Raw genomic sequence first — 57,671 nt, 5'->3', positions numbered from 1 at the left:
TGGGCTACCCCTACGATGCGCGAAGCTTTTATACGTGGAGACACGATGGTGCGCACCTGGGGTGATGCATATGCCTGGCTACTCCTGGCGACTGGCCGTGCCGATGCGATGATTGACCATGGGATCATGGAATATGACATCGCCCCCCTGCGGGTGATCATTCCTGAAGCTGGGGGCGCTATGACCGTGTGGACTCCAGAAGGTCGAGATGATTTAGCTGCGGTGGTATCAACCAAAGGGCTTCACGACACGATGCTGAGCCGGTTCAAGGCCTAGATCTTGTCTATTTGGTCATGATGGGTGGTATCGCTGTTGATCCTTGTGATACGTCACAATACCCATTCATGGAATGAAAGGATTGGTATGTTGCGTACATCGACACATCGTTTATTTGTTACCGCATTGGCGTTGGCTTGGGCACTCGCCGCCTGCACCCCATCGGCTGATGAACAGGCCGATACAACGGTGCAACTTCCTGAAGGTAGCATGTCACCAAGCCAGTCATCGAGTGCCATGGCGAATGTAGCCACCAGTGAATCCCGTGCGTCGTCGGCGCCATCTGGTGATGATGAGGATAGTTTGCAGCTTGGCCAAGGGGTGAATGGGGTAAGCGAACTCCCTGAAAGCACCTATGAGCAAGCAATACAAACGCCACCAGGTATTTATCAAAAGCCTTACAAAGATGATCCTGATTATGACCGGAAAAATCAGGAATGGGAAGCAAATATTAAGGCTGAGCTTAAAAAGATTACTCCTGTGTTGCCAAAGGGATTGAAGGATAGGGATGATCCTAGAATCGCCACAATGCTTGCAAAAATCCTCTACTTGGTGGGGCGAAAACACGAAGTATTGGAAACACCTGATAAGTGGGGATATCTTATTTTTAAGGATAGTGGTGATAATCCATTTAATCATGAACCTGTTGTTGAAACAAACAATGTTAATATTGAAATAGTTCTAGATGCTAGTGGTTCGATGGCAGCGAACATTGATGGCAGGACCATGATGGATATTGCCAAAGAATCTATTACTAACGTGGTTAATCAATTACCACCCCATGCCAAGGTCGGATTGCGTGTCTTCGGCCATCGAGGTACTAATAAAAAAGCAGGTAAAGCTGAATCGTGCGCGGCAAACGAGCTTGTGGCACCGATTGCCAGTAACAATAGTGCACAGGTAGCGGATGCGCTGGGTTCAATTCAGCCCACAGGGTGGACATCTATTGCCCAATCCATTGCAATGGGTAGTGAGGATTTGACTCACCAATCAGCTGAAAAGGACCTCAATATCCTCTATATCGTCACTGATGGGATTGAAACATGTGACGGTGATCCAGTAGGTATTGCCCAACAGGTAAAAGCAGCCAACACGAATGTCGTGATGGGAATAATTGGGTTTAATGTTGATGCCAACCAAGACAAGGAACTTCGTGCTATCGCAGAGTCGGGTGGTGGATATTATGCCAACGCAAATGATGCCGTAAACTTGACGTCGGAGTTACAGCGTATTCATGAGTTGTCTAATTCTACCTACCAGTGGCAGCCGCTCGATTATCCATTGAAAGATAACGTTTGGAAGAGTCAGCATGAAGGTGTAACGGCAAACTTTGATTTATATAACTCTTATTCAGAGGAATATCACGATGTCATTCTAGAGGCACTTAAGCTTGGAAAAGAGGTTGGGATAGATTCAGGTGATGACTATGTAAGTTACCTGTTGGAAACCAAAGCTCGAGCACGCTATGACGAAATATTCAAACAGTTTAAAGCACGTCGTAGCGAGATAGAGAAGGCATCTAATGATTATCTACAATCATTAGATCAATACCTTGGACAAACGGTTGCCTATATCCCTCCTACAAGTCGCTATATGCAGTCAAGTCAGTACTACATTCCACGAAAGGAACGTGTTGGCGGTGGGGTGTCAGATGCGCCGTCCGAATAGTTTGCTACGTCGTTAGCGTTGGTGTGGACGGAATAACTCGGCATACGACGAACACAGAAGCGAGGAGGGGATGTGCTGGGCTAGTGCCCGTTAGTGCCCCAGCCGGTCGAGTCGGTCGAATCCGATAATGCGGCCAACCCCGAGGGCTACAATCTCGCGGTAAATGGCCTGCCACTCCTTCTCTTGGGATAGTGCTGATTCTTGGGCAGCGCTTGTAGTAACCGTTAATCCCAAACGGGCTGCCATGGCACTTGCTCGAGCCAGATGCCAGCCATCGCTGACAAGGGTGACTGTTGTGATGCCCTGGTTTTTTAAAAACCGTGAACTGGCTTTCAAACTCTGCCACGTCGATCGCCCTTGTACCTCTAGCATCAATGCGTCATCAGGCATCCCCTGATTCCGCAAGTAGGTGTACCCTACTTTGGCTTCGGAGGTTTCCCCTTCACCGCCTTGGCCGCCAGTTAAAACAACAACCGGTGCATAATGCTGCTCCCACAAGTATTTACCCTGGTCAAGGCGAGTTTTAAATACTGGCGACGGTCGTCCGCTCCACTGAGCGGCCCCCAGAACGACAATCGCTTGGCTTGGTTCGTCTTGGCGAGCAGAATCGTGGCCGGCTACCCACAGAATCTGAGCCGCTGTCACAAGGAGATAGATCACTATCACCACAAGGACAACAAGAACGGCTTGGAAGCCACGACGTAACCAAGTCATGTAATCGGTACAGAAAGGGAATAGAGATGGGTAGTAAATGTGTTGATTGGATTGGTAGGGCAAGCCCGAAATAAACCGACCAGTCCGTCATCGGCCAAGCCAATTGCTTCATCAGGGGTGCACCACCGCACCTGTTGGCTTTCCCCATGTGGCGGTCGGGGGGTGGTGCCCAGCCCTTTAAGGAGGTACCGAAAGTCATAATGACGATGACCACGTCCACCGTCATGGGCATCAATGTGGATCAGTCGTGGCCCGCCAGCAGGATGGCGGATCGCCAGTCCGGTTTCTTCACGGCTTTCACGAAGTGCTGCACGATGAGGTGCCTCATTTGCTTCGATATGGCCGCCCGGCTGAACCCAAATGCCTAGTCGTTTGTGCTGTAACAACATCACCCCTCGTTCGCTCACCACAATGCCAGCCGCAGTGATGTGGACGGTGTCACTATCAGCAGGAGGGGTTTGTAAAAATGTGGCCACTTCATCCCAGGCGGCAGCCTCACGCTCATCAACGGGCGTGCGGTGGGCACGCAAGGCATTAAGTTGCGTAATGGGTGTCATGGTTACGAGGAGGCAACCCAAACATGGTCGGCTTGGTCTTCTGTCATATACACCAGACCATTATCAGCGCTGATTTCAATACCATCCGGGCCGGATTGGATTGTTACTGACGCGCCTGGAATAGCTCCAGCGCGTTCCATTTGTTCAAGTAACTCGATATCAAACTGAACGGCTTCGCTAATACGTGCAATAACACCGCGACCAGGATGACGAGCCGCTAAACGAACGGTGGTGAGATCACGCCAAGGGGTAGGCACATCACCTTTAGGGATTGGATTACCAAAGGGGCTTGTCGTAGGTCCACCCAAGACGTCATAGATCTTTGTTTCCACGGTGTCTGAGATGACATGCTCCCATTTACAGGCTTCGCTGTGGGCGAATGCCCAATCCACACCAACAATGTCCGTGAGCAATCGTTCTGCAAGACGATGTTTACGCATCACACCGGCAGCGAGATGCTGGCCTTTCTCAGTCAAAATGACCCGTCGGCGTTCATCCAGGTACACCAAGCCTTCTGCCTCTAACTTGGCCACCGTTTCACTGACTGCTGGTGCGCTAACCCCGAGGCGCTCAACGAGACGTGCTCTCAGAGGTGGGATGCCTTCTTCAACTAGCTCCCAAACCGTGCGCAGATACATCTCAGTGGCATCGATTAGCGGCGTCATTCGTCCTCAATCTTCCATTCAGGTAGAGGTAACTGTCTCCAAGCTAACTTACACCTGCTCGGCTACCAAAACGCACAAGGAAAACTACCCATGCGCACGGGATTTCATGTATCTCGTTGTTGAGGTCGAACGCTAGCCTAATGGTATGGCTTCCGAATTTGCTTCTGCCCTCGATACCTTCCGTTCCAAAGTTGATGAGGTCGAACGCTATTTGGATATTGACACCAAACGCGCCCGGTTAGCTGAATTACAGGAGCTTGCTGCTGATCCTTCCCTCTGGGACGATCCTCAACGAGGGCAGTCTGTAGGGAAAGAACTGGCTGCGGTTGAGGATGATGTAAAGGTCTACGAACAATTTGTAACCAAATTGGATGATCTTGAAACGCTCCTTGAACTCGGTGAAGAAGAAGACGATGAAGAGTCAATTGCTGAAGTCAAAGCAGGGTTAGACGAACTCCAGGCCGATTTTGCTGAGTTGGAGGTACGGGTACTGCTGGGTGGCGAATTTGATAGCCGTGATGCAGTGCTGACCATTCAAGCCGGGGCTGGCGGTACCGAAAGCCAAGACTGGGCTCAGATGATCGCAAGGATGATTACCCGCTGGGCTGAACACCACGGATTCAACGTTGAAGAATACGAAACCCAGTACGGTGATGAAGCGGGGATACGGCGGGTGACCTATGGGATTAAAGGCCCCCGTGCGTACGGGTGGTTGCGATCCGAACATGGGGTCCATCGATTGGTACGCATTAGTCCGTTTGATTCCAATGCCCGACGCCACACGTCATTTGCATCAATGGATGTAGTGCCTGAAATGGACGAGGCTGCCGACGATGTAGTCATTGGAGATGATGATCTCCGTATCGATGTGTACCGCTCCTCAGGCCCAGGTGGTCAGGGGGTAAATACAACCGATTCCGCGGTCCGTATCACCCACCTACCAACAGGATTAGTTGTTAGCTGCCAGAATGAACGGTCACAGCTTCAGAACCGTGAAACGGCGATGCGGCTCTTGAAATCCAAACTTTTACTTTTGGAAGCACAGAAACGTCAGGCCGAACTTGATGCGGTTCGTGGCGAACAAGCTGACGTGGCGTTTGGAAGTCAAATTCGTTCCTATGTGCTGCACCCATACCAAATGGTGAAGGACCTGCGAACGGGCTATGAAACAAGTGCTACGACGGCTGTTTTGGATGGTGACTTGGATGGGTTCATGATGGCTTGGCTTCAGTGGCATGCCGCTGGTGGTAATCCAGTCGGTGCAGATGTCGACTAAATAGGCCAGTACATATTGTTGTCTATTTTCCTGTTACCGTGGCAAACAACTGCTGCTCTTGGCCGCTTGTCCGGTTGAGATGCGTGGGTTTAGCTGCGCTAACGGGTACCTTCTGAACTGATGATCACGTTTGAACGGGTGAGTAAAACCTACAAAAACACTATTGCGGCGCTGAATGATGTCAGCGTCGACATTGGTAAAGGTGAGTTTGTCTTTTTAATCGGCCCTTCGGGCTCAGGTAAATCCACCTTTATCCGGCTGCTACTCAAAGAAGTAGAACCAGACAGTGGCGACATTTTTGTGGCAGGTAAAAGCGTTGTCGGTCTGAAACCTTGGCGCGTTCCCACCCTGCGACGACAGCTTGGCTGTGTATTCCAAGATTTCAAGTTGCTGTCAACCAAGACGGTCTACGAGAACGTGGCGTTTGCCCAAGAAGTAACCGGACAGACACCCGACCGAATCAAGGTTGATGTACCAGATGCACTTGCCGTTGTGGGTCTTGCTGAAAAAGCAAGTGCCATGCCACGTGAATTGTCTGGTGGTGAACAACAGCGAGTTGCTATTGCACGGGCCATTGTGAATCGTCCACGCATTATGTTGTGTGACGAGCCGACGGGGAACCTAGACCCTGAAACCAGTGTTGGCATCATGAAGTTGTTGGATCAGATTAACAAGGCTGGAACGACGATTGTGATGGCCACTCACGATGCCCAGATTGTGGACTCTATGCAAAAACGCGTGATTGAGTTGCGCAACGGTGATCTTGTTCGTGACCAAATGAAGGGGAAGTATCACCATGTTGGCTAGATTGCGCTATGTGCTGGCTGAGGTCAGCATCGGCTTGCGCCGAAATGCCATGATGACGATGGCGACCATGCTGACGATTACGGTCACCTGTCTCCTCGTTGGGGGTGGCTTACTCGTTCAACGTCAGGTCGCCCTTGTTCAAGATGTCTTGTACGCCGACGTTGAAGTGTCGATGTATCTGCTTGACAACATTGCCCCAGAAACACAACAGAACTTGTTACGGGACCTAGAAAACCAAGATGTTGTGAGCAGTGTGGTGTACGAGTCCAAGGAAAAGGCACTTGAGAATGCCAAACAAATCTTTGCCGAAGATCCCATTCTTCTGCAAGATGCCACTGCTGATGCGTTGCCAGCTTCATTCCGTATCAAATTGAATGACCCCGAACAGTTTGAGGTTATTTCCTCCATGTTTGAAGGTCGTGAAGGTGTGGATGAAATTGTCGACCAGCGTGACAGCCTGAATAACTTCTTTGCGATTATGGGCCAGATTCGCCAATTTACGTTGGGTATGTCAGTCCTCATTGCATTGGCGTCCTCAATGCTCATTGCGACGACGATTCGATTAACGGCGTTTGCTCGTCGTGAGCAAACCGCAATCATGCGTCTCGTTGGGGCAACAAGTTGGTACATCCGTGGCCCCTTCATGATTGAAGGGATCATTACTGGCCTCATTGGTTCGATGATTGCTTGTGGTCTGCTTGCCGTCGGCGTTCGCCTCTATGCCAGTGGGCTTGCCGATTCGGTTAAGTTCCTACCTTTTATTGGACTGACCGATGTCATTGCCATTTCTCCCATTCTCATCGGTGGCACGGTATTAGCCAGTGCGTTGATTTCAATGGCTGCACTCCGGCGCTTCTTACAGGTGTAACTCTGTCATCGCCCAAATTGGGTAAACGGACAAACGTTCATTCGTGTTATGCGGTCATGCCTCTAGACTTTCGGGCATGACCGCTTTGTGTGATGTGCTTTGTGATGCGGCGACGCCCAGTATTTCCTTTGAGTTCTTTCCCCCAAAGACAGATGAAGGCGAGCGCGCATTGTGGAGTACGATCCGCGATCTGCAACCCTTCAATCCCACATTCGTAAGTGTGACCTATGGTGCGGGTGGCTCCAGCCGAGACCGTACCGTTGGTATCACCGGACGGATTCAATCCGAAACGAATATGACCGCCATGGCGCACCTTACTTGCGTGAATGCAACCGCGGAAGCGGTCCTCGACGTTGTTGAAGAGCTCGATAATGCACGTGTCCGTGCCATCATGGCATTACGAGGTGATCCACCTGGTGGGTTTGGGGCACAGTGGGAACCCACCCCAGGTGGCTTTAACCACGCCAGTGAACTGGTTGCCGCAATTCGAGAGCGTGAACGGCCCGACCAGCCGTTCATCATTGGCGTAGCGGCGTTTCCCGAAGGGCACCCCGAAAGTAGTGGCCTTGACGACAGCGCCCGATGGTTAGCCTTCAAACTTGAACAAGCCGATTTTGCGATTACCCAGATGTTCTTTGACATCGGCCACTATGAGGACCTGGTCATGAGGGCAAGTCAGTATGGCGCCACCAAACCGATTATTCCAGGCATCATGCCACCGACGTCCGCCTCTCAAATTTCGCGTATGGTCACGATGAGTGGTGGGTCCATGCCCGACCGCTTACTCCAAACACTTTCATCCTTTGAAAACCCGTCAGATCAAGCCAGTGCAGGTATCGATTGGGCAACACAATTTGCCCAATCGCTCATTGATGCCGGTGCCCCTGGTATTCACCTCTACACCCTCAATAAGAGCACCGCGAGCCAAGAACTCGTGCAGCGACTCACACTCCCTACCCACGATCAGTAGCTCATCGGGCTTTGGGTAGGTGAGGTATGCACACCCCTTCGGATTCTGGAGGATTTATGACAAGCTCAACGACAGTCAGTCAGCCTGGCGTCCGTGTCCGTATCCAACAGTTTGGTACCAAACTCAGCAATATGGTGATGCCAGTTATCGGGGCATTCATCGCTTGGGGCTTTATTACGGCCCTCTTTATTGAGAATGGGCCCTTTCCTAATGAAACGATTGCGGCCTTAGTTGGGCCTACGATTACCTATCTGTTGCCGGTCTTAATTGGGTTTATGGGCGGCTACAACGTATACAACATCCGTGGTGGTGTTGTGGGGGCTATGGCCACAATGGGGGTCATCGTTGGGTCTGAGGTGCCCATGTTCATTGGAGCCATGATTATGGGTCCACTCACGGCTTGGGGCATGAAGAAACTTGACCACCTCTGGGGTGATTCCATTCCCAGCGGGTTTGAAATGCTTGTCAATAACTTTTCGGCTGGAATCTTTTCAGGGGCTATGGCCATCATCGGATTACTAGCCATTGGTCCTGTGGTTGCGGCGTTTTCCTCGGTCATGGCTGCCGGTGTGCAGTTTTTAGTAGACAACAGCTTGTTGCCTTTAACGTCCATTCTCATTGAACCAGCCAAAATCTTGTTCTTAAATAACGCCATCAACCATGGCATCATCACACCGTTAGGTACTGAACAGGCCCTCGTTGATGGCAAAAGTGTGCTATTCATGCTTGAAGCCAACCCCGGCCCTGGCCTTGGGATTTTGCTTGCCTGGATGCTATTTGGCCGAAAAGAGTCAACGGCTCGAACCTCAGCGCCAGGAGCGGCCCTCATCCACTTCTTTGGGGGTATCCACGAGATTTATTTCCCCTATGTACTGATGCAGCCTCTTCTCGTCGTGGCGTGCATAGCTGGTGGGATGACTGGGGTCTTTTTGAATGTATTGCTGGGTGTAGGGTTGCGTGCCCCAGCTGCACCAGGATCAATTATTGCCGTGCTAATCCAAACACCCGATAAGATTCCGGCTTTGATTGCCGTCTTTGGGGCTGCTGCTGTTGCATTGATTGTGGCTGCCCCTATTGTTCGAGCCACGCGCAGTGATGCCCTTGGTGAGGCTACCGCCAAGATGGAGGATTTAAAGGGTAAAGAGAGCGCGGTCGCTGGGGTTTTGACCGGTACAGCGGCGCAATCAACCAAACCAATTGAACGGATTGTGTTTGCCTGTGATGCGGGAATGGGGTCAAGTGCGATGGGTGCGAGTGTGTTGCGCAAACTCGTGCAGAATTCGGGTCATAGTGAGGTTGAAGTAACCAATAAGGCAATCAGTGAACTGACTGATACCTATGACGTGGTTGTCGTTCATCAAGATTTGGCTGATCGGGCTTCACCCTTGGTCCCTAGCGCCACGATCGTTACGGTCGATAATTTCATGAACAGCCCCCGCTACGGGGAGGTTGTCGAGATGGTGAACCGTTCTAACGCCCAAGACGAAGACACGTCTGGTCTGACTGAACCGGCTCCATCTTCTGAAATACGAGAAGAAGCTGACACGATCAGTGCCTTAGCCAAGCTGGTGAGTGAAGATTTAACCGTTTTACATGGATCAGCGACGGACCAACACGACGCCATTGAGCAGGTGTGACAGCTCTTTGTCACCTCGGGAGTGACGGACCAGGCGTATGCCGATTCGATGCACAAACGTGAGCAAGATGTCAGTACCGCCATGGGGAACGGGTTAGCGATTCCTCATGGGCTGCACCAAGCTCGCGGCGGCGTTAACCGGACAGCAATCGCGATTTTGCGTCTTGACGAACCGGTTGATTGGAATGGTCAACCTGTAGACACTGTTATCGGGATTGCGGCAACAGGTGATCAGCACTTGGCGGTACTTGGACGTATCGCAGAGATCTTTTCTGACGAGGAAAAGGCAGCTGCATTTAAGGCCGCGACAAGCTATGAAGCGATTCAACACATCTTAAGTGAGCAGTCCTAATGCGTGCGGTTCATATTGGTGCCGGCAATATCGGTCGAGGGTTTATCGGACTGGTGCTCTATCAGGCTGGCTACGCCCTCACATTCACTGATGTGAATGCAGACATTATTGATGCTATAGACCATTCAGGCACGTGGAAGGTTCATGAAGTAGCACCCCAGGGGACAACCCATACGGTTACCGGTGTGCGTGCGATTAATAGTGCGACGGACCCAGATGCGGCTATCGCTGCTATGGCCCAAGCAGACATCATCACAACCGCGGTGGGTGCGTCCATTCTTCCCCATATCGCACCGAGTATCGCCAAGGCCATTGAGATGCGTAGTACCGATAAACCGCCTGTTCTTGTAATGGCCTGTGAGAACGCCATTCGAGCAACCGACCTATTACGAGCAGCGGTTGCAACGCATATGGAACAGGCCGGTCACGCCCGTTGGGCAAATACCGCAGTTGACCGCATTGTGCCCAGCCAATCTGGTGCTGGTTTGGATGTACAGGTTGAGCCGTATTTTGAATGGGTGATTGAGTTGCCCGAAGGGGAGCGGCCAGCCCTGCCCGGTGCCCTCTTTGTTGATGATCTCGGACCCTTTATTGAACGCAAACTCTTTACGGTAAACACTGGCCACTGCACTGCGGCGTGGGTTGGTCAAACCTATGGGTATGAGCGCATTGCTGAGGCGATGAGTGATGACCGGGTCCGTGACATGGTTCAGGCTGTGTTAGATGAGACCAGTGCCATCCTTGTGGATAAATATGCCCAGATTGATTCCGAAGGGCAGGCCGCATACGTGCAAACGATTATGAACCGTTTTGAAAACCCTGGCCTTGATGATGCCGTGAGCCGGGTTGGTCGTTCCCCCATACGGAAACTGGGGCCCAATGAACGGTTCATCAATCCAATTGTGCAAGGAATCGAACGTGGCCTACCTGTCACGACTTTGCTCCGAGTCGTTCAAGCCGGGTTAGACTTCCGTGCCGATGGCGACAATGAAGTCGATGAACTTGCGCGCCTTGTTGCAGATTCTACGCCCGAACAGCTCGTGCAATCCGTAATGGGCGTTTCGCCAGGTTCGCCAGCGTTTGAACCACTTGCTGGCGTTATCAATCGATCTCAATAACCCCTGACCTTCTAAGGAAAGATAGCAACATGACCAAGATATTGGTGGCTGACGCATTAAGTCAGGCCGGTGTAGATGTCCTTGGTGAGCACTATGACGTTGATGTGCGCACCGGACTGAGCGAAGCTGAACTTGTCGACGTGATTGGCGACTACGACGCTATCGTCGTTCGATCTGCCACCCAGGTCACCGCTCCGGTCCTCAATGCTGCCGATAACTTGAAAGTGGTTGCTCGTGCTGGGGTTGGGCTGGACAATGTGGATATTGATGCGGCCACTGAGCGTGGGGTCTTGGTGTGCAATGCTCCACAGTCGAACGTGATTAGTGCTGCGGAACATGCCATTGCCTTGCTTATGAGCCTGGCGCGTCATATCCCAACCGCAGATGCTGGATTGCGCCAAAATGAATGGCTACGCAATAGCTTAAAAGGTGTAGAACTATACGGAAAAACTGTTGGTGTTATCGGTCTTGGCCGCATCGGTGGGCTGGTTTGTGAACGGTTACGTGCCTTTGGGGTAACGATTGTGGGCTATGACCCATTTATTAATGCTCAGCGGGCTGAGGCGATGAAAGTTGAATTGCTCGACAGTGTGGACGCAGTCTGTGACGTCGCTGACATCATTACGGTCCATTTGCCACGTACCCCAGAGACGATTGGCATTTTAGGTGCGGAACAGTTTAAACGAATGAAGCCATCCGCCCTTGTTATCAATGCAGCCCGTGGTGGGTTGGCTGATGAATCGGCTCTGTATCAGGCACTTGTTGATGGCGAGATTGCCGGAGCTGCCCTTGATGTATTTGAAGAAGAACCACCCCACGACCACCCGCTATTAACCCTTCCGAACGTGGTGGCCACCCCTCACCTTGGAGCAAGTACGGTTGAAGCGCAAGATAAGGCAGGAACGCAGGTCGCGGAGGCGGTTGTGGCCGCTTTAAATGGAGAGTTTGTTCCAAGTGCCGTGAACCTCAGCGTCTCTGGTCAGGTACCAGAACTGACCAAACGCTTTATGCCACTTGCACAAGAACTTGGCCGATTGTTCTTGCAGGTGGTGCCCTGGGCTGGGACCCCTGTAGAAATTGAGTTTATCGGTGATATCGCCGAGGAAGATACTCGGGCCGCCCAACTTGCTGTTTTGCGCGGGTTGTTGGCTGGGGTGGTCAGCGAACCCGTCACCTTTGTTAATGCCCCACAAATGGCAAAGAGCCGTGGGCTTGAAGTATCAACGATTAAACGCCCAGGGGATCATGACTGGACGAACGAAATTATCATTCGTTCTGGCCCCTACAGCGTGGGTGGCACCTTAGGTGGGGTGAATGACCAGCTTCGTCTGGTTGAAATGGATGGGCTGGCCTTGGATGTGGGGTTGTCAGCACATATGTTGTTTATGCGCTACACCGATCGCCCAGGTGTGATCGGTCTCATTGGCCAATTACTCGGTGAATCGGACATCAATATTGGGTCCATGCAAGTGGCTCGAACCATTCATGGTGGGATGGCGGCGTGTGTATTAACCGTTGATAGTCCTGTACCTAGCACGATTGCGCATACGCTTGGGGAACGTATTGGTGCGCAAAGCGTCGATAGCGTGACCTTGGAAGCCTAAGGAGAAAACCTTATGAGTAACGCTGATGTCCGCGTGTATGTGGACCCAGAATGTCCGTTTTGTTGGATGACATCGACCTGGTTATGCAAGGTGGTTGCTCCTGCACGTCAATTAAATGTTGAAATGCGTCCGATTAGTTTGTGGATGCGTAACGAAGGCCGCGACCTTGATCCGGGTTACATGGCCGAAAAGCTGCCGAGTTTGAAATTGCTCCGGGTGTTGATGGCGTTAGAGGAGTCTGGCGGAAATACGGCGTTCCAGGCTGGGTATTTTGAATTAGGCCGCTCTAATTTTAATCCCGATGAATCTGTTCGGACCAAGCCATCTACGGTTGATGTGGCCGCCATGTTGCGCGCAATTGGGGCAGACGAAAGCCTGGCGAGTGCGCGTGAAGATGAAACGTATGATGACAAGATTCGTCTTGGCACGAACGAAGCTGAAGCTATTGCAGGTAACGATGTGGGGACTCCTATCATTGCGATTCCGCGTGGTGACGCGTGGGTGGGATTCTTTGGACCTGTCATTACCCAGATTCCAGAGACCGACAATGCGCTAGCCCTATGGGACGCATTACAGGCAATGATGAGCCAAGATGGGTTCTTTGAATTAAAGCGTGGCCGTGACCAGCGTCCGCACTTGGATCAAGCGGCCAGCCACCTGTAGTTCCGGGTCATTTGGCCCACAATATTGACCGTAAACGCACACCAATGGTGTGCGTTTACGGTTGTTCGGCGGTTATTACCTCTCTAGCTAAACATCTTTCAGTTTGCGAAGTGAGATACGTATCGCAATTGCCCTGGTGAGCGCATTTTTGAAGAGCGCGTTGTGAATGTACCTCCAGCAACCAAGGAAATAACCACGCAACGTAAGGTGATTACTGCATACAGAAGTAAATGAAGGATTACCTTACCCCAGTAGATAGGGTGAGAGAACTGTCATCTATGTATTGAGGTAATCCAATGAAGAAGATAACCCCTGCGCTGCTACTCGCATTGGCCGCGTTGGCCTTGCCAGCAGGTGCAACGCCGCTGACCCAAACGCAAACTACGACTGCTGGGTTTGCCCAGGTTCAGGCCGACTTAGAAATTGTTGTTGACAAGGAAAATGGCCTTAGCGATGCAATTGATATGGCCGATGCTGAAATGAAGAAAGGGCAAATCAAGGAAGTTACTATCACGATTAACACGTGTGAACCCCAAAAACTTCCCGGTGGTATTCGTGCCGCTGGCAAGATTACGATTGTGGGTTGTGGTGATGTGTCCGCTGGTGTTGGTGGTGATAAGGACGCTGAACGTACGGTCTTGACCCCTTCATCGTCATCTGAGGGAATGTTGGTCCAGTCACCACTAGAAATACGTGGTGTGAAACTCGAAGGGTTCCCCAATCAAGCGTTTAACGTTCAAGATGAGCTAACGATTTCCAATAGCGTATTTATCGGTAGATCCAGCTTTCTGAGCCGCCCAAGAGTCGCTAGCGTCGATATACCTTCTGCCAAACCGGCACAAAAGGTCGTTTTTAGAGACTCCTATTTTGAAGGAGCCATCGTCGCTCAAATCAAGGGTGGGCAGGGTAAGGTCACGATCTCCAAGAATGTAGTCAAGCATGATGCCCAGTCGAGTCAATACACCGTTGAGATTTTCCCATCGAATCAGTATCCCACAGCCGGTGCAAATCCCATTTTGATTGAGGATAATCAGTTCTCCTCTACGGGTGCTCAGGGCGGTAGTAATGTAATCCGCATTGGTCGTCCTGATGTGACGGTGCATAACAATACGTTCACGTTAGAGAACCCTGATAAAACTGCTTACGGTGTCAACCTGTACAACCCACGGAAGTCTGACGGGCCGGTCCTCAAGAATGTGAGCGTTACCTATAACGTCTTTAACGGCGGTCTAGGGGTAGGTAACACACTCGACCGCGATACCCCACTCACCCCCGACGCGGTGAAGGTTAACCATAACGACTTTTCAAAGACTACGGGAGCATTCCCAAAGGGCAGTACGTATGGATACCCCAATACCGCAACACCAGATGGCATTATTGACGCCACGCTGAACTTCTGGGGAACGATCGATACGACAACGGTGCAGGCGAAGACGGATCCGGTGTTGGGTAAGTTTGAGCCGTTTGTGCCGCCGGTGCCGCCGCAGCCGCAGCCGCCGGTGCCGCCGGTGGTGCCTGGTCCTCAGCCGAGGCCGTCTGCGTCGCCGAGTCCGTCGCCGTCGGTGTCGCCGTCGCCTGCTGGTCCGCGTGTGGTTGCTCGGGTGTCGGGTGAGACGCGTGTGGAGACGGCGGTTCGGGTTGCTGAGTCTGAGTATAAGGATGGGGCGAAGGTTGTTATTTTGGCGCGGAGTGATGTTGCGGCCGATAGTGTGTCTGCGGTGCCGTTGGCTGAAGAGCTTGATGCGCCGATTTTGTTGACCCAGTCTGATTCGTTGCATCCGGCTACGGGTGCGGCTCTTAAGAAGTTGCTTCCGTCTGGTGGGCGTGTCATTTTGATGGGTGGCGAGGTTGCGTTGTCTGCGAAGGTTGCGAATGATGTGACTGGTCTTGGTGGCAGTGTTGAGCGTATCGCAGGGCTTAACCGTGCGGGTACGGCGGTTGAGACGGCGAATCAGTTGATGAAGGCTGATAAGTTGAAGCAGTTGCTTGTTGCTGATGGGACGGATTGGCAGGCTGATTTGATTGCGGGTCCGGCTGCGGCTGAGGCTGATGGGGCGACGTTGTTGACGAATGGTGATGTGATGGCGCCTGAGACGGCGGCGTTCTTGAGTGCTCATGCGAATGTGAAGGTGACTGCGATTGGTGCGAATGCGGTGAAGGCGTCGGGTGTGGCGAGCAAGGTTGAGGGTGCTGATGCGACGGCGTTGAGTTTGGCGGTTGCTAAGCAGTTCTTTAGGGCGCCGAAGGCGGTTGGTGTTGCGACTGATGCTGAGTTTGCTGATTCGTTGGCTGGTGGTGCGCAGGTAGCGAAGCATGATGGGCCGATGGTTTTGGTGCCTGCTTCGATTCCGGGTACGGTGCCGGCGTATTTGAAGGCGACACCGTCGGTGACCAATGTGTATGTGTATGGTGGGCCGACGCGTATTCCTGAGGATCAGTTAGCGGGGTTGGCTGAGTAGCAATCCGGTCGTGGTGGTACAGCACCCACACCCGTACCACAACGATATTGGCTGTAAACGCACACGAATAGTGTGCGTTTACGCTTACCGGGTACCCCACCTATTCTTTTAATGAAAGTAATTCATATTTTGAAGTAGCGAAAGGAATCTGGTCGCTCTGGACCTTTCGATCTTTGTAGATATTTACTGAGTTTTTTGGGCAATCGGCCGCTCAATTATCACATTACGTAAGGTGATTACTGCACACAGCAGTACATGGTGGGTGGCATTGACGTGGTGAGTAGGGTGAGGGGATAGGCATCTATCTATAGAGGAAAATTGATGAAAAATATAACCCCTGCCCTTCTTCTGGCTCTTGCAGCTCTTGCGCTGCCAGCCGGGGCTACCCCAGCAAGCTTGACCACTGCGGAGACTGCAAGTTTTTCACAAACCGCAAGTATCCCCGAAATTGAGGTGACAAAGAAAGACGGGTTGAGCTCTGCCATTGACGAAGCAGGGAAGTTGCTCGCCGATCCAGCCGTCAACGAGGTGGTTATTAAGATAACGACCTGCGAGGCCCAGCAATTGCCTGGCGGTATTCGAGCCGACGGCAAGATTACGATTGTGGGTTGTGGTGATGTGTCTGCTGGTGTTGGTGGTGATAAGGACGCTGAACGTACGGTCTTGACTCCCGGCCCCATTTACACAGGCCTGCAGGTGTACACCCCTGTGGAGTTCCGCGGAGTTAAGCTTGAATGGAACTCAAGTGGTGCATTCCAGGCTTATGACAGCCTTACCCTTGCCAACAGCGTATTCATTGGCCGTGAAGCATTTCTATCCCCAACACTGGTCAGCGCTGATGTTGAAGACTCCGCGAAAAGCGACCAAATTGTAATTAAAGATTCGTATATTGAGAAAGCTGTAGTTGCCAAGGTCAAGGGTGGCCAGGGCAAGGTTACGATCACCAAGAACGTGATTAAGCACAATCCTACTGCGAGCGAAGACACGGTTGAGATTGAACCCTCAAATGACTATCCCACCGCTGGTGCAAATCCTGTTGTGATTGAGGAGAACGAGTTTTCCTCAACAGGAGCGGCCAATGGCACCAGCATGATCCACATTGCTCGTCCTGATGTGACGGTGCATAACAATACGTTCACGTTAGAGAATTCAGGTGATTCGGCCTATGCCGTCAATTTAGAAAGCCCACTGTCGCACCGCGGCAAGGCGCTCAAGAATGTGAACGTTACCTATAACGTATTTAAGGGTGGCTTGGCTGTGGCGAACTCGATTGGTGATCCACTGACCGAGGGTGCAGCAAAGGTGAATCAGAATGACTTTTCGATGAGCTTAGGTAGTTTCCCCAACGCGTCGCGAGGAAGCTATCGCCATACGATCACAGCCGGTAAGATCATCGATGCGACCAAGAATTTCTGGGGTTCGCTTGTCCTTGATGATGTGCAGGCGAAGACGGATCCGGTGTTGGGTAAGTTTGAGCCGTTTGTGCCGCCGGTGCCGCCGCAGCCGCAGCCGCCGGTGCCGCCGGTGGTGCCTGGTCCTCAGCCGAGGCCGTCTGCGTCGCCGAGTCCGTCGCCGTCGGTGTCGCCGTCGCCTGCTGGTCCGCGTGTGGTTGCTCGGGTGTCGGGTGAGACGCGTGTGGAGACGGCGGTTCGGGTTGCTGAGTCTGAGTATAAGGATGGGGCGAAGGTTGTTATTTTGGCGCGGAGTGATGTTGCGGCCGATAGTGTGTCTGCGGTGCCGTTGGCTGAAGAGCTTGATGCGCCGATTTTGTTGACCCAGTCTGATTCGTTGCATCCGGCTACGGGTGCGGCTCTTAAGAAGTTGCTTCCGTCTGGTGGGCGTGTCATTTTGATGGGTGGCGAGGTTGCGTTGTCTGCGAAGGTTGCGAATGATGTGACTGGTCTTGGTGGCAGTGTTGAGCGTATCGCAGGGCTTAACCGTGCGGGTACGGCGGTTGAGACGGCGAATCAGTTGATGAAGGCTGATAAGTTGAAGCAGTTGCTTGTTGCTGATGGGACGGATTGGCAGGCTGATTTGATTGCGGGTCCGGCTGCGGCTGAGGCTGATGGGGCGACGTTGTTGACGAATGGTGATGTGATGGCGCCTGAGACGGCGGCGTTCTTGAGTGCTCATGCGAATGTGAAGGTGACTGCGATTGGTGCGAATGCGGTGAAGGCGTCGGGTGTGGCGAGCAAGGTTGAGGGTGCTGATGCGACGGCGTTGAGTTTGGCGGTTGCTAAGCAGTTCTTTAGGGCGCCGAAGGCGGTTGGTGTTGCGACTGATGCTGAGTTTGCTGATTCGTTGGCTGGTGGTGCGCAGGTAGCGAAGCATGATGGGCCGATGGTTTTGGTGCCTGCTTCGATTCCGGGTACGGTGCCGGCGTATTTGAAGGCGACACCGTCGGTGACCAATGTGTATGTGTATGGTGGGCCGACGCGTATTCCTGAGGATCAGTTAGCGGGGTTGGCTGAGTAGCAATCCGGGCGTGGTGGTACAGCACCCACACCCGTACCACAACGAATAAACACAACGGCGTACACCTTCTGGTGTACGCCGTAACTATGTTGCAGCTTAATACAGCCTCCGAGACACGATGGGATGGTTATAGCTACGTCACCCATCACTAGCTAGGTAACACATCCTCAAGATTGAGGCGCCTTCCCTTCCTGTTATCCACGGCATTGCGAGTCTCTCCTCAAATACTGAGTGTCATTCGTTGTAAGCCATATTTAGAAATATTGGTCCTGAACAGGAATATCACGCCAAGAAGGTTACGCTGTGCTATTCGTATAAATGGATTGTCAGGGTTGGCTGATGCCGCCCGTCGAAAATGGACGTTCGAGAAAGGTTCGTTATGGTGAGATTGACCAGACCGGTGCTACTTATTGCACTTGCTATGGTGGCGCTTCCTGCGGGGGCACAACCCACCTCAACGGGTACGGCTGCGGTGGCATCGGTCGCCACGGCCCAAGCCGGTCAGACCATCACCGTCACAAAAGCGAACAGTCTCGCTGATGCGATAACGCAAGCCACCGCCATCATGGCCAAGGGCACCGTTCCAAGCGTGACCATCAACATCACGACATGTGATCAGCAACGCTTCCCCAAAGAGATTGAAGCAAAAGGCAGAATCACCATCATCGGGTGCGGTGACGTGCCTGCTGGCATCGGCGGTAATAACCTTGCCAAACGTACTATTTTGCGTAAACCGTTAGGTGCTCCTGATGGTATTCGCATCGGATCACCGGTAGAGATTCGTGGGGCACATTTCGACCGGTTTAGCCAAACAGGGTTCCTTGTTGAAGACACTTTCACGGTAGCTAATAGCTTTATTCGTGGGTCAAACTTCTTATCTGATCCAACATTTATCAAAAATGATTTTAAAGTAGACCCTACATCAGAGAATATTACGATAAAGAATTCAACATTTGTAGCTATAAAGCCAATTTGGATTCAAAAAGGTGAAGGTATTATTGAGATTAAAGATAATGTCTTTGATCATCAGGTCAATAATCAAGAGACGATGGTTTATATTGAACACTCTAAGGAGTATCCATCAGCGAAGCCTAAGCCTATACGTATCGAGCACAATAGGTTTATTTCAAACCGATCATACGAAAAGAGTTCAATGATTCGTATCGGACGGCCAGATGTGACCGTTCACGAAAATATCTTTCAAACCAAGGATCCTCAACGCGGCGTATCAGATATTGATCTGTTTAAGACGAATCCCAACCTCGGTGTACCGTTAACCAATGTTGTGATCACCTATAACAGGTTTGTTGGTGGTAAGGCCATTGTGAACGATGGGGGAGCGCCGTTAACCGCAAACGACGTGCATATTAACTACAACGACTTTGCACAAGCCCTGGCCGTACTTCCGAAAGCAAGCCCGGATGGGACGCCGCGTGCCCAACGTGAACCAAATCCCACCGTCACGGCAGACAACATTATTGATGCCACGAAGAACTTCTGGGGAACGTTCAACCCCAATGCGGTTCAAGCCAACACGGCAAGCCCGCTAAATGAATACGTCCCACCAGGGCAAACACCGCCAAAGCCGCCGGTTCCAACCCCCACCCCGACCGCCACATCAACCCCAACACCTCAACCAACACCAACCCAACCGCCCGCGCCAGTACCCCCGCCCGCGCCAGTACCCCCGCCCGCGCCAGTACCCCCGCCCGCGCCAGTACCGCCACCTGCGCCGCCCGTACCCCAGCCCAAACCGCCAGCTGATCCGACGCCAACGGCCAAACCAACGCCGACACCAACACCCCCGCTGAAACCAAATCAGCCAGACCACGTTGAACGGGTAGCTGGGGAAACCCGCTTTGAAACGGCCATCAAGGTATCCCAAGCCGCGTACAAAGACAGCGTGAATACCGTTATCTTGGCCCGTAGCGATATTGCAGCCGATAGCGTTTCAGCGGTACCACTCGCTGAGGAATTACACGCACCGGTGCTGTTAACCCCGTCAGATACGCTGCATCCAGCCGTTGCTGAGGAAATTCAGCGCGTGATGCCCAACGGTGGAACAGTCATCTTGATGGGGGGCGAGGTTGCCCTCAGTGACCAGGTAGCCCAAGCCGTCACAAAGGTTGGTGGCCAGGTACAGCGCATCGCAGGCCCCAACCGTGCTGCAACGGCGGTTGAAACGGCACAACGGTTGGCCAAGCTCGGCAAACTGGAGACACTGCTTATTGCTGATGGCGGGGACTGGCAAGCCGATTTGATTGCCGGTCCTGCCGCAGCTGAAGCAAACGGGGCGACCGTGCTCACAAACGGCATTGTTATGGCACCTGAAACCGCACAATTCATGGCGACCCATCCATCATTGCGTACCACCGCAATAGGTACAAACGCAATTACCGCAAGCAATGCGACCAAGCGTATTGACGCATCGGACCCAACCTCGTTGAGCTTGGCAGTAGCTCGAACCTTCTTTGCCACACCCAAGGTCGTCGGCATTGCGACCACCATTGACTTTGCCGATGCACTTGCCGGTGGTGCTCAAGTAGCGCAGCTTGATGGGCCACTCGTACTTTCTCCGCCTCAGGTACCCGAAGCGATTCATTCCTATATTCAATCGAATCATTCAGTTAATACTGTGGTTGTTTACGGTGGACCCACCCGCTTTAGTAACAATGCACTTACCCGTCTAAAGCAATAGTAGAACCACACAATACTGCCTGGTTTCTTCTCAACCAGGCAGTATTTATGCGTGTGTATCTCCCTCTTTATAAATGAGGACAATGGTCATTGGGGAGTGTCGAATATCCGGTTCGAATCGTGATAGGTCTGTTCTTTAGTTCCAATGGACAGTTCCAATTCTGGTTTATGTGAACCAGTTTCAATGCTTCAGGATATGAGTCCTTCTCTCGCATTAAGGTCTGTTGAAATATCAAGGTTATTATGCCGAAATAATGGGTTGATTTTGTAGCGCGTTCATTCTGGCTTTCCTTATGCTTTACGTTTTGTCGTGCGTGGTAATGGATTGATAACAGACATTGCTGAGGTCATGAACGGTAAAGGCATTCATATACGGTGAGTTCATGCCTACTAACGGAGTGAGGTAATTACCAATGAAGAAAAAGCCAACTACTTTAATGCTCGTACTACTTGCCTCAATGGCTATGCCCGTAGGGGCACAAGCCCTTGAAGGTCAGTCGGTTGTATCGGATGCGGCCAGTCCCGTTTCTGCGGGATCGGGCCATGTCCCAGCCACTTCACCAGCGGTACCGGGTACCGATACTCCATCGGGGCTCGTACATGAGTCAGCAATCCGGAGTGAAACTGCCAAGGTGACATCTTTGACCGGTATCCCGGATCCAGCCTTTGCGATGAGTGAGGCTGATGAGAAGGCAGCTCGCGCCATAGCAGCAACAGGTGAAGACGCCACAGATGCTGATAGATGGTCAGAACGTGTTGAGACAAAAGATATTAACGCGACCGATGCGCCTACCACACCCGCTGCCAAACAGGGCGACATTGAAGTAACGGCCCCAAACGGTCTTGCTCAGGCCGTTACTCAGGCAACCGAGATGTTGAGGGATGGTACTAAGAAAACGGTAACCATCACGGTGACCACTGATGCTCCTCAGCAATTACCCCCTGTTATCAAGGCGAATGGCACCATCGTCATTGTTGGTCGGGGTGATACGCCAGCTGGTGTTGGCGCTAAAGATGGCGTCGCACGTACGAAGCTAACGCCAGCAACCAATGCCGGTGGTTCAAAGTTTGAATCCCCGGTTGAATTGCGTGGGGTAGAGGCTACTGACATTGCAAGCACACTGATTAAAGCTGAAGACGGGTTAACGATTGCCAACAGTGTGTTTACTGGAAAAGCCGGTATGGCAGCACAAGCACTCGTTGTGAAGCAAGATTTGGATGATCAGCACAAGTCCGATGTGGTGGTCATTAAGGACTCACGTATTACGGACGCCAGGGTGATTGAGGTTGATGACAGCCACGGGAAGGTCACAATCAGCCGTAACGTAATCAATCATTCCCCTGCAAATGGCACTGAAACCATCGAGGTTGATGATGACGCTGACTACCCTGCAAACAATCCACGCCCTGTGGTTATTGAACACAATGAGTTCACCTCCACCCAAGCTGGACCGTCAAGTGCCATTGTCCGTATCTCCCGGCCAGACGTTACCGTTCACGCCAACACGTTCACGTTGACAAACCCCCAGGCAGGGGCGGTCGCCGTTGAATTGATCAACCCAACCCCACGAGACGGAGTAGCCCTCAAAAATGTGGCCATAACCTTTAACCGTTTCGATGGTGGGGTGGCCGTGGCCAACCATAAGGGAACCCCGATCCCGGCTGGTGCCGTTCGTATCAATGACAATGATTTCTCCAAGGCCGCGTCGGTACTTCCCAAAGATGGGATTGCCCGGACCAGGACACCCAAGGAGAACATTGATGCGACCAAGAACTTCTGGGGTAATTTAAAGACTGATGATGTGGTGGCCAAGACTGATACTCCATTAACCCAGTTCACGCCGCCACCAGCGTCCAGTCCTAACCCTTCAAACCCGACCCCACCTGCGCCGTCACCGAGCCCGTCATCACCAAGTGCCCCAGGTACACAAACACCTAGCCCAAGTCCTTCTACCGGACCGGCAGGATCGCGTAGCGTCCGGCGGGTATCAGGCGAAACTCGATTTGAAACGGCAGTTAAGGTTGCTCAGGAAGAATACAAAGATGGGGCGAAAGCGGTCATAGTGGCGCGTGGGGATATCGCAGCCGATAGCGTCTCGGCTGTGCCCTTAGCTGAAGCAATCGATGCACCCATTTTGCTGACGCAATCTGACACACTGCATCCAGCCACACAGGCAGAAATCAAACGGTTGCTCCCCAACGGCGGCAAAGTTGTCATTATGGGTGGCGAAGCTGCGGTGTCAAAGACAGTTGAACAAGCAATCACCACCCTTGGCGGACAGGTTGAACGACTCGCAGGGCAGAACCGTGCCGGTACCGCTGTTGAAACGGCTAATCGTTTAGCCGGAGACAACAAGTTGAAAGAACTGCTTGTTGCTGATGGTGCCGATTGGCAACCAGACCTGATTGCTGGTCCAGCATCTGCCGAGGTCGAAGGGGCAACCCTGCTGACGAATGGCAGCCAAATGGCACCTGAAACTGAGGCATTCATTAAGCAACATGCCAACCTCAAGGTGACTGCCATCGGTACCAATGCAGTTCAGGCAGGTAAGAACCCAGCACCAACGACAGGTTCAGGGAATGATGCACCGGCAATACCTGCAGATGGTATGGCCCCAGCTGGTGGGACGACGGGAACGACCCCATCACCATCCACCAGCGACACATCACAGCCTGGAGGTACCACTACGCCAAGTAAACCGGCAACACCTGGTGGCGATACCACCGCGCCAAATGCCGGTATGACGAAGGCGCAAACGGTGAGTGATGCGGTGTATGCGCGAGCAATGGCGGCCCAAGATACGGCTGCATTCGCTGATAACGCAACGGGGACGATGGACCAAGCAACTCCATCGCCTACACCAACCCCACAACCTTCAAGCACGCCAACACCGTCTGATGGTGCTGGTGGCATTATGCCCGGTGACCACTCAACAACACCCGGTACAACGTCACCGACACCTAGCCCCGCTGCGGCAAGTGGTGCCATTACCTATCAGCATTCCATTGAGGCACCTGATCCAACGGCGTTGAGTGTGGCTGTTGCCAAACATTTCTTCAAGACACCGAAGGATGTAGGTATCGCAACCACTGAGGACTTCGCTGACGCTCTGGCTGGTGGCGCACAAATCGCGGATGAGGACGGTCCGATGCTGCTTGTGCCTCAACAGATTCCCGCCAGTGTGAGTGATTACGTGAAGGGTACGAACACCATCACAACGATCTATGTCTATGGCGGACCAACCCGCTTTAGCGATGATCAACTAGCAACCCTATCTCAGTAGGGTTCGCTGACCTGGGTACGCCTAGGTTCCTTCCACTTGGTTGCAGTCACGGGGGCTGCAACCAAGTGTTTTTACTGCCTGTTTGCGGTGTCCTATTCCATACCAGATGCATTGACCTGGTTGTGTAGCAGCCTATGTCTGCGCCCGGTGATGGAGGGGGTTGGGATTGAAATAGTGTTCGCTGTAATGCAGCGCATTGGTGACGAGTTGATTCAAATGTTCGTCAGACTGACTATAGAAACTAGTCGTCCCATCTTTACGTACCTGAACCAGACCGGCTGTGCGTAACTTGGCAAGATGTTGTGAGATAGCAGGGAGTGGACGGTTTAATCGTTCAGCAATTGCCGATACCGACAGCTCTTCTTCATCCAACATGGCCAAGATAGCGAGGCGTGTTCGGTCGGCCATTAAACGAAGAACACTGGCGGCATAATCCAATTCAGAATCATTAGGCGTCATGGCCACAGGTTCCTCCAATTCGAGTAGAACATCAGCATCTGGACAGGGTAGGGCTGCTGATGGCCAGAGCATCATAGCGACTAAGGTGCCGATCATTGCGAGTGCAGCCAGTGTCAAGGCTGCAGGCATGAGTCCAAAGCTCCCCAGCCATCCACAGAGAGGATACGCTACCAGCCAGGCGGCATGGGAGAGTGAAAACCGAGCTGCAAAGACAGGGGCTAATTGGGTGTTAGTTGATTCACGGCGAAGAATGCGGCCAACCGGTGTTTGAATAGATGACCACCCCAATCCATGGACAAACCACAAGAGGCCAATCATCATTACCCCGAGTGTGGTGCCTGGCAGTCCAAGCACAATACCAGCAATGGCAGTACACATCGTGGCCAGCAGTGAACCACCAATCATGGTGCGCCGTTCCCCCCATCCATCAAGCCATCGTGGCAGGAGCAAGGCGCTGAGCATCGATCCGGCACCTGAACAGCCCAAAAGTATGGCAACAGCGGTTTCACTGAGACCAAAGTGGCTACGTGCAATAACCACGGTCTGCACAATCACGAGTGCTCCAGTAGAAGCCACAACCGCATCCAATGCCAAGAGGGGACGTAGCGCTGGATTGGAAAAGAAAACGGTTATACCTTGTCGTGCACGACCGCCAAAGGGGAGGTCGGGTTTGTTCATATCGGTTTCTAACCCAATTCCTTTGGGTAAGGCTGCTGCAAGGACCAAACAGGCGGATGCCAAAAAGCCTGCAGCAGTACCGATGAATAGGGCATTCGCTGGCATGATGATGAGGAGTGCAGCCGCCACCATCGGTGACGCAATGGACTCAATATCATAAGCCAGCCGGGAGAGTGACAAGGCGTTGGTGTAGTCACATTCATCGGTCAATACCAAAGGGATGACTGATTGGAATGTTGGGGTGAACGTCGCTGAGGCAGCCTGCAACACCAAGATCAGTATGAAAACTTGCCAGACATTCATGGCGAGTGGAAGTGCGAGTGCGACTCCCACCCGGAGGAGGTCTGCAATGACAAGAACACGTCGGCGCGGCTGCTTCGCCACCGCGGCAGACGTCAATGGGGCCACAATGACATAGGCAACCATTTTGATCGCAAATACGGTGCCTAGGATGGTGCTGGCCTGGTCCCCAGCAAGGTCATAAGCCAGGAGACCGAGGGCGACGGTCGCGAGTCCAGTTCCCATCAATGACACAATCTGTGCGCCAAAGAGATGGCGATACGCACGGTGTCTGAGGACCTGGAACATAGGTCCAGTATTCAACTATTTGCGTATATGCGCAATTAATTGAATAGATAGTTTTGGGCCATCACCCTGCGCTCGCGGCAAGGTGATGGCCTAAAGTGATTATTCTCCGAAGTTATCAATGACCAGGGCAGTGACTTGGTCAATCAATGCTTGGGCATCAGGCCCATTGGCACGAAACTCAAAGGCGTCACCTTCTTTTAATTGCAAGGTCATCATTGACAATGCACTACCGGCGTTGTGCCCATTGACCCATGCCCGTGACTCACTTTTATTCACTAGTTCAGCTAAACGGGCTGCTGGCCGGGCATGTAATCCCAACGCATTCGTCAAGGTTAATTGGGTCGACAAGTCACCCTCTTGACTCTCAACAGCTCGGGTCTCAGCGGTATCGTTGAGGTTCGGCTCTGCCGATGGATGGAGAGCCATTTCGGCGGCTCGGGCGCATGCATCGAGGTCACCACCACCTTGTGCGGTTGTCGCCGCAGCAATTGTGCCTTTAATGAACGACTCATTAACCATGCGAACCCGATCACGGAGTTCATCATCTAAGAACTCCATAACTGATTCAGTTGTCAATACCGCAGAACCCAAATCGGTGAGCACCACAACGCCATCACCACTGTCAGCGTTTTGGATGGCATCCATCACCTTATTAAAACTCGTGCCAATACGACCATCATCAGTGCCTCCGGCCCCTTTAATCGTCACATCGGCAGCCATTTGGGCAGCTAATTCAACTGTGCCTTCAGCAATTTTTTCGCTGTGGCTTACTACTACGATCCCTACAGTCACGCTTTCTCCAACGTCCGTGCGGCTGCATCCAAGATATAAGCCGTTGATTGTGCTCCTGGATCACGGTGACCCACTGAACGAGAACCAAGATACGATGCACGCCCTTTCCGAGCGGTCATTGCATCAGTTGCTTCAGCTCCGGTTTGTGCCGCTGAGGCTGCTGCCTTCAGGGTGTCTATAGGGCTTTTGCCAGTATCAGCAGCAGCCTTTGCGGCTTCTGCAGCTGGTAACCATGCGTCCAACATTGTTTTTTCGCCTAGCTCAGCACGACCACGTGCTTGAATACCCTCGGCAGCAGCTGCGATCACATCTGCAAGTACTGAGGCGTCAAGTTCTTCTGCGTCCTTAGAAACCGTTGATGCACGCAAGAATGCCGTGCCAACAAGCGGGCCATAGGCGCCACCAACATTGCTCATCAATGTCATGGACACCGTTTTAAAGACTTCGCTTGGTGTCGCAAACGCCTTATCTGCGAGCGATGCGACAACTGCATTAAACCCCCGATCTAAGTTTTCGCCGTGGTCAGCATCACCAATTGCGCGGTCGAGATCAATCAATTCTTCTCGGTGTACGCCTACAACATTTGCGCATTCAACCATCCAAGCTTTAGCCCAAGCCGCATTTGCACTCATTTATACATCCTTCCGGGGAGAGCTGTCTTTCCAGATTAACGATGGCGTAATGACCGGTGCGTCCCACAACTGTTTCATTTCTGCGGTCAATGCGGTAATAGTGACAGAAACCCCAGCCATATCCAAACTCGTGGTGTAATTGCCAACAAGAGAACGTTCCACCGTCAGGTTTGTCTGCGCTAAGCGATGCCGTACAGCGCGGTACACAATAAATAGCTCTGATTCGGGCGTTGCCCCCATTCCATTGACCAAGACCAGGACCTCGCCACTGTCTGGAAGCTCAGCCAGTAATGGGTCAACGAGTTGGGCGGTGAGTTCATCAGCAGTCGCCATAGACACCGTGGCCCGACCTGGCTCACCGTGAATACCGACACCCATTTCAACTTCATCATCACGAAGATCAAAGGACGGCTTCCCGGCATGTGGCACCGTGCATGCACTAAGTGCCAGACCCATCGATTTCGTATTCGCCACAACCTCTTGGGCAATACGCACAACCGTGTCGATATCGTCGCCACGGGCACAGGCAGCACCGGCGATCTTTTCAACTACTACCGTGCCAGCAACACCACGGCGGCCAGCCGTCCAGGTGGAATCTTCTACGCTGACATCATCATTGACGAGGACTTGCTGGACCGAAATACCGTCCGCAGCACATAATTCAGCAGCCGTTTCAAAGTTCAACACATCGCCCGTGTAATTCTTCACTATATGAACGACACCTGCCCCATGGTCAACGCCACGGGTTGCAGCTTCAATAGCATCAGGCGTGGGGGAGGTAAAGACTGCGCCAGGAACGGCAGCATCCAACATACCCTCACCGACAAAACCAGCGTGCAGCGGTTCATGCCCACTCCCACCCCCACTGACAAGGGCCACACGCCCCTCAGGTGCGGGGTTCGCACGTCCTACCCACACAGGGTCATTGTGAACGGTTACTAACGAGGGAAACGCAAGTGCGAACCCTTCCAAGGCTTCGGCAACGACCTCACGAGGATCATTAATTAATTTTTTCATGCTTGTCCTTTGTGTCGGCAGTTTCATTCCAGGGATAGGGCCTGAAAATGACGGGCTGTACGTGGAGTATCAAACAATTTGGGTTCCGCTGCCAACTTGAAGACCATGAGTGCATTTATAGTGAATGATCATGGCCACTCGCTCAGCACATTCTGTACGGCGTTCCTCAGACGGATCGTGGGTCACGTTGCGACCCGCGTCCTCTCAAGATGGGCGGCTTCTCTGTCGCCTCGATGAAGATCCCAATATGACCGCAGTCTTACGCACGCAGGCCTCCGATGCCTACGGTGCCCATGTTGCGGCATTAGTATCTAGTCCACCTCCTCCCGCACCTGACCATGTGCGGTGGACCTGGCCAATTGACCTCCTCCACGATGCGAGAGGACGCTATGTGGGGTATCTCGTTGAACGAGAACCAGCGGTGCGTACCACCTCACTCGCCGCATTCGTAGATCCGGAACGTCGTGCGAAAGTGGCTCCAACGGCAACGGGGCGTCATTTATTGCTTGTCAGCCGCAACGTCGCCGTCGCGGTGGCCGGCTTACACCATGCGGGCCATGGTCGTGTCCGTGGGCGCCATATGTTATTGGATGAACAAACGCGTTTAATTGTGGTCCGTATTGATGAGTTTGAAACGCCACTCTCTCCTGACCGCCGACGCGATGACCAATGGCGATTAGGACAACTGCTCTTACGACTTATCGGGGATCAACCCTGGGCTGGGCAAACCGTTTCGCTTGAAACATCTATCCGACGGGCAAAACGAGGCGATGTTCTCAGTGCCGATAAATGGTTCTACGCCCTTCGTGAAGCTGAACGGGCAATGCCCGGTGGCTCAATTATCGACCGGCCACTCCTACAAATGGGTAGTTAGGGAGGGCGCAACGCCCAGAGGCCCTGCCCCTACTATTCCTCCACATACGGTATGGCCTCACGAACGGACGCGTCCGATGAGGCGTGTGCCGATGCTTGCTCACACAAGGTGACTAAGTCGATGGCTTGCCGGTGCTCTTCATCTAAGAACCGATAGTCCCGTTTAAGGATAAGGTCTTTATCGTTAAGCGGAATACGCAATACCCGTCGATCTTTTTTACTTGATTCTTCAGTACGTGGCTCAATATGAGCTTCGTTGGCATACAGATTGCCGCCCACCAAGGCAATCACGCCTTGTTCGATAGGCATCGTACCGCCTAAAATATTTTGAATAATGGCGCTCATCCGCATGGTGTTTACCCCTGGGAGGCCACGGCTGGGCCCCATGTACAGCACACGCACGCCATCAACAAGCTCAAATGCTTCCAGCAGGGCATCTGGGTGGTCCACATGAACCCACAGGTCGTCAATCGCAATACCGTTCGTGGATGCTTTTACCTCAACGGCATGGATATCACCGTTAACCGTTGCGATGACGTTAGCAACCTTTGAAAGGGAGCCGGGCACATCAGGAAGCTCAAGGCGAAGCATCATTTCCATGCCCCTAAGCCTATGGGCTTCACCGATGTGCCGACGAGAAATTACACCCGCACGTCAATATGGCCATTTACAACTGGATTCGTTCCAGAGGCCAAGAGCTGTTGGGCTTGTGATTGTTGTGAATCCATTGCTTGTTTCATCACCAACATTGTTGCGGCGCCCTGCGTTTGGGCGGCCATGGCTGAGGTCACAAGGGCAGGGTCCACCATTGGCATTTGGGCTGACAATTCCATGTTCAACTCCTTTTGAACGGCTTGGTCACAGTTTCGGCAGATGGTGGGTGTTCTTAACCCCTTATTGAGATGGCCTCAATCTGTAGGCGCCATGGCCGATGGAAGTCTTATGGGTAAAGGGCTCATTACTCGCACCACCACGAAACCCGTCCAGGTGAACCCTGGTTGGAACGGACGTGCCATTCCAGGCATGACCATAGGTATTTCTGTTGCGCTCATATTGCTATTTCTTGGCCCATTCGGGGTTGTCCTTGGTCTCGTACACGTCCCTGTTCTCCTGACTCAAGCATGGGTGGGTCCGTTCTTGTGGAGTATCGGATTTGCCATCATCGGGGGCGGCTTAGCCACCATGGTGGCTATTCCACTCGGATGGCTACTCGCTCGCGGCGGTCCTGAAGGATTTGGCGGATTATCAACGGGTATGATTCGCCTCGGCGTGATTGTTGGGTTGGTCTGTCCTCCCGCATTAATTGGGCTTGGTATTTCTCGTTTGGCCCATTTACCTGCAGTACTGGGCTTGGGGCCCGCCCCTGGCATTGCAACAGCATTCGTCATTGTGACAGCACTTGGGCTTCCGTTTGCCGCGTTGACCATGGAAGCGGCGTGGCGAATGACAACACCAGAAATGGAATCTATTGCCGCGAGCATGGGTTGGAATGTGCGGGCAATTCTACGAGTACTCGTCCGTCCGATACTCACCCCCGCTATCGTTCCCGCTTTTGGGTTAGCTGTCGCACGTGTACTCGGCGAGGAGGGTGCCCTCGCCATTATCGGGACAAACACGCCGGCAACGCTGGCAATTTTAGGCACCGATGGCTCGATCGCAGTTCCGGGATTAACCGAATCGGTGGGCGCTATCTTGCTCCTCCTCTCCGTCGGTGTCCTCATCGTGTGTAAAGGGTCCTTATTTACCCTCATTCCCTATGTGACCCACCGTTTTTCGACCCACCTGTATACACCAGACATCCTTAACGTTCCCGATCAGGTTGAACCTTTGGACGCTGACCAGACTGACCCTACTCAAGTCGAGGATGACGAGGATGAAGTCGCTGCCTTTTTCGCATCACTAGAGGGTCCAGGAGCTGTTTTTAGCGACGTGCTAACCGATGAAGAAGCCCAATACCTTCGCACTGTAGATACCCAAGACAAACCACAAGACACCGTTTGGGAAGGTGCTCCAGGTATGCCCAAAGCATGGGCATCACCGGGGACATACTGGCCAGGTGCGCCAGCAGAAACAACCACTGAGACTGAAGCGGTCCAGCCGGTTGCCCGAACGCACGTGTCGATTACAGAACAAGCCAAAGCGCGGATGCATACCCTGTCCACGCACCTGGCGGCGGACACACCAACACTGCACCAAACCCAACCTGACCAATCCGCGTCCCAACCCCCACAGCGGGACGAGGCGGTTCAGGATCCAGATCGTCATCACCGGAAACCCCAAGCGGAAGACGACAACACGGCGCTCGGGAAACGCACGACAACCCCATTTTTAAAGATTCGTACCCGCAACGATGATGAGGCCAGTGATGATTGATCTTCATGTGGTCAGCACTGAGCCGCCCCTTTCCATTCAAGCCCATTGTTCACGTGCCTATATTCACGCAGTGTTGGCGGACCCCCAAGAACCTATATCGCCCATCTTTGATCAGATCGTTGACGAAGCATACCCAAATGCCCACGCTCTACGTGAAGATGGGCAAGCAGCCACGATTAGCTACATTCGCCGTTCACCACGGCTGATCAATCCATTAACCATCGCTGATAATGTCATGATGGCCTACCTTGCGAGAGGTTTGAGCCACGACGAAGCAACGGTGAGTACGCACACACTTCTCAGCGAGCTTCACATTGATGACCTAGCCGATCGATACCCCGATGAACTGACGATTGAACAGCAACGGTTGATTGCCGCTGAACGCGATCTCGACCCCAGTGCAGAACTTGTCATCGTCGATGATGTGATGTGTGGGATTACCCGCGATGCCGGGAAGTCCTTGCGGGCATGGCTCCGTCATCTTCCTGACCGAGTCGGTGGTGTTGTCCTCGTGCACTCGGGAGACCCCCTCTGGGCAATGAGTATTGCTGATCGGTTTTTGCTTATTGATCAGGGGCGTGTTGCCCAGCACGACACGATGCACGGGGTGTTACGCCAGCCGATAAACGGCTGGGCAGCAGATGTACTTACCAACGTGTATCGGGGCTCGTTGCAAAACGGGGTAGTAACCCTTGCGGATGGACGGCGGGTAAATACGCATGTATCCGGTACGGCGACAAATGTGGTTGCAACTGTTCATCCACGCAGTGTTACGTTGCATCGTGAACGACCCGAGGGAAGTGCCTCAAATGTATGGCATGGCCGAGTTGCTGGGTTAGAACCCTCCGGTGACCGGATCCGGGTCAATATGTTGGGGTTGACGCCACTGGTTGCCGAGGTCACCGTAGGGAGCTCCCGACGGCTTGACTTACCTGTCGGGGGACCGATCTGGGCCAGTTTTAAGGCAAGTCGAGTAGATGTGTATGCGATGGATACCTAGCTCGTTGGCGGTGTGCCAACTAACTTGACTAGCTGGATCGCCAATCGAGCACGACTGAATTAGCCAGTTTGTCGTGCCACCCACGGAATTGGGTTTGATCAAAGGCAGCGCTTAACCATACGAGCCACCCAAAGAGGGGGAGCAATGGGAAGCGGATCATTCGAGGGAAAATAGCTAGTGCCCAACGATTGAATGAGTCGTTAAGGGAAATACGGCCACCGTCGGTTGTACTGACGACACGGATTCCAATCAAGAGCTTGCCAGGTGTTCCGCCATAGACCGATGTTGCCCAAACCTCAGCAATCGCACCACTGACTGCGGTCCACAACATGGAGACCAACCAAAACTGGTTTGCGACATCAGCCGGGGGTAAGAGTGCCTCCACAGAGATTGTGGAGCCTGACGCCGTTTCATAAATGTCTTTTAGCCATTGACCACCAAGCCCAAAGACGGATACGGCAACGGCAATGACAACAAATTGGAAGGGGAGTAGTACGAGCCAGTCAATGACACGGGCAATAAAACGCCGCCCTAAGGACGCAACTGGGCGTAGGCCAACACCAGGTACATCAATTCGCCTGGGGTTTGGTGGCAGATCAATCGGTTCCGATGGACGCTTGATCGGTTCCGATGGCTCGTGGACGTTTTCTTGCATATGGCTAGTCTGCCCCCACCTGCAACTACCGCCAATGGCTGAGAAAAACTAAACTACAAGTTGGAACAACAAAACACGTTGTTTTGCCTGTTCATAGCCTAGATAAGCAAAGATGTTTCTTTGAGATTAAGGTCTACCGTTCATGGTTTCCTCCGATCTTGTATTTATTCCGGCTACTGCTGGTGTGGTAGAAGCACGTTTATATGCAATCCCTGAGTCTGGCTTAACTCGCGAGCTCCCTGGAACCGAACCTGATCACACGAACCCCGTGCGTGTTCCTCTTCGTGGGGCCTATGCCTTGGCTGAGCGTTTTGGTATTGACAAACCGACCGCAACGACCGTTGCGGTTGTCCGCCCGGCTGACGGTGCCGACCACGTGGATGTGCAAGAAGTACCCGCATTGGTGTTTCGGATTGATGACGTGCTTGAGCCGCTATTAGCGCAAATCCATCACCCTCGTGCGAGTGTGCGTGGATGGGCACACGTGGCGCAGCTTGCATTGATTGCAGCCATACGACAAGAAATCGTGCCAGCACTTGCGATGGCAACACCGGACAGTCCTGTGAAAGCCTATTGGAAAATAGCGGCTGATAGTGTCGTTCACGACGCCCTCAATGCACTTGCCAATGCGATGCCCCCCGTGGCAGTCAGCGCGCCCGTGCCAGGTCACCAAGCGGTCCGTACACCACTTGCCGTCGTGAGCGCCTTTGCCAATGCTGTGGTGGACACGATTGTTCGACGGGGAGCTCCCGCGGTATCTGGTCGCCCGCGGGCAAGGATTTTGCCGTGGACGATGCGGTGGGTAGAAGCCCTCAGTGACCCTGATGACGCCCAGGTGCCCCTACGCGATGAAGCTGCGGAACTTGTGGCTGGAATAGCGGGATGGCAGTCGCGTATTGATGCTGACTTGGCTTTGATCATTGCCCTCGACGCTCCAGATTCCCCAACAGGGGTGTGGCCACTCACCTGTTTGGTGCGTTTTCCTGATGGGCATGAAGAACCGGTCCATGAGGTCCTAACGGCGGAACAAGCCGGTGAAGCCGATGTGGTTTTGGCTCAGTTGAGCCGTGCAAGTCGCTTGTACCCGCCACTGGATGAACTGATTGAGGCAACAAGCCGATCCGTTGTAGACCTCACCCTTGATCAGGCTTGGCAACTCATCGTCGATATCGCACCGCTCTTACAAGGTGCAGGCGTTACGATTCGGTTGCCTGAAACGCTGGCTGAAGATGCGATGGCCGCTGAAGTACATCTGAATGAACAAGAAGATGGCAGTGTTGAAGCGGTTTGGGAAGTCAGTTTGGCACAACACCTTCTTGACGAAACAGATATTGCGACAATCGCGGAGATGGATCAGCCACTGGTCTATGCCCATGGGCGATGGATCCGCCTTGATGAGACGTCGCGCCAAGCCATTCAATCCTATGGTCATCGTGAAACGATGAGCCGTGCCGAGGCCTTGTCACTCGCACTGGCCGGGAGTGCAGGAGAGGATTGGTTCTCCCATGGACCAGCCGCCCAGCGTGTGGTCATGGATGATTCGCTTAGCGCGTTTATTCAGAAGGTTCGCCAAGCCGGTGATAAACCAGAACTGGAGATAGCCCCAGAAGGGTTCGTGGGTGAGCTTCGTGACTATCAAGCACGTGGGTTAGCTTGGTTACGTGGCATGACGGACCTCGGGCTTGGTGCGGTATTAGCTGATGCCATGGGCTTGGGGAAAACCGTGCAGTTAATCGCGTTGTTGGTTACCCGTCCGGGACCCTTCCTCGTCGTGTGCCCAACGAGTGTGGTGGGTAACTGGGAACGTGAAATCAAACGGTTTGCCCCCGACCTTCCCGTGAATCGCCACCACGGTCCTGAACGGTCTCTTGACCCAGATGATTTAGAAGGGGTTGTCGTTACCTCCTATGGAACCTTGCGGCGAGACGCTGACCTTCTGAGTGGGATTACCTGGGATATTGTCACCTTAGATGAAGCCCAACAGATTAAAAACCCGGCCACCGCAGCGGCCAAAGTGGTGCGCTCCTTACGGGCAAATACCATGCTTGCATTGACCGGTACCCCGATGGAAAACCGGCTGGCTGAGTTATGGGCCGTCATTGATGCCACCAATACGGGCATGTTGGGCACTAAAACAGCGTTTACCCGACGATTTGTGAAACCGGTCGAAGGCCATCACGACTTGAATGCGGCGGCACGGTTGCGCAACCTTGTAGCCCCATTCATTATGCGGCGAACCAAAGATGACCCCGAAGTGGCCCGTGACTTACCGGACAAGATTGAACGAACGGTTGCGTGCACGCTGACAAGCGAACAAGCGAAACTGTACGAACAGGTCACACAGCAAGCGATGGCTGAGTTAGCCACGGCTGACGGGATGCAACGGCGTGGCCGTATCTTGGCCATGTTGACTGCCTTGAAACAGGTGACCAACCATCCTGCGCAGTACCTTGGCGAAGATGGCCCCCTCATTGGCCGTTCTGGCAAGCTCCAAGCCGCCCAAGAAATTATCGCATCAGCGACAGATGCCGGTGAACAGCTCCTTGTGTTTACCCAATTTGTGACGATGGGCAAGTTATTGAGTAAACAGCTCAGTGAGGACCTTGACCAGCCTGTTCCCTTCTTGCATGGCACGTTGAGTTTGGCCCAACGCGATGCGATGGTTGAACAGTTCCAGTCTGGTGGTGGCGCTGGTGTATTAATTGTGTCCACCCGTGCTGGTGGGACGGGGTTGAACCTGACGGCCGCCACCCATGTCATTCATTATGACCGGTGGTGGAATCCCGCCGTTGAGGACCAAGCCACTGACCGTGCCCACCGTATTGGGCAGCTACGAACGGTGGAAGTACACAAGCTTGTAACGAACGGCACATTAGAAGAACGAATTGCTGACATGCTTGAGCGGAAACGAGCTCTCGCAGATGCGGTTGTAGCACCGGGTGAGAACTGGATCACCGAATTAGATCTTGCTGCCCTTGAAGAACTGGTTCGTTTGGGGGCTGAGGCGCGTATTTATGACACGCCGGATCGTCCTGCAATCGGTGCGGGGTATGACGTTGGGGGCCGTGATGACTAGTTGGTCGGCACAGTGGATGGAAGCTCTTGAAGGGTTACCGCTTGAAGACGACGCAAAAGCTCGACGAATCAGGCAAGGACGAGCCACAGCTTCAAGTGGTCGAGTTCAAGAACTCAATACCAGTCCTGGTCGGTTGACGGCGCGTGTCCAAGGTGGTCGGCCAACGCCGTACCTTGTGGCTGTTGATGTGCCACAGCTATCCAATGAGGAGTGGGCCATTATCGTTGATATTTTGGCCACGCAAGTCCGCCTCTGTGCCCGACTCCTTGCCGGTCAAGAACCAGAAGAATTAGCTGACTTAGCAAAGGAACAAGGGGTTGACCTGATTCCTTCCATTGCGGATGTCACCTTTATTGCGGGGCATGGGCCAGATGAGGAAATCCCGACCGTTGGGGTGGCCGTTTGGGCCGCTATGGGGCAAGTTTTGCGCCAAGACCCGTACCCGTTGTTACGGGTTCGTGGGCGGGCTCGAGAGCGTTTGCTCCACGAAATTAGTGTGGCGAGAGGGCGAAGCGGAGCACCCGATGGCATACCACTAAGCACACTCAGTCCGGTTGGGTGGACACGCGCGCGAGGGACCTTTGAAGCGGTGTACTTTCCGTCCCCCACCTTGGCCACACGGCAAGCACCGTCACTGGCCGCACTGGGTGATCCTCAAGGCTGGGCTGGTGCCATGAGTGCCCTCGATTTATTCGGGACCATGATTGAGGCAGCATCTACCCATGCTGAACAGCTCTTAGACGACCAGGAGTCAACGGCATCTCCTTAGCGATGTGCAAGCCACGGGCGGTACCAGTGTGGCCTTTAACGTCATTGCCTTTACCACAGTGGTGAAGCTCGCTGGCCCAAATAGGTATTGACCGGCAAGATCATTGGCCGGTCAATACCAGGATGAGGCTTCTTTCCCCATGCCGCACACCCCACTGTGGGGGTGATGGGCAAAGGTGGTTTATTGGTATGGAATGGGGTTTGATCCAGTTAGCTTCTTCCAACCTTTAGCTGCACCACGACGGGCGACAAGGGTTGCCACACCAACCCCGACACCGGTAATCACGGTCCAACCCACTGCGTCAACCCAGTCGGCGTTAGGGTCTGAAGGATCTTCTGGTGGAACCCCACGGTTAAACGCATCACCCCATAGTTTTTTTAACAGGAGTGACGCGGCAATACCTGCAGCCCCAGCCGCTACACCAGAAAACACATTCCAAGCCAAACGCTCCATGCGGTACAACACCTCTTGACGGGATTCCTTATCAAACTCAGCAATACTCTGTATCAGACGGTCGCGTTGGTCATCAACCGCTTGCACATAAGGTTGTAACGCTTTTGCCTTCGGGCCAACCGCGAGGGCTGGCGTGCGATTAAAATCGGTCATCGAAGCTCCTAGGGCAGTTGCCGCCGTGGTGGTGCGGACTGGGTAGTACGGGCACGCTGCATCCGTGACATGACGACACGCTTGACGTTCTCCGGTACTTTCTTGATCGGTTCGGGTACTTTGTTCTTCACGTTCTCAGGAATTGCTTCTTGCACAGACGTTGAGACGGTGTGTGCTGCTTCTCTCGTACCAGCACGATAGTTGCGTTTCATTGAATCAACCGCACGTTGGGCCGATTCAGTGGAACGCTCGAATTGGCGCCTGGTATTGGCTGGGTCGGCGTCAATCTTCATCTGACGGTACCCAATGAATGCAGCTATCAAGGCAATGACAAATAGTACGAGGGTGATAATGCCCGCCGCCGCCCAAACGGGAAGCCACAAGGCGAGAACCGCACCAATGAAAAAGAGCAGTGCGTGGACACCAAAAAAGGCCACGAGGGCCGCAAAGATAAATGCAGCGGCACCGATCGCTTTGTCTTGTGCGATAGCGGTGAGCTCGGCTTTGGCGAGCGCAATTTCAGCACGTACGAGCGCTTTTGCCTCATCGTAAACATTGAGGGCCGCTGATTTAGCACCCTGTTCGGGGCGATGGCCCACTAACCGAGCAAATGGCGCGAAGCGGCTGTTGCCTGGTCGATCTGCCATATGCATCCTTTCCCTATCAGTCAGTTATTACGGTCAGCGTAGTTCTTCGAGCACCTAATTGGCTACTCCAGTTAAAAGTATTCCCCAGTTTCAAGGGAGTTTGAGCGTTCGGGGCCGGGACCTAATACCGTTGGACCCGAAGATTTTGGTTCGAGAGGAGGAGACATGACCATGTTTAGTCAGGCTGAAGACATGCCATTGCATGATCACGTACAGCTGTACTTGCGTGAGATGGCTCGTACCGCCCTCTTAACAGCGGAAGAGGAAGTTGATCTTTCCAAGCGCTACGAAGCTGGTTTAGAAGCTGAGCGACTGCTCGATGTGCCAAGTGCTGGGGCCTTGTCACCAACCCGTCGTGCTCAGTTGCGCCGCATTGCCCAAGATGGGCGTCGTGCAAAAGATCGTCTTGTGCAGGCAAACTTACGCCTTGTGGTCAGTGTGGCCAAACGCTACCAGGGGCAAGGACTCCAGCTCTTAGACCTCATTCAAGAAGGCAACTTAGGGTTGCTCCGCGCCGTCGAAAAGTTTGACTATCGCCGTGGATATAAGTTCTCCACCTATGCAACGTGGTGGATTCGCCAAGCCGTAGGGCGGGGGGTGGCCGATAAAGGTCGTACGATTCGCCTTCCAGTGCACATGATGGAACGGGTACGTCGGGCGTTGAGTGTGCAACGTGATTTGGCTGAACAGCTTGGCCGTGAACCAACGATTGAAGAACTGAGCGAAGAACTTGGGGATGAAGGTGATGTGATTGAAGAATTACTCACCTACGCGCGAACCCCCACCAGCCTTGAAACCCCGGTAGGGGATGAAGGTGATGCCGAGCTGGGAGATTTCATTGAAGATACCTCAGCCGATGACCCGATGGAACAAGCCGCAAAAGGGTTTGAACGCCGTGAATTGCTTGATGTGGTGGCCGGTCTGCCCGAACGAGAACGCTTGATCCTTGAACTTCGGTTTGGCCTCAAAGATGGGGTTATCCGAACCTTGGATGATGTGGGTACCCACTTCAATTTGACGCGTGAGCGTATCCGACAATTAGAAGCTCGTGCCTTGTCTAAGTTGCGTCACCCCTCGCGTGGTCGCAGCTTGAGTGACGGCGTTTCTTAGAAGAGGTGACTGGTGTTACGTTGGGGAATAATCGGAATTGGCGAAACAGCTCGTGACCACGTCGCACCAGCGTTGCGAAGCGTTGGGCATGATCTCGCCGTTGTTGCGGCTCCTGTGTTGACACAGGCCCAGAGCTTTGCCGCAACCCAAGGGGTTCGCCGTGCGCGTGCCGATTTCATGGATGTCCTTGAATCTCGTGATGTCGATGCGGTGTGGATAGGGCTTGACCCGTCAGATCGTGGGAATTGGGTAGAGGAAGCACTTTCGCACGGCAAACATGTCTTGTGTGCGAAACCCCTGGGTGCGGACGCGGATGAGGCGGCACGCATGGCAACGGCAGCCGCTGCGGCGGGTGACTTGGTGCTGATGGAAGCCTTGCCGGTACGGTTCCACCCGCGCACGACTGCACTCCTTGACCTCATTGCAGGAGGCGGGGTTGGGGAGGTGCGCATCGTGAACGCCACGTTGAGCAAACCAACTGACAGTGAGGAGATCTCCGTAAGTAATGGGGCGTTACTCCAACTGGGTGCGGACTTGATTAGCCTAGTGCGGTGGGTGATGGGGGCCGAACCTGACACGGTTCGAGCCGTATCACGGCACTATGCCACCGGTGCGGATTCAACAACAACCGCCGTGCTGGGATTCCCTGGCAGGCGGACAGCAACCTTGCATGCGAGCCTTGATGCTTGTGACTATTCAACGCTAGAAGTCATTGGTACCAAAGGCACCTTAACCGTGCCCGAACCATTTTCTGCTACCGCAACCTTGCAAGCCTCAATTCTGCGTGATGGTGAGTTGATTGGGTCGTGGCGGGCTGACCCCTGGGAAACGCTTATAGACACCTTTGAACAAACAACGCGTGGGGTGCGTGCGCCACTTGATGTAGATGATGCGGTGGCAACCGCTCACGTGCTTGACTGGATTGGGGCGAGTGCCTAACCCGCTTGCGACCAAAGGGTTCGGGTTGCCCTTGGGTGCCCGGTTGGCCAGCAGATTGGTGAGATTGATGAGTTCAAGCAGTAAGAACCGTACACCAGAACACTACGGTGTGGATGCCGCGGGTGCGGTGGTTTGGCGTGAATCCGATGGATACGTGGTGCTCGTTCACCGCCCCCGCTACGACGATTGGAGCCTCCCGAAGGGCAAATGCGACCCCGGTGAGTGCTTCGCACAAACCGCCGTGCGTGAAGTTGAGGAAGAAACGGGTATCACGGGCACCCTCGGTGAGTGGATCGATGACGTGACCTATCCTGTGCCTGGCCCCGATGGGGGTGAAGTCACCAAAACCGTGGTGTTTTACGCCTTAGAAGCGACCCATATCCCCGATTTTGTACCCAACGATGAGGTTGATGTGTTGGTGTGGGTACCCATTGACCAGGCGATCACGCGCACCTCCTACCAAGGCGACCGCAACGTGCTTGCGGCATTTATGACTGCACAGGAAATAAACGAAACCGGTTGATCTACTCACGTCGTGGGATAGGTCCGGCGTATGCAGGGGCGATTGCACTCATTGAATCGCAACCTTCAAGCATGAACCATCCTGGTGCCTTCGTATGAAAATGAGTTGAGCGAAGTGTGCCTCATCGCTTGATTACATGAACCATGTCACTGAAGTCTGAACTGTACCCACCATTCAGATCGACTAGCCCACAAAATCGAGCATGTGATCAAAGCGTGGTTCAACGCCTGAGGTAATGGACTGAAACAGCCCAGCGATATTTCGCGTGACCGGACCCCACGCCGTGAGATTACGTGCATCTACCCCGCGCACGCCCACAATGCCACTGGTTACTGATGCACAGAACACTTCATCGGCGGTGTAGAGGTGGTCAGGGCGTATCGCCTGCACCCGTGCGGGAATATCTAGATGCCGTGCCAATTCGAGCAGCGTGTCATCAATAACACCGGGGTCGGCGTTATCTGCCAGAATCAACTCACCATCACGAACCATGGCGATGGAATGGCTCGTTGCGCTTACGATCTGGTTGTGGGCATCGACGATGATCGCTTCATCACAACCGGAGCGGTTAGCCTCTCGGAGCGCCAGCATCTTTGTGGTGCCCGCACCAACAATTTGTGCACTTGCTGGCATCGAGTCACTGCCGATGGCACGCCAACTTGATGTGCCGAGCCGGATGCCATTGGTCACCACCTCTTCACTGAAAAAGGGGCGACGATCCCATGCACAAATCGCGGTGTGGACGGGACCTGAACTCCGACCGTAGAACAATGAATCACCGGCCATATAGACAAGAATGCGGACAAAGGCATTGCGCACACTATTGCGGCGGCACAGGTCACGAACCCCATGCATGAGCTCATCAACGGTGTACGAAAGCGGGATATCGAGCACCTTTGCGCTATTGCCAAGGTTGACCTGGTGGGCACGGTGCTGGAAGACGGCTATCCCTCTATTGGTGGGTCGTGCACTCAAGTCTTCATAGACTCCCCAGCCTGCATGCAAGGTTGGGCTCATGACACTGACAGAGGCGGCTTCAACATCGACAAACTCACCGTCCATCCACACTTTGCTCATTCTCGGCAGACTCATCGCGTTTACCTTCCTCAGATCACTCAACCATGTTTATGCCATACCGGCCTGTTCACGCCTTAGACTAGGTCACCCACAAGACTGACGCCTCTGGCTACTAAGGAGCCAATAATGTGTGGTGACCGTATGACACAACTGCATGGATCGCAAGTTGTCTTAACACTGATGACAGAGGCAGACGTCGATGCCATCACCGCCATTCTTGCTGAACCACAGATTGCGCAGTGGTGGGGGCAATGGGATCGTGATCGCGTTGCTGAAGAATTCACCGATCCTGACCTCGGGGTGTACGTTATCCGGCCCCTCATTAACGATAAGCCCGGACCAGTCATTGGGTCTGCCCAGTATTTTGAAGAACTCAGCCCCGACTTTAAACATGCCGGTATGGATGTATTCCTCGATGCGTCCTATCGAGGTAAAGGGCATGGGGCCGACGTTATCCGTACACTCTGCCGCCACCTGTTTTATGACCGTGGCCATCACCGCATTGTTGTTGACCCGGATGCCCGAAACGAAACGGCGATTGCCGCCTGGAAGAGTGTAGGGTTCCGCCAAGTCGGGTTGATGCGCATGAGTCAGCGTGGCCCTGATGAGCAATGGCATGACTCGGTCATGCTTGAAGCATTGAAGGGTGAAGTGAGCTAGGGGCACCTGAACGCCGTCACTGGCCGGTCTGACGATCTGAGGGTGCAAGACCGTATTTGCATTGAGCGATTCGGCTCATAGATACTGATACCCATCTATGGATTCCCAGCACATCAATACACGCAAGTGGTTGATTATTGCGGCTAGCGTGATCATGCTGCTTATTGGTGCCGTGATAGCACTACTGGCGTGGATTGGTGTGAGCGTTATCACCGCAGCGCATGACCGTCCTGAACCAACGGTGGCGCCATCTTCGCTAACACCGCCACCCGATAACACCGGGCCTGTTCTCCCGCCAGGAGCGTCAGGGCCAATCGGTGATCGCGTTACTGAGGGCGATCGGGTGATCATTGCCACATTGCCTCAGCATGATCTCGATAGCCTCAACCTCGATGGGCTAAAGAAACCCTGCCACTTTGCTGATTGTGCGGTAAGTGCTGTCGTGATTAGTGAAGGCGGCAAGACCTATCGGCACCGGATTCACCCGTCGTGGACCAGCGCCATCGTGGTATCTGGTAACCGGTACCATGCCTTGTTTACGGGAATGAAAGAGATGCTGGTCTATAGCGGCGGGTATCTTGAGGAGGCAAGATTAACGACAACCAATGCGATCGCTCGGCCTACATCAATAGATAACACCGGAAACTATATTTCAATCACGACTTCACCAGATCGTTTTCAACCCAGCCGAACAGTTCCCTTTCATTCCACTCTTGAGACCTACGGTCACGCCTCCCCAAGAACGCTACAAACGGACTACCTCGGCTCGATGTTTATTTGTGATGGTCGGTATTTCTATTTTGGTGATTTAGATTTCTATTCTGACCAATTCACCCCACAATTTAGTGGTGAGTTAGATACGGAATCGCACACCCTCACCATGTTCAATCATGAACCAATGCCGCTACCGCCCATCATCCCTAAGGGACGGCAATGTAACGGTCTAGGTGATGGATCACAAACACTCGTGGTGGAAAATCATGCCCAAGAAATAGCCTTCTGGACCTGGTCACCCACTGAGGGGTACCGCAACAGTAACCGAGCCTATCCCGTTGCCCTAGATGCGATCCGATTGGTTGACACATCAGCGCATCGGACCCTCCTCGTTGACCATACCGACCGGCTCGCGGTCTTTGACCAAACCACTCAAACCGTTCTTACCCAAACAACCCTCGATGACCTCTTTGGCGGGCAGTCTCCCTTTGCTTCCCAACCACCGATTATGGTGCTGGACGGGCCATCACTGCTCATCATCGGCCAATCACGCAATGACGAAGCCAATTGGATCGGTGCTGAAGTGAATTACGAAACATCAGTCCAACAGCCAACTAAGGCGCTTCCGTTCTTCACTGAAACGTACAACACGATTCGATTGAAGGACTGGTACGTAGCTGATGGTTCATCCCTTCGGACGTGGCTGGCTTCCCAGCCAGAGGCCACCAGATAGGAGGGGGATTGGCACAATCATCTCGGACTACGATGATCGGACTGGCTGTGGTTGCTGGTCTCGTCCTTCTTCTCATTCTTACTGCAGGCGCCATCTTTTGGGTGGTGGAATCATTGAACGTTGCCCCGTCTGATAGTGGGCACGAGGATACTCCCCGGCAACAACCCATCACCGACAAGGTCACTGCTCACCAGGACCCCATCGCAATGGTGGTTGTCCCGTCAACGGATCCCGGGTTAACTCTGAATGCTCTTGGTGGAGAGGACTATAGCAAATGTTTCTTTGAGCAGTGTAAAAGCTATATTACAATTCTAACTCAAGATAAAAAAATTAATCAGTTTGTTGGTGAGACGGCAAGTAATCGGTTTGCTACTTTATCGCCAAATAGGCAATATTTACTTACAAACGATAATAATAATCTTATTCGATATTCTCAAGGAGAGATTACTCGTTTTACCAATGATAGGATAGAAGAAAATCTTTCTATTCAAGAAATTGATGATAGTGGGATAATCTATAATTCCCGAATGGTAAATCTACTCCAGAGCCCCCTGTCTGAACACGGTCCTTTCGATGTTGACCGTGTTTGGCAACTCGATATATGGGGTGGGAGTCAGCCACAATCACTGCTTATTTCCTTATACGGAACGACCATTCCTCACCACGAACTCATCGCCTGCGATCATGACCTCTATTATTTTGGCCAGCGTGTCGATGAACGCGGTGAGCTGCACCAAGCGAATGAGTGGGTTTTCAATCAAGACCGCAATACGTTCGAATCCCTAGGTCGTTATGATGCATTTAGTGACAACGTCGATAACGACTATCGCTTTTGCCGTCATGATGGAACACATACCTTTGATGTTGCAGTTATGGACCTGGACACCTTACGGGTTCGTACATGGCGCGAAGATGGTGGGTATTCGCCAGATGAAGAGCGCTACATGATTGGGGCGCGAGACATCGGTGGCATCCGTATATTCCCATCACGTATTATTATTAACACTGCAGACAAGGAACTATTGATTATTGACCGTAGAACAGGAAATCAAGAGCAGATTGACGTATTTTCATCTCACACCTCAGATGGTGCTAATCCATTGCATAAGGATTCTTCAGTACTAACGGTTCAAGAGGATAAGGTATTTATCTTTGGTCCTGACCAATCTCATCGCAAATGGTTGGCTACCTCCTATACGTATGAATCTAAACAGTTAGGGCCAATAACAACTGTCCCACTCTTTGATGAAAGCTATCCATCATTTAATATTAAATCGATTGAGATTGGTGATGAGGATATCGTTCAGCAATGGTTAGTGTCACAACCAACCTACAATCACGAGTAGTGAAAAAGGATTTATGAGTAATAGCAAGATAGCCCATCCTGGACGATCACGCGGTAATTGGAAAGCAGGATTGACACTGCTGGGTATTCTGGCATTAATACTTGCTATTATCATACCGCTGACTTTGCGTTATGGGGGTGACGATCGGAATCGTCCACAAGCCCAAGATCGTCGAGATATCGTTGCTTTATTTTATCCCAAGAATGATGCAGATGTGAACAGTAAAAGCGACTATTCATTCTTGGAGACTTGTTCATTTAAAGACTGCAAAATACCTGTCATTATATTAGATAACACAGGGCAAACCTACCGCTATCTTGTTAATCCGATTTTTGGATCAAGTGTGTCATTATCACCTAATCATCGGTTGGCATTATTCGCAGATAGTGATGGTAATAGCAATATCTTCTTTAACGGTGGATTAACCTCAATTCCAGGGTTCCCCACCGACTGGAGCGGCGTGGTTAGCCAGATCCAAGACGATGGTTCCGCAGTACTTGTTCGGAGTGTGCCACGGCATTTAACGCTCACACCACATCATTTCCTTATTACCGATGGCATGGCAACAAGCAAACCTGCTGAGTCAATGAAAGGCACCATCACATCCTGTGATGGACAACTATGGCGCTTTGATAACCGAAATGGTGGCGTATTGAATGAGCCTCCACTTGTAGACGAATATACCTACGACTATCCCAGTGAATCCTTTGTGGCTATTGAGCGCGAGACCCCACAGGCCATCGTGCCAAGGCCATTTACACAGTGCCTAGGGGACGGCAACGGCAGTTTTGCACTATTTCAGCCCATCGATTCGACCCTTGCCGACGACCAACCAGGAGAAATGGGGCTTTGGATCTGGACGATGAAAGAAGGTGCAGTACGTGATCCCCATCCCTACCGTGCCCTCACCGATAATCCCGGCTTCGCTCCCCTCCAACTCGCGGTTGACACGACCACACTCTGGGTTGTGCATGAAGATGGTGCACTCCGGTCTTACAACCGTGAAACCGGTGCTATGTCTGAACATTGGACGCTTCGTGACTACTTCGATGAAACGCTCGGACATATCAATGCTCGGGTGGTATTTGCCGGCGACCAGATCATTGCGGTAGGTAAATACAAGAACGATCCTGAAACATGGATTGGTGCGGTGTATGACCGCACCGATGCGAACCCAACGGTTCTTGTCAAGATTCCACTGCTGACCGAAAACTATCTCGATCGGTTTTTGGACGTGTTCAACGTAACTGACCCCCAGGCCTTCATCACATGGTTACGCGCCCAACCTCCGCTTGGAGCGTAATCACTAGCTCTCATCAATACCCACCGTGCACCAACCCCATAACCCCAAATAGTAAAACTGGGCGTGGAATCGGTATATCGGTTTAAACGCTTGACCAATAGTGGTTCCTCGCTACCTACCAGCACCTAGTACTGGTTCTCGTACCAACACAGGTACTTCACGAAGGAGAATCAGAATGAAATACAACCGCATTTATCTTGCTGTCGCCGCAACAGCGTTGATGGCTATTCCCGGTATCGCATGGGCAGCGGCTCAAGAAGATACAACCCTGACATCACCTTCATCGATCAGTGCACCGGTGCAAGAGACTGATCTATCTTCACCGCCGTCTCTATCAGGCGACCGCGAAGAGCCGTCAACTGAGCGTGCACCGTCTCGCCCGGAACGCCGTGGCCCAGCCCATGATGGCCACAACGGGCCCCGAGGGGCACGTGATAAGGCAGGGCGGCATTGTGGTCGCCATAGCGCTGGAGCGCAGGATGGTCGCAGGGAAGACCCTCGACGCCCTCACCGTGGCCGTGATGACGCAGCACCACAACAGCGGCCAGGCGACGATGTTCAGCGTGGTGGTGAACGTTCAGAACGGGAAGTTCCTCCCCGTAACGACGGGGAACAACCATCAAGCACCATGCCCAGCCTGAATGAGGCGTAATCAAGCCGTGTCGACACATTGAATGGGTCTTCATTGAATCTTCAATAGCAGATAAAGCCTCCCTTAGAAACGGTAATAGTGGTAAAGGGAGGCTTTATATTTCTGATATGTGCGATGAATACCCCTAGTTGTTGGGTTGTACCGCATTGGTACACCAACGAAAGGAGATGAGTACGATGAAACACACTACTAAGACACAGCTTGCATTGCTGACGGCTGCGCTACTGGTACTGCCCTCTGCAGTGTTTGCCGCACCCCTCCACAACTCAACTGCGAAGCCCATTCCACCAAAACCTGCCGGACAACCACACCTGGTTTGGGACGGTGATGAATGGGACGATCCATACGATGATGATCGGTATGACCGTGATGACGTCGATGATGATCGGTATGACCGTGATGACGTGGACGATGATCGGTATGACCGTGACGATGTGGACGATGATCGGTATGACCGTGATGACGTGGACGATGATCGGTATGACCGTGACGACGTCGATGATGACGACTAACTAGTTTTTGTTTTGGTATTCGGTAGCTTTGGGAAGGACTACCAAACCAAACAGCGCGAGGGATCATCTGAGATCCACTAGACAGCAAGCCGGCCCCGGATTATTCCGGGGCCGGCTTGTGCCATATACCAATACCTATTGGTTCAGTACCGCAATAATGTCTTCAACGCGTTCTTTGGCATCACCAAAGAGCATGTCCGTATTCTCCTTGAAGAATAAGGGGTTCTGAACACCGGAATACCCTGGGTTCATTGAACGCTTAAAGATAATGACCTGACCGGCTTCCCACACCTTCAGCACCGGCATACCCGAAATGGGGGTGCCCGGTTCCTCAGCAGAAGGGTTCACCGTGTCATTTGCACCAATAACCAGTACCACATCGGTATCGGGGAAATCATCATTGATCTCGTCCATATCGAGCACGATGTCATAGGGCACCTTGGCTTCGGCCAACAACACATTCATATGGCCAGGAAGACGACCAGCCACCGGGTGAATAGCAAACCGGACATTCACCCCGGCATCACGCAGCTTTCGAGTCAACTCAGCTACGGGATACTGTGCCTGGGCAACGGCCATCCCATAGCCGGGCGCAATAATGACTTCATTTGCGTTCTTTAAGGCTTCGGCAGCTTCAACTGCGGTAACTTCGGTGTGCGTACCTGTTACCTCAACGGCACCGCTGCTGTCTTCCGCCCCAAAACCACCAAGCATCACATTGGCTAAGGAGCGGTTCATCGCCTTACACATCACGTTGGACAAGAACAAGCCGGATGAACCAACAATCGTGCCAGCCACAATCAGCAACGGGTCATTTAAGACGAACCCGCTCGCGGTGCCAGCCCACCCAGAGTATGAGTTCAATACGGCAATGACGACTGGCATATCGCCGCCACCGATGGCGATAACCGAATGGATACCCAATGCGAGTGCGGTAATAATCAGCACAACAAACGCAACGCTCGTTGCTAAACGACCGGGGCCATTCGCAATCATTACCCAGGACATCACAAAGATGAGGGCTAAGGCGCCCAGGTTTAACCAGTTGCGATAGGGCAGCAGGATCGGGGTGCTCTTGATGAGACCCTCTAGTTTGCTTGCTGCGGCCATTGACCCTGTAAAGGTCACCGACCCGATAAAGGCACCCGCAGCGATCGTGGCCATCTGATAGTTGATGGTTTCTTCAACACTCAGGTCAAAGGTGCTGAGAGCAACGATGGCAACCATGAGTGAAGCCAACCCGCCAAAGCCGTTCAAAATACCGACCATCTGGGGCATCCGGGTCATCTCAACAGCACGGCTGACGAAAATACCAACCCCACCACCTAAGAGAATGGCTAAGAACGCCAACCCAATGGTTGTAACGGTTCCACCTTGGTCAATGGCATGGGCAAAGGCGGCCAAGATAGCAATGGCCATACCACCCATACCCCACCAGTTACCGCGGCGAGCGGTAGCGGGGTGGTTCATATCCGCAAGGGATTTCAAGAAACACAGGATCGCAATGATCGCTGCGGCCAGGCTCACACGAGCCAGTGTTGGACTAGAAGCAATTACAGGATAAAGCGACGTCATCGTTAGTCCTTCTTAAACATGTCCAGCATGCGGTCGGTTACAGCAAACCCACCGATGACGTTGAAGCTGGCAACCACAATGGCTATCCAGGCAATGATCTTTGGCAACGTCGTTTCACTTGTTGCCAACTGCGTAATGGCACCCGTAACCACGATGCCGGACAACGCATTCGTGAAACTCATCAGTGGTGTGTGCAATGTGGGTGTCACATTCCCGATGACGTAGAACCCAAGCACCACCGCAAGGGCCAAAACAACATAATTCGTCAACATCATCGTGGGGCTGGCAAAGATGATGGCCAGTGCGATGATAAACCCAACTACAAGCCCAATGGTGCTCCACGCCACACCGTGATGCTCTTCAACAACCACCGTTGGTTCGCTCGTTGTGGGGACACTGGGTGCTGCCGACACCTGGATAGGAGGCGGTGGCCACAAAATATCGTCACCCTTGGTGAGGGTAATCCCACGGACGACGTCATCATCCAAGTCAAAGGCCAGTTCCCCGTCCTTTTCTGGCGTCATCAACGTCAGTAGGTGAACGAGGTTCTGCGCGTAGAGCTGTGATGCTTGAGCTGGTAAGCGTCCGGCAAGATCTGTGTACCCGATAATGGTGACCCCGTTATCGGTGACAAACTGTTCACCAGGTTTGGTGAGCTCACAGTTACCACCGGCCATATCCACAATGACGCTGCCAGGCTTCATGGCTTCGACTGCTTCAGCCGTCAACAATAACGGTGCGGGCCGTCCAGGAATCTGTGCCGTGGTAATGACGATGTCAGAATCCTTAGCAACCGAGGCATACAGCTCTTGGGCGACCTTTTCTTGGTCCTCATCCAACGCCTTGGCATACCCGTCAGACGACTTTTCTTGAGCCGTAGGGAGGGCCACAAACTCGGCGCCCATGCTTTCGATCTGTTCGGCAACCTCAGGGCGTACGTCAGTGGCCTTAACCACTGCCCCCATCGCATTGGCCGTACCAATGGCAGATAGGCCTGCAACCCCAGCACCGATCACATAAATATGGGCTGGTGGCATCTTCCCTGCCGCCGTCACCTGACCGGTAAACAGGCGACCAAAGGCGCTTGCGGCTTCTACTACCGCACGGTACCCAGCAACATTGGCCATGGACGAAAGGACGTCCATACTCTGAGCGCGACTAATACGCGGCACCGCGTCCATGCTCAACCCGACCAGCTTCCGGTCATGGAGTTCAGGCACGATGGATTCATCAAGACGTACATTCAGACGGGCAATGAGCACCGCATCATCGTGCATCGCATCAAGGCGGTCTGGCGCAGGCCGGTCCAGTGCGGTCACAATGTCCGACGACCAGACATCGTCTGCACTTCCGATGGTGGCGCCAGCAGCTTCGTACTGATGGTCAGGGAAATCGGCAATGTCCCCGGCGCCTTGCTCCACTACAACGTCATAACCGAGTTTGATTAACTTGGTTACCGATGCAGGGGTGCCGGCCACCAGGGTTTGGCCGGTATCGGCCTCCCGTGGTATTCCGATTCGCACAGGTTGTCCTTTCGTAGGGGCTATTAATAATTGGCAGATGGCTAAGCAGTAACGAGTTTGACCGTGTTCGTCAACTCACCTAATGCGTCAATGCTGATCGTAATTGAATCACCGTCTCGTAACGAACCAACACCCCCAGGTGTTCCGGTCATAATGACATCACCAGGGAGGAGTGTGGCAAATCGTGAAATATATGAAATCAATGTAGGCACATCGAAGATCATGTCAGCTAGTGCAGCTTGCTGACGAATCTCTCCATTAACAATAGTTGTCAACCTATGATCTCTCGGTTCAAAAGAAGTATCAATCCAGGGTCCTAAGGGACAGAAGGTATCCATCCCTTTGGCCCGAGTCCATTGACCGTCAGTGCGTTGAAGGGCTCTAGCTGTGACGTCATTCCCAATGGTGTATCCCCAGATAACCGCATGAGCGTGTTCGGGGCGAACATCTTTGGCGATTGCACCGATGACGACGGCGAGTTCCCCTTCGTAGTCCACTTGGCCTGCCCACTCAGGTACCATGATGGCTGCATCAGGGCCAATGACACTGGTACTCAACTTATCGAAAACAATGGGCTGGTCAGGAATTGTGCCGTCAAACTCCTTGGCATGATCCACATAGTTCTTTGCGACAGCCAAGACTTTGGTTGGCGTAACAGGGGAGAGTAATTGCACCTGGTCAAGGGGAGCGGCTTGGCCATTGGGCAGGGCTTCATTTAAGGGGTGGCCATCAAGCATCAAGACATGCTGACCATCATGATGCATGCTGACATAGGCCGGGGTTGACTGTGGGCGGGCAACACGAGCAAAGCGCATGGAGTCGAGCGTAATCGGTAAACGTCGTAGGATGCACGCATGAATATTGTCAAACGTCCTATTTCTCGAACCATTATTGGATTTGGTGCCGTCTACGCCGCACCCGATGGCACCGGTGAGGCGGCCGATCCACCTGTTGTGTTCCCTAAGTTTGCCAATGCCGTAGTGGGAGATCAGGGAACGGTCGAACTCGCTGGCGATGACCTTGACTTGTACGGCGAACCAGAGTTGGCTGTTGTCATCGGCAAAACGGTGCCTCGTTATACGACTGCTGAAGCTGCCTTGTCTTATGTCGGTGGGTACACCGTGGCAAACGATTTTACCGGTCGTGGTCACATGAGCGTTGACCCCCAATGGCTCCGTGGGAAAACGGCCGATGGGTATTTACCGATTGGTGATCAGATGGTCACCGACCTTGATGTGTCACAGCCGATTGCATTAAAAATGTGGATTGATGGGGAACTTGTCGTCGATGGCAGTACAGAACGGCTGCTATTTCCCGTGGCCAAGCAAATTGAGTTTCTCAGTTCATTTATGACCTTGCATGAAGGCGATGTCATTCTTACCGGCGCACCCGGTGCCGCAGGACCGTTACAAGCTGGTCAAGAGGTTATTGCTGAGTTGGGCGGCCAATTACGTGTCACCACCCATATCACTGGACGATAGCTCGCCATCCATCCTCCAGAATCCTTTCCATATCTGATGATTACATATTTGCGCGTCTCCATCTTGGCGGCGCGCATATCCTTACGGACATGAGTTCCCATCCTGTTCGCGTTCGTTTTAGTCCGGCACCATCTGGTTGGCTCCATGTTGGTGGTGCCCGTACCGCTCTGTTCAATTGGCTTTGGGCCCGTCAACAAGGCGGGGTGATGGTCTTACGCATTGAAGATACTGATGCAGAACGGGCCACGATTGAACTTGCCCACGGCATGATGGATGCCTTGACCTGGCTGGGTTTGACCTGGGATGAAGGGATCGGTGTGGATGACGCCCCGTATGGGCCGTATCTCCAAAGTGAACGCCGTCCCCTTCACGACGCGGTTGCTCGGCGACTCGTTGCGGCAGGGTATGCCTATGAAGCGTTTGAAACGCCTGAGGAATTGGATGCTGCCCGTGAAGCCCTTCAAGCCGCGAAACAAAACCCTGCTTACAAAACGGGACATCGTGACTTAACGGATGACCAAAAAGCGGCCTATCGAGCCCAAGGGCGTGAACCTGTATTACGTATCCGCACACCTGACGAAGGCACGGTTTCCTTCGACGATCTTGTGCGCGGCACGGTGACCTTTGACTGGAAAGACATTGGCGACTTTGTCATTTGCCGTGCTGATGGGAGTCCGACCTATCTACTTGCCAATGTGGTTGATGATCTCAGCCAAGGCATCAGCCTCATAGCCCGTGGTGAGGATTTATTAAGCGCAACCCCTCGGCAGCTCCTCATGCAGGACCTCCTCATGCGTCCTGACGCCGATGGCACCCCGATTCTTGACGCTGCCCTAGCTGAAGTGGGCTATACCCCCCGCGAAGGCAATTGGAGTACCGCCCCGGACTATGCCCATTTGCCGCTATTGGTTGGTGCCGACCGGAAGAAGCTGTCCAAACGCCACGGCGATGTTGCCATTGACCAGTACCGCAAGAATGGATTTTTGCCTGAGGTCATGTTGAACTTCTTAGCCATTTGTGGGTGGAGTGCAGACGGGTCAACGGAACATTTCACCGTTGACGAACTGATTAAGGCCTTCTCCTTTGATCGGGTGAGCCCGAACCCCAGTTTCTTCGACGATGTCAAGCTCCGTAATTTCAACGGTGATGCCATCAAAGCGATGCCCGTTGATGTATTCGCCAATCACCTTGTTGATGCCTTTGTCCAAGCGGAGGTGATTACTGAACCCGTGCAAGATACTGACCGAGCACTCATCACAGCTTTTGCGCCCCTTCTCCAAGAACGTTCACAAACCCTTGCCGATGCGGTGCCGATGGTGGCATTTGCGTTCCGTGATGAGGTCGTTTGGGATGAAGCTGCCATTAAAAAGTGGATGAAACCGGTGGCTGGCCAGGTCCTTGATTTCATTACCCCACGGCTCAAAGCACTGACTGAGTGGACACCAGATGCCATTCATGCGGTATTCGATGAAGCCAAGGCAAGCCTCGACCTTGGTATGGGCAAAATCATGCAACCTGCCCGTGTGGCGGTTACCGGTACTGCCGTAAGCCCACCACTGCCAGAAACCCTCAGCGTCCTTGACCAAACGACGGTCGTTGACCGCTTACTTGCTGGGCGTAGCAAAGTGTTGAGTGAGTAGCCTATGCGCACTGGTCCAGGGCTCGTTCTTTCCGGAGGTATTGCCGCAGTTTTTGCCTGGGCATCCCTGGACCTCCAAAGTAATTTTGCGGCCTTACCCTTTCAGCAAGCCCTAATTGCGGCTGTAGCCGTCGGCGGAATTGCAGCTGCTGTTTCTCACCACCTCAGCAAACGATTCGGTGAAATGCGATTCCGTGAAATCAGCGGTGGCATAGCCGTAGGCGGTGTGATCACCATTGGGCTAGCGATCGTGCTTCAACTCCTTCAAATCGCCCCAACAGGTCAGTCTCACCTCGAAATTATGCTGCCCTTTGATACGGGTATCGGTATTGCTGGGGCGCTGCTGGTCTTAGGCATCTTGGTTGCGGTATGGGGAGATCGCCAGGCCACACCAACGAGCTTATTTTTAATGGCTGTGGGCATGGTCTTAAGCAACGAAATGTTCGGGCTGACGCCTTATCTCAACACAGAAAATGCCGCTGCTATCGCCAGTCTTGCACTTGTCATCATCTTGTTCGACGGTGGGTTGGGCACGACCCGTCGCCACCTGGATCAGGGCCTGGGGCCTGGCCTTTCCCTGGCAACAGTCGGCGTGGTGATTACCGCGCTCATAGTTGGACTGGTTGCCCACTATGGATTGGGATTGCCGCTCATCTTGTCACTGCTGTTAGGGGCGGCACTCTCCCCAACAGATGCGGCCGCAGTATTGACCTTGCTAGATGAAATCCCCTTGCCGTCACGGGCAGCCTCCATCTTGAGAATCGAATCAGGTACCAATGATCCTGTCGCCATCTTGATTACCGCTGGCCTTGTTGCCTCCGCCGACTTTTACCCGTCGGTTCACTCCTGGGTGGTGTTTGGCGTCATTCAAGCCGTGGGTGGGCTATCCGTCGGGCTCATGCTCGGGTTTTTGGGTGCGATTGCCGTGAATCGCGTGGCACGGGTCAGTCCATCAACAGCTGCGGTACTCGGGTTGGCCGTTGCCCTTAGCGTGTATGGTGCTGCTGTGGCCGTCGGTGTGTCGGGCTTTCTTGCGGTCTATGTAGCTGGATTCATTGTCCGTTCTCGTCCAGGAACCGGTCAGGTCGCAACTACCCGTTTAACGGGAGCGCTTGGCATCGGAGCAGAAACAGCGCTCTTTCTCCTTATCGGTATGATGACGACGCCAGCCACGCTGGTGGGTGCCATTGGGCAGGGCATCATGTTGGCTGCTGTGCTCTTATTTGTTGCTCGCCCCTTCGCAGCACTCATTAGCTTGGCACCATTTCGGATACCAGCGGGGGAGGGTATTGCCATTTCATGGCTAGGACTTCGCGGGGCGGTTCCGATTGTGTTAGCCACCATTATGATTCTTCAAGGCACCACCCAGTCAGATCAACTCTTCAACATTGTGTTGATCGTCGTTGTGGTCAGCTTGCTGGTACAGTCTCTCAGTGCCAAACCGGTCTTAGATCATCTTGACCTTCCTGCTGATACCCATGAACCGATTGAGATTGATGCCCTTCCCCTTGAAGGAGTCGACCCCAATCAGTTTTCAATGTACCAGGTTGTGGTTCCATCGGATAGCCCGTTAGTTGGCCATGAGCTCTGGGAGAGCCCACCACCCAATTGTTTGCGTTTGGTGAGCATTAGCCGCGACGAGGAGACCTTGAATCCCCGTGGTTCTACCGTGATTCAAGCTCACGATGTGCTTGTGGTCAGTGCGGACATCTCAGGGACAACACACAAGGAAGTGTGCGCCTGGATTACACCGCAAGATGAGCGTGAGGCTGACCTATCCCCTCCATGACATCCCATAGGCCCAGTCCTTGCAGAGGCTAGATGGCTGACTCCTAGCTGGTGTCCTGGTAGTCCCGACGGGATTTGAACCCGCGTTACCGCCTTGAGAGGGCGGCGTCCTAGGCCGCTAGACGACGGGACCGCGTATTTCACTGCTGTAGAGCAGTAGCTCGGGGGGAAGGAATCGAACCCTCAATAACTGAACCAGAATCAGTCGTGTTGCCTGTTACACCACCCCCGAAGAGGTGCTCCACGGTTGCCCGCATAGCGAACGAACAGATTAGCTTCTCACCCCAGGAGTTCGCAACCTGTAAAACCGTTCAAGTGTCATAAATCTTGGCTTTCGTTAATTTAGGCTAGGTCTTTCCAGCGATAGAGGCATAGCGCCTCGCGAAAGGACAACTATGCGCACTTCACCTGCGAACAATGTTGTTGTAATCTTTGGTGGTCGTTCTGAGGAGCACCCGGTCAGTTGTTGGTCTGCACGCAACGTAGCCAACGGGTTAAAACAAGCCGGTTATACCGTTTCTTATGTTGGTATCACCCGTCAAGGGGAGTTTCGGCGTCTTGAGGATGTGCCGAGCAAAGAAAATCCTCGGGTCACCACTGAGGATGGGGAACCATTCAAGCCCTATCAACTTGCTGAGTTTGATTTGGCATTCCCAGTGCTCCATGGGCCATATGGAGAAGATGGCTCAATTCAGGGGCTTTTTGCTACCTTGAATATTCCCTACGTAGGTTGTTCAGTTGCCTCTTCGGCTGTCGCCATGGACAAATATCTATTGAAAGAAATCTGTGCATCAATAGATATTCCACAAACCCCGTTCATCGTTGTACATGAGGTGGAACTTGCCGCCGATGAGCAAGCGGTCATTGATGAAATCACAAAGACCTTTGACTATCCACTCTTCATTAAGCCAGTCCGCCAGGGTTCAAGTATCGGTATCTCACGGGTTACAACTGAAGCACAACTGCGTGAAGGGCTGGCATTAGCTCGCTCATTAGACCGAACCATTATTGTTGAACCGGCGGTCAGTCGTTTCCGCGAGATTGAATGTGCGGTACTTGGGCTTGACGACCCGTTTGTGAGCGTACCTGGGGAAATCAAGAAAGACGCCGACGCATGGTATGACTTTGAATCAAAGTACACGAAACCCGCCGAGGTGAGCTACACGGCTGATGTCGACCAGTCGGTCATTGATGCCACCCAGCAACTCACCAAGAAATTATGGGCAGCAGTTGGGATGCGAGGGCTTGCCCGGTTCGATTATTTCTTGCTCGACGATGGGCAGGTATTACTGAACGAAGTCAATACCATGCCTGGCTTTACTCCAACGAGTTTGTATCCCAAGATGATCGAAGCCAGTGGTATTGAGCTGCCAGACCTTGTTGACCGTTTGGTGAAATGTGCACTTGAAGTTGCTGACGATGAAAGCTGGCCTGCGTGAGTCGAGCTGAATTTGACCGCATTGCTCGTTTTGAGCAGGTGATGGCTCGAACCCGTACCCCTGACGGGTCTATTCCGGTGGGTACGGGTGATGATGCAGCGGTCATACGGCCACGTGCGGATGTTGTGGCATGCACCGATGCCCTTATTGAGGGGAGCCACTTTCTCCGCGATCTTTCCAGCCCCGCCGATGTTGGCTGGAAAGCCGCGGCGGTCAATATCAGTGATATTGCGGCCATGGGTGCCACACCGAAAGCCATCCTTATTGCACTCCAACGAGCATCAACGTGGAGTGAAGCCGACCTTGACGAGCTATACGACGGGTTGGCGGAATGTTGCTTGACCTATGGGGTTGAGCTTGCAGGTGGTGATACGGTCACCAGCCCAACATTTGCCCTCGCGGT

49 protein-coding genes, 2 tRNA genes and 1 pseudogene (2 of these 52 cut by a window edge) are annotated in these 57,671 nt (G+C 53.0%); 34 read left to right on the top strand and 18 right to left on the bottom strand.

The features are described 5' to 3' along the window. Together VCU37_RS08395 and VCU37_RS08390 are read left to right on the top strand one after the other, a co-directional pair. Nucleotides 1-276 carry the 3' portion of an inositol monophosphatase family protein gene (locus VCU37_RS08395; RefSeq protein ID WP_336250198.1) on the top strand. It extends 489 nt beyond the left edge of the window, so only the last 276 of its 765 coding nucleotides appear in the window; the start codon falls outside the window, past its left edge; the stop codon is at nucleotides 274-276. Nucleotides 277-363: 87 nt separating this feature from the next. Then, on the top strand, nucleotides 364-1,944 hold the full coding sequence (locus VCU37_RS08390) for a vWA domain-containing protein (RefSeq protein ID WP_336250197.1): 1,581 nt from the start codon (nucleotides 364-366) through the stop codon (nucleotides 1,942-1,944). 90 nt (nucleotides 1,945-2,034) lie between these two features. Here VCU37_RS08390 and VCU37_RS08385 read toward each other — a convergent pair whose 3' ends face one another. From VCU37_RS08385 to VCU37_RS08375, 3 genes are read right to left on the bottom strand one after another with little or no spacing between them, the layout of a single operon-like run. Beyond that, nucleotides 2,035-2,658 (bottom strand): YdcF family protein, encoded by a 624-nt coding sequence (locus VCU37_RS08385; RefSeq protein WP_336250196.1) that lies wholly within the window; start codon nucleotides 2,656-2,658, stop codon nucleotides 2,035-2,037. Beyond that, on the bottom strand, nucleotides 2,655-3,215 hold the full coding sequence (locus VCU37_RS08380; protein WP_336250195.1) for an NUDIX hydrolase: 561 nt from the start codon (nucleotides 3,213-3,215) through the stop codon (nucleotides 2,655-2,657). The genes VCU37_RS08385 and VCU37_RS08380 overlap by 4 nt, the downstream gene beginning before the upstream one ends. Before the next feature lie 2 nt (nucleotides 3,216-3,217). Next, nucleotides 3,218-3,880: a metal-dependent transcriptional regulator gene (locus VCU37_RS08375; RefSeq protein WP_336250194.1), complete on the bottom strand. Its 663-nt coding sequence runs from the start codon at nucleotides 3,878-3,880 to the stop codon at nucleotides 3,218-3,220. 145 nt (nucleotides 3,881-4,025) lie between these two features. Between VCU37_RS08375 and prfB the strand changes: the two genes are divergently transcribed. The 13 genes and pseudogenes from prfB to VCU37_RS08310 all read left to right on the top strand — a co-directional run bounded on the left by prfB (nucleotide 4,026) and on the right by VCU37_RS08310 (nucleotide 24,089). Beyond that, nucleotides 4,026-5,156, top strand: a complete 1,131-nt coding sequence (gene prfB, locus VCU37_RS08370) for a peptide chain release factor 2 (protein ID WP_336250193.1) — start codon at nucleotides 4,026-4,028, stop codon at nucleotides 5,154-5,156. Between the two features lie 120 nt (nucleotides 5,157-5,276). After that, on the top strand, nucleotides 5,277-5,963 hold the full coding sequence (ftsE, locus tag VCU37_RS08365) for a cell division ATP-binding protein FtsE (protein WP_336250192.1): 687 nt from the start codon (nucleotides 5,277-5,279) through the stop codon (nucleotides 5,961-5,963). Beyond that, nucleotides 5,953-6,831: a permease-like cell division protein FtsX gene (gene ftsX, locus VCU37_RS08360; protein ID WP_336250191.1), complete on the top strand. Its 879-nt coding sequence runs from the start codon at nucleotides 5,953-5,955 to the stop codon at nucleotides 6,829-6,831. Before ftsE ends, ftsX begins: the two co-directional genes overlap by 11 nt. A gap of 76 nt (nucleotides 6,832-6,907) precedes the next feature. Further along, nucleotides 6,908-7,801, top strand: coding sequence for a methylenetetrahydrofolate reductase (locus tag VCU37_RS08355; protein ID WP_336250190.1), 894 nt, complete (start codon nucleotides 6,908-6,910; stop codon nucleotides 7,799-7,801). A 26-nt stretch (nucleotides 7,802-7,827) separates the two neighbouring features. Continuing rightward, nucleotides 7,828-9,438, top strand: a complete 1,611-nt coding sequence (locus tag VCU37_RS08350) for a PTS mannitol transporter subunit IIBC (protein WP_336250189.1) — start codon at nucleotides 7,828-7,830, stop codon at nucleotides 9,436-9,438. A 15-nt stretch (nucleotides 9,439-9,453) separates the two neighbouring features. Then, a pseudogene (locus VCU37_RS08345) lies at nucleotides 9,454-9,789 on the top strand (PTS mannitol transporter subunit IIA); the annotation flags it as partial. Further along, nucleotides 9,789-10,907 carry a mannitol-1-phosphate 5-dehydrogenase gene (locus VCU37_RS08340; protein WP_336250188.1) on the top strand — a complete coding sequence of 373 codons (1,119 nt, stop codon included), beginning with the start codon at nucleotides 9,789-9,791 and terminating at the stop codon, nucleotides 10,905-10,907. The pseudogene VCU37_RS08345 and the gene VCU37_RS08340, both read left to right, overlap by 1 nt. A 29-nt stretch (nucleotides 10,908-10,936) precedes the next feature. Beyond that, nucleotides 10,937-12,511 carry a phosphoglycerate dehydrogenase gene (gene serA, locus VCU37_RS08335; RefSeq protein ID WP_336250187.1) on the top strand — a complete coding sequence of 525 codons (1,575 nt, stop codon included), beginning with the start codon at nucleotides 10,937-10,939 and terminating at the stop codon, nucleotides 12,509-12,511. A gap of 12 nt (nucleotides 12,512-12,523) precedes the next feature. Next, a complete protein-coding gene (locus VCU37_RS08330; protein ID WP_336250186.1) occupies nucleotides 12,524-13,174 on the top strand; it encodes a mycothiol-dependent nitroreductase Rv2466c family protein in 651 nt (216 codons plus the stop codon). Nucleotides 13,175-13,470: 296 nt separating this feature from the next. After that, entirely contained in the window at nucleotides 13,471-15,633 is a 2,163-nt protein-coding gene (locus VCU37_RS08325) for a cell wall-binding repeat-containing protein (RefSeq protein ID WP_336250185.1), read from the top strand. A 321-nt stretch (nucleotides 15,634-15,954) separates the two neighbouring features. Further along, nucleotides 15,955-18,108: a cell wall-binding repeat-containing protein gene (locus tag VCU37_RS08320; protein WP_336250184.1), complete on the top strand. Its 2,154-nt coding sequence runs from the start codon at nucleotides 15,955-15,957 to the stop codon at nucleotides 18,106-18,108. A gap of 379 nt (nucleotides 18,109-18,487) precedes the next feature. Continuing rightward, nucleotides 18,488-20,806, top strand: a complete 2,319-nt coding sequence (locus tag VCU37_RS08315; protein WP_336250183.1) for a cell wall-binding repeat-containing protein — start codon at nucleotides 18,488-18,490, stop codon at nucleotides 20,804-20,806. A gap of 457 nt (nucleotides 20,807-21,263) precedes the next feature. After that, nucleotides 21,264-24,089, top strand: coding sequence for a cell wall-binding repeat-containing protein (locus VCU37_RS08310; protein ID WP_336250182.1), 2,826 nt, complete (start codon nucleotides 21,264-21,266; stop codon nucleotides 24,087-24,089). 132 nt (nucleotides 24,090-24,221) lie between these two features. Here VCU37_RS08310 and VCU37_RS08305 read toward each other — a convergent pair whose 3' ends face one another. The 4 genes from VCU37_RS08305 to dhaK form a co-directional block, all read right to left on the bottom strand. After that, on the bottom strand, nucleotides 24,222-25,814 hold the full coding sequence (locus VCU37_RS08305; protein WP_336250181.1) for a metalloregulator ArsR/SmtB family transcription factor: 1,593 nt from the start codon (nucleotides 25,812-25,814) through the stop codon (nucleotides 24,222-24,224). Nucleotides 25,815-25,913: 99 nt separating this feature from the next. Further along, nucleotides 25,914-26,606 (bottom strand): dihydroxyacetone kinase phosphoryl donor subunit DhaM, encoded by a 693-nt coding sequence (gene dhaM, locus VCU37_RS08300; protein ID WP_336250180.1) that lies wholly within the window; start codon nucleotides 26,604-26,606, stop codon nucleotides 25,914-25,916. Beyond that, nucleotides 26,603-27,238, bottom strand: coding sequence for a dihydroxyacetone kinase subunit DhaL (dhaL, locus tag VCU37_RS08295; protein ID WP_418896423.1), 636 nt, complete (start codon nucleotides 27,236-27,238; stop codon nucleotides 26,603-26,605). The genes dhaM and dhaL overlap by 4 nt, the downstream gene beginning before the upstream one ends. Beyond that, nucleotides 27,239-28,255, bottom strand: a complete 1,017-nt coding sequence (dhaK, locus tag VCU37_RS08290) for a dihydroxyacetone kinase subunit DhaK (RefSeq protein WP_336250179.1) — start codon at nucleotides 28,253-28,255, stop codon at nucleotides 27,239-27,241. A gap of 130 nt (nucleotides 28,256-28,385) precedes the next feature. Between dhaK and VCU37_RS08285 the strand changes: the two genes are divergently transcribed. Further along, nucleotides 28,386-29,129 (top strand): hypothetical protein, encoded by a 744-nt coding sequence (locus VCU37_RS08285; protein WP_336250178.1) that lies wholly within the window; start codon nucleotides 28,386-28,388, stop codon nucleotides 29,127-29,129. A gap of 32 nt (nucleotides 29,130-29,161) precedes the next feature. On the opposite strand, the gene VCU37_RS08280 is transcribed toward VCU37_RS08285, so the two are convergent. Further along, the gene (locus VCU37_RS08280; RefSeq protein ID WP_336250177.1) at nucleotides 29,162-29,728 is read right to left on the bottom strand and encodes an ACT domain-containing protein; all 567 of its coding nucleotides are present in this window, start codon (nucleotides 29,726-29,728) and stop codon (nucleotides 29,162-29,164) included. A 41-nt stretch (nucleotides 29,729-29,769) separates the two neighbouring features. Further along, entirely contained in the window at nucleotides 29,770-29,961 is a 192-nt protein-coding gene (locus VCU37_RS08275) for a putative motility protein (protein ID WP_336250176.1), read from the bottom strand. Nucleotides 29,962-30,052: 91 nt separating this feature from the next. Here VCU37_RS08275 and VCU37_RS08270 point away from each other — a divergent pair, with 91 nt between their 5' ends. After that, nucleotides 30,053-31,501 (top strand): ABC transporter permease family protein, encoded by a 1,449-nt coding sequence (locus tag VCU37_RS08270; RefSeq protein ID WP_336250175.1) that lies wholly within the window; start codon nucleotides 30,053-30,055, stop codon nucleotides 31,499-31,501. Beyond that, entirely contained in the window at nucleotides 31,494-32,501 is a 1,008-nt protein-coding gene (locus VCU37_RS08265; RefSeq protein WP_336250174.1) for a TOBE domain-containing protein, read from the top strand. The genes VCU37_RS08270 and VCU37_RS08265 overlap by 8 nt, the downstream gene beginning before the upstream one ends. Before the next feature lie 28 nt (nucleotides 32,502-32,529). On the opposite strand, the gene VCU37_RS08260 is transcribed toward VCU37_RS08265, so the two are convergent. Then, nucleotides 32,530-33,156 carry an RDD family protein gene (locus tag VCU37_RS08260; protein ID WP_336250173.1) on the bottom strand — a complete coding sequence of 209 codons (627 nt, stop codon included), beginning with the start codon at nucleotides 33,154-33,156 and terminating at the stop codon, nucleotides 32,530-32,532. Nucleotides 33,157-33,298: 142 nt separating this feature from the next. Between VCU37_RS08260 and VCU37_RS08255 the strand changes: the two genes are divergently transcribed. Then, nucleotides 33,299-36,232, top strand: coding sequence for a DEAD/DEAH box helicase (locus VCU37_RS08255; protein WP_336250172.1), 2,934 nt, complete (start codon nucleotides 33,299-33,301; stop codon nucleotides 36,230-36,232). After that, nucleotides 36,225-37,001, top strand: coding sequence for an SWIM zinc finger family protein (locus VCU37_RS08250; protein WP_336250171.1), 777 nt, complete (start codon nucleotides 36,225-36,227; stop codon nucleotides 36,999-37,001). The genes VCU37_RS08255 and VCU37_RS08250 overlap by 8 nt, the downstream gene beginning before the upstream one ends. Before the next feature lie 180 nt (nucleotides 37,002-37,181). Here VCU37_RS08250 and VCU37_RS08245 read toward each other — a convergent pair whose 3' ends face one another. Next, a complete protein-coding gene (locus VCU37_RS08245) occupies nucleotides 37,182-37,607 on the bottom strand; it encodes a DUF4235 domain-containing protein (protein ID WP_336250170.1) in 426 nt (141 codons plus the stop codon). Nucleotides 37,608-37,615: 8 nt separating this feature from the next. Then, nucleotides 37,616-38,254 carry a phage holin family protein gene (locus tag VCU37_RS08240; protein ID WP_336250169.1) on the bottom strand — a complete coding sequence of 213 codons (639 nt, stop codon included), beginning with the start codon at nucleotides 38,252-38,254 and terminating at the stop codon, nucleotides 37,616-37,618. Nucleotides 38,255-38,419: 165 nt separating this feature from the next. On the opposite strand from VCU37_RS08240, the gene VCU37_RS08235 reads away from it, so the two are divergent. From VCU37_RS08235 to VCU37_RS08225, 3 genes are all read left to right on the top strand, one after another. After that, a complete protein-coding gene (locus VCU37_RS08235) occupies nucleotides 38,420-39,364 on the top strand; it encodes a sigma-70 family RNA polymerase sigma factor (protein WP_336250168.1) in 945 nt (314 codons plus the stop codon). Nucleotides 39,365-39,376: 12 nt separating this feature from the next. Further along, the gene (locus VCU37_RS08230) at nucleotides 39,377-40,303 is read left to right on the top strand and encodes a Gfo/Idh/MocA family protein (RefSeq protein ID WP_336250167.1); all 927 of its coding nucleotides are present in this window, start codon (nucleotides 39,377-39,379) and stop codon (nucleotides 40,301-40,303) included. Between the two features lie 67 nt (nucleotides 40,304-40,370). Beyond that, nucleotides 40,371-40,826 carry an NUDIX hydrolase gene (locus VCU37_RS08225; protein WP_336250166.1) on the top strand — a complete coding sequence of 152 codons (456 nt, stop codon included), beginning with the start codon at nucleotides 40,371-40,373 and terminating at the stop codon, nucleotides 40,824-40,826. Between the two features lie 183 nt (nucleotides 40,827-41,009). Here VCU37_RS08225 and VCU37_RS08220 read toward each other — a convergent pair whose 3' ends face one another. Further along, nucleotides 41,010-41,918 (bottom strand): aminotransferase class IV, encoded by a 909-nt coding sequence (locus VCU37_RS08220; protein WP_336250165.1) that lies wholly within the window; start codon nucleotides 41,916-41,918, stop codon nucleotides 41,010-41,012. Nucleotides 41,919-42,044: 126 nt separating this feature from the next. Here VCU37_RS08220 and VCU37_RS08215 point away from each other — a divergent pair, with 126 nt between their 5' ends. The 6 genes from VCU37_RS08215 (at nucleotide 42,045) to VCU37_RS08190 (ending at nucleotide 47,823) form a co-directional block, all read left to right on the top strand. Beyond that, nucleotides 42,045-42,563, top strand: a complete 519-nt coding sequence (locus tag VCU37_RS08215; RefSeq protein WP_336250164.1) for a GNAT family N-acetyltransferase — start codon at nucleotides 42,045-42,047, stop codon at nucleotides 42,561-42,563. A 97-nt stretch (nucleotides 42,564-42,660) separates the two neighbouring features. Then, a complete protein-coding gene (locus VCU37_RS08210; protein WP_336250163.1) occupies nucleotides 42,661-44,010 on the top strand; it encodes a hypothetical protein in 1,350 nt (449 codons plus the stop codon). An 8-nt stretch (nucleotides 44,011-44,018) separates the two neighbouring features. Continuing rightward, nucleotides 44,019-45,356, top strand: a complete 1,338-nt coding sequence (locus tag VCU37_RS08205) for a hypothetical protein (RefSeq protein WP_336250162.1) — start codon at nucleotides 44,019-44,021, stop codon at nucleotides 45,354-45,356. A 13-nt stretch (nucleotides 45,357-45,369) separates the two neighbouring features. After that, nucleotides 45,370-46,659 carry a hypothetical protein gene (locus VCU37_RS08200; RefSeq protein ID WP_336250161.1) on the top strand — a complete coding sequence of 430 codons (1,290 nt, stop codon included), beginning with the start codon at nucleotides 45,370-45,372 and terminating at the stop codon, nucleotides 46,657-46,659. 175 nt (nucleotides 46,660-46,834) lie between these two features. Next, a complete protein-coding gene (locus VCU37_RS08195; protein WP_336250160.1) occupies nucleotides 46,835-47,311 on the top strand; it encodes a hypothetical protein in 477 nt (158 codons plus the stop codon). Nucleotides 47,312-47,487: 176 nt separating this feature from the next. Further along, entirely contained in the window at nucleotides 47,488-47,823 is a 336-nt protein-coding gene (locus VCU37_RS08190; protein ID WP_336250159.1) for a hypothetical protein, read from the top strand. A 135-nt stretch (nucleotides 47,824-47,958) separates the two neighbouring features. Here VCU37_RS08190 and VCU37_RS08185 read toward each other — a convergent pair whose 3' ends face one another. Genes VCU37_RS08185 through VCU37_RS08175 form a run of 3 tightly spaced genes read right to left on the bottom strand, consistent with a single transcriptional unit; the run spans nucleotide 47,959 to nucleotide 51,736 of the window. After that, nucleotides 47,959-49,398 carry an NAD(P)(+) transhydrogenase (Re/Si-specific) subunit beta gene (locus VCU37_RS08185; protein WP_336250158.1) on the bottom strand — a complete coding sequence of 480 codons (1,440 nt, stop codon included), beginning with the start codon at nucleotides 49,396-49,398 and terminating at the stop codon, nucleotides 47,959-47,961. A 2-nt stretch (nucleotides 49,399-49,400) separates the two neighbouring features. Further along, nucleotides 49,401-50,921 (bottom strand): Re/Si-specific NAD(P)(+) transhydrogenase subunit alpha, encoded by a 1,521-nt coding sequence (locus VCU37_RS08180; RefSeq protein WP_336250157.1) that lies wholly within the window; start codon nucleotides 50,919-50,921, stop codon nucleotides 49,401-49,403. Nucleotides 50,922-50,962: 41 nt separating this feature from the next. Beyond that, on the bottom strand, nucleotides 50,963-51,736 hold the full coding sequence (locus VCU37_RS08175; RefSeq protein WP_336250156.1) for a fumarylacetoacetate hydrolase family protein: 774 nt from the start codon (nucleotides 51,734-51,736) through the stop codon (nucleotides 50,963-50,965). A gap of 39 nt (nucleotides 51,737-51,775) precedes the next feature. Here VCU37_RS08175 and VCU37_RS08170 point away from each other — a divergent pair, with 39 nt between their 5' ends. The 3 genes from VCU37_RS08170 (at nucleotide 51,776) to VCU37_RS08160 (ending at nucleotide 55,830) form a co-directional block, all read left to right on the top strand. Continuing rightward, complete coding sequence (locus tag VCU37_RS08170; protein WP_336250155.1) at nucleotides 51,776-52,402, top strand: fumarylacetoacetate hydrolase family protein; 627 nt, start codon at nucleotides 51,776-51,778, stop codon at nucleotides 52,400-52,402. Nucleotides 52,403-52,491: 89 nt separating this feature from the next. Next, nucleotides 52,492-54,042, top strand: coding sequence for a glutamate--tRNA ligase (locus VCU37_RS08165; RefSeq protein ID WP_336250154.1), 1,551 nt, complete (start codon nucleotides 52,492-52,494; stop codon nucleotides 54,040-54,042). A gap of 3 nt (nucleotides 54,043-54,045) precedes the next feature. Next, a complete protein-coding gene (locus VCU37_RS08160) occupies nucleotides 54,046-55,830 on the top strand; it encodes a potassium/proton antiporter (protein WP_336250153.1) in 1,785 nt (594 codons plus the stop codon). A 56-nt stretch (nucleotides 55,831-55,886) separates the two neighbouring features. On the opposite strand, the gene VCU37_RS08155 is transcribed toward VCU37_RS08160, so the two are convergent. Together VCU37_RS08155 and VCU37_RS08150 are read right to left on the bottom strand one after the other, a co-directional pair. Next, a tRNA-Glu gene (locus tag VCU37_RS08155) sits at nucleotides 55,887-55,962 on the bottom strand. 27 nt (nucleotides 55,963-55,989) lie between these two features. After that, nucleotides 55,990-56,061, bottom strand: a tRNA-Gln gene (locus VCU37_RS08150). 163 nt (nucleotides 56,062-56,224) lie between these two features. Here VCU37_RS08150 and VCU37_RS08145 point away from each other — a divergent pair. Both VCU37_RS08145 and thiL read left to right on the top strand, forming a co-directional pair. Next, entirely contained in the window at nucleotides 56,225-57,268 is a 1,044-nt protein-coding gene (locus VCU37_RS08145; RefSeq protein ID WP_336250152.1) for a D-alanine--D-alanine ligase family protein, read from the top strand. Further along, nucleotides 57,265-57,671: the 5' portion of a thiamine-phosphate kinase gene (gene thiL / locus VCU37_RS08140; protein ID WP_336250151.1), read on the top strand. 595 nt of this gene lie beyond the right edge of the window; only the first 407 of its 1,002 coding nucleotides appear in the window; it begins with the start codon at nucleotides 57,265-57,267; the stop codon falls past the right edge of the window. Before VCU37_RS08145 ends, thiL begins: the two co-directional genes overlap by 4 nt.

This window comes from Stomatohabitans albus, from assembly GCF_036336025.1.
Taxonomy (GTDB): Bacteria; Actinomycetota; Nitriliruptoria; order Euzebyales; family Euzebyaceae; genus Stomatohabitans; species Stomatohabitans albus.
The sequence above is the reverse complement of the archived record's forward strand: the minus strand, read 5'-3'. Positions and strand labels throughout refer to the sequence as shown.

Bases quoted from the DNA above. Each gene is read 5' to 3' on its own strand.
- VCU37_RS08195 (WP_336250160.1), top strand. From the start codon at position 46,835: ATGAAATACAACCGCATTTATCTTGCTGTCGCCGCAACAGCGTTGATG.
- VCU37_RS08380 (WP_336250195.1), bottom strand. From the start codon at position 3,215: ATGACACCCATTACGCAACTTAATGCCTTGCGTGCCCACCGCACGCCC.
- VCU37_RS08260 (WP_336250173.1), bottom strand. From the start codon at position 33,156: ATGCAAGAAAACGTCCACGAGCCATCGGAACCGATCAAGCGTCCATCG.
- VCU37_RS08250 (WP_336250171.1), top strand. From the start codon at position 36,225: ATGACTAGTTGGTCGGCACAGTGGATGGAAGCTCTTGAAGGGTTACCG.
- VCU37_RS08280 (WP_336250177.1), bottom strand. From the start codon at position 29,728: ATGGAAATGATGCTTCGCCTTGAGCTTCCTGATGTGCCCGGCTCCCTT.
- VCU37_RS08355 (WP_336250190.1), top strand. From the start codon at position 6,908: ATGACCGCTTTGTGTGATGTGCTTTGTGATGCGGCGACGCCCAGTATT.
- prfB (WP_336250193.1), top strand. From the start codon at position 4,026: ATGGCTTCCGAATTTGCTTCTGCCCTCGATACCTTCCGTTCCAAAGTT.
- VCU37_RS08275 (WP_336250176.1), bottom strand. From the start codon at position 29,961: ATGGAATTGTCAGCCCAAATGCCAATGGTGGACCCTGCCCTTGTGACC.
- VCU37_RS08175 (WP_336250156.1), bottom strand. From the start codon at position 51,736: ATGCGCTTTGCTCGTGTTGCCCGCCCACAGTCAACCCCGGCCTATGTC.
- VCU37_RS08200 (WP_336250161.1), top strand. From the start codon at position 45,370: ATGAGTAATAGCAAGATAGCCCATCCTGGACGATCACGCGGTAATTGG.
- VCU37_RS08245 (WP_336250170.1), bottom strand. From the start codon at position 37,607: ATGACCGATTTTAATCGCACGCCAGCCCTCGCGGTTGGCCCGAAGGCA.
- VCU37_RS08310 (WP_336250182.1), top strand. From the start codon at position 21,264: ATGGCTATGCCCGTAGGGGCACAAGCCCTTGAAGGTCAGTCGGTTGTA.
- VCU37_RS08325 (WP_336250185.1), top strand. From the start codon at position 13,471: ATGAAGAAGATAACCCCTGCGCTGCTACTCGCATTGGCCGCGTTGGCC.
- ftsX (WP_336250191.1), top strand. From the start codon at position 5,953: ATGTTGGCTAGATTGCGCTATGTGCTGGCTGAGGTCAGCATCGGCTTG.
- VCU37_RS08350 (WP_336250189.1), top strand. From the start codon at position 7,828: ATGCACACCCCTTCGGATTCTGGAGGATTTATGACAAGCTCAACGACA.
- dhaL (WP_418896423.1), bottom strand. From the start codon at position 27,238: ATGAGTGCAAATGCGGCTTGGGCTAAAGCTTGGATGGTTGAATGCGCA.
- VCU37_RS08190 (WP_336250159.1), top strand. From the start codon at position 47,488: ATGAAACACACTACTAAGACACAGCTTGCATTGCTGACGGCTGCGCTA.
- VCU37_RS08375 (WP_336250194.1), bottom strand. From the start codon at position 3,880: ATGACGCCGCTAATCGATGCCACTGAGATGTATCTGCGCACGGTTTGG.
- VCU37_RS08270 (WP_336250175.1), top strand. From the start codon at position 30,053: ATGGCCGATGGAAGTCTTATGGGTAAAGGGCTCATTACTCGCACCACC.
- serA (WP_336250187.1), top strand. From the start codon at position 10,937: ATGACCAAGATATTGGTGGCTGACGCATTAAGTCAGGCCGGTGTAGAT.
- VCU37_RS08385 (WP_336250196.1), bottom strand. From the start codon at position 2,658: ATGACTTGGTTACGTCGTGGCTTCCAAGCCGTTCTTGTTGTCCTTGTG.
- VCU37_RS08255 (WP_336250172.1), top strand. From the start codon at position 33,299: ATGGTTTCCTCCGATCTTGTATTTATTCCGGCTACTGCTGGTGTGGTA.
- VCU37_RS08215 (WP_336250164.1), top strand. From the start codon at position 42,045: ATGACACAACTGCATGGATCGCAAGTTGTCTTAACACTGATGACAGAG.
- VCU37_RS08265 (WP_336250174.1), top strand. From the start codon at position 31,494: ATGATTGATCTTCATGTGGTCAGCACTGAGCCGCCCCTTTCCATTCAA.
- VCU37_RS08185 (WP_336250158.1), bottom strand. From the start codon at position 49,398: ATGACGTCGCTTTATCCTGTAATTGCTTCTAGTCCAACACTGGCTCGT.
- VCU37_RS08220 (WP_336250165.1), bottom strand. From the start codon at position 41,918: ATGAGTCTGCCGAGAATGAGCAAAGTGTGGATGGACGGTGAGTTTGTC.
- ftsE (WP_336250192.1), top strand. From the start codon at position 5,277: ATGATCACGTTTGAACGGGTGAGTAAAACCTACAAAAACACTATTGCG.
- VCU37_RS08210 (WP_336250163.1), top strand. From the start codon at position 42,661: ATGGATTCCCAGCACATCAATACACGCAAGTGGTTGATTATTGCGGCT.
- VCU37_RS08145 (WP_336250152.1), top strand. From the start codon at position 56,225: ATGCGCACTTCACCTGCGAACAATGTTGTTGTAATCTTTGGTGGTCGT.
- VCU37_RS08305 (WP_336250181.1), bottom strand. From the start codon at position 25,814: ATGTTCCAGGTCCTCAGACACCGTGCGTATCGCCATCTCTTTGGCGCA.
- VCU37_RS08320 (WP_336250184.1), top strand. From the start codon at position 15,955: ATGAAAAATATAACCCCTGCCCTTCTTCTGGCTCTTGCAGCTCTTGCG.
- VCU37_RS08165 (WP_336250154.1), top strand. From the start codon at position 52,492: ATGAGTTCCCATCCTGTTCGCGTTCGTTTTAGTCCGGCACCATCTGGT.
- dhaK (WP_336250179.1), bottom strand. From the start codon at position 28,255: ATGAAAAAATTAATTAATGATCCTCGTGAGGTCGTTGCCGAAGCCTTG.
- VCU37_RS08340 (WP_336250188.1), top strand. From the start codon at position 9,789: ATGCGTGCGGTTCATATTGGTGCCGGCAATATCGGTCGAGGGTTTATC.
- VCU37_RS08160 (WP_336250153.1), top strand. From the start codon at position 54,046: ATGCGCACTGGTCCAGGGCTCGTTCTTTCCGGAGGTATTGCCGCAGTT.
- VCU37_RS08315 (WP_336250183.1), top strand. From the start codon at position 18,488: ATGGTGAGATTGACCAGACCGGTGCTACTTATTGCACTTGCTATGGTG.
- VCU37_RS08390 (WP_336250197.1), top strand. From the start codon at position 364: ATGTTGCGTACATCGACACATCGTTTATTTGTTACCGCATTGGCGTTG.
- VCU37_RS08170 (WP_336250155.1), top strand. From the start codon at position 51,776: ATGAATATTGTCAAACGTCCTATTTCTCGAACCATTATTGGATTTGGT.
- VCU37_RS08285 (WP_336250178.1), top strand. From the start codon at position 28,386: ATGGCCACTCGCTCAGCACATTCTGTACGGCGTTCCTCAGACGGATCG.
- VCU37_RS08235 (WP_336250168.1), top strand. From the start codon at position 38,420: ATGACCATGTTTAGTCAGGCTGAAGACATGCCATTGCATGATCACGTA.
- VCU37_RS08240 (WP_336250169.1), bottom strand. From the start codon at position 38,254: ATGGCAGATCGACCAGGCAACAGCCGCTTCGCGCCATTTGCTCGGTTA.
- VCU37_RS08330 (WP_336250186.1), top strand. From the start codon at position 12,524: ATGAGTAACGCTGATGTCCGCGTGTATGTGGACCCAGAATGTCCGTTT.
- VCU37_RS08225 (WP_336250166.1), top strand. From the start codon at position 40,371: ATGAGTTCAAGCAGTAAGAACCGTACACCAGAACACTACGGTGTGGAT.